This is a genomic window from Streptomyces sp. NPDC058457, assembly GCF_042720695.1.
Taxonomy (GTDB): domain Bacteria; phylum Actinomycetota; class Actinomycetes; order Streptomycetales; family Streptomycetaceae; genus Streptomyces.
Genome location: NZ_JBHXLU010000104.1, coordinates 1 through 41,853 on the forward strand (window position 1 = coordinate 1; position 41,853 = coordinate 41,853).

The window sequence follows — 41,853 nt, forward strand, 5'->3', positions numbered from 1 at the left end:
CTGGTTCTCACTGTCCGGGACAACGGCGTCGGTATCCCGCCCGACGGTCGTCGTAGCGGGCTGCGCAACATGGCGGAGCGGGCGGCGGAACTCGGAGGCCGACTGGAATGGGACTGCCCCGGGGATTCCGGGGGTCCTGGAGGCGGCGGTACGACGCTGGTGTGGCGGGTGCCGGTGAGGGAGCCGTAGCAGCGGGTTGACCCTGTTGTCGCGTCCCGGCCCGGGAAGTCCGGACCGGGGAGTGGACCGTTCGGCTCACGCCCTGCGTCACGGCGCGGCCTTCAAGGACATCGTGAAGGCCATGCAGCAGTGGCACGTGAGCGCGGCCCCCGTCCTCGACGACGACGGCCGCGTCGCCGGTGTCGTCTCGGAGGCCGACCTGCACACCGCTGTGTCCTGCTGTCGACGGGCGCGACTCAGCGGTGATTCTGGGTGCCCGGACCCGTCATCGTGGGTCGCTCCGCGCGGACGCCGGGACCAGGCAGCAGTGGGCGTCGCCCACGCCCTCGACAGCGCGGGCCAGCCGCTCGGCCACGGCGGCCAGGCCCTTGTCCTCGACCCAGCCGGTGAGGCCGATGACGCCTTCGAGCAGGCTTTCGTCGTTGACGACGGGCAGCCGCTTGACCTTGCGCTGAGCCATGATGCGCGCCGCCTGGGCGAGCGTGGCGTTCGGGTGCACGGTCACGGCGGGCGTGCTGAGCAGTTCCCCGGCGGTCACCGCGCCGGCCTTCGCCAGGTCGTCGAGGCGCTGCCGCTGGGTGAACCGGTCCGCGTCGCTGTCCCGGAACTCCTCCTCCGGGAGCGGATCGGCCTCCGACCCGCACACCCGGACCCATGCTCGTTGCGACCGTCAGAGCCTGCGGAGCCAGTCGTCGGCCACCCCGTGGAGCTTCTGCCCGGTCGGCCGCAGGTGCTTGTCGTCGATCCGGTAGGAGAGGTGGTCCACGACATCGACGACACCGTCCAGCCGGCGCGTCATGCCGACCGCGACGGGGATCTCGCTGCGCCGTTCCAGCTGTCCGGTGAGGGTGACCACGCCGTCCTGCGCCGTGACCTCGACGGTGTAAGGGGCCAGCCAGAGGGTGTTGCCGAGGACCTCCTGCCGGATCTCCCGCACGATCTCGTCGTCGGTACGCAGGAAGACCCTGAGCAGGTCGCCGCGTGTGACGATGCCGACCAGCCGGTCCTCCGCGTCGACCACGGGCAGGCGTTCGACACGGTGTCCGGCCATCAGCCGGGCCGCCTCGGTGACCGTGGCATCGGAGCGGACGGTGACGGCGGGCGTCGACATGGCACCGGCCGCCGTGGTCGCGTTGCTCTTGACGGCCGCACGCCGGGCGCCGCGGCCCATGATGTGCGTGTGGTCGTGCTCGGGATCGCGGGTCTGGTGCAGCATGAGGTCGGTCTCGGAGACCACGCCGATCACCTTGTCGTCCCCGTCGACCACCGGAAGGCCGCTGATGCGGTGCTCCTCCAGGAGCCGCACCAACTCCTTGAACGGCGTGCCGTACCCAGCCGTGACGACGTCGGTGACCATGACGGCGTCGACCTTCGTGGGCTTCATGTCCGAGCCTCCTTCAGGGCCGTGACCCGTGCGGAGACGGGTCGTACCGAGAGCCCGCCCCTCCGGTGGGCCCGGGCCCAGCGTCCGCCGCGCCGCGCCGCGCCGACAGGTGCTGACCGGGCACACGAACGGGCCGAGTGGCCCCTCCAACCCGTCCCCGGAAGGTGGCACGGTGACATCGGAGCCCCCTGCTGCACGACGTGGCAGTCCGACGAAAGGCGGTGGGGACGATGACACTTCCCCTGGTCGTAGGCGTCGACGGATCGGACGGAAGCCTGCTCGCGGTCGACTGGGCGGCGGACGAGGCCGCCCGCCACGACATTCCGCTGCGGCTGGTGTACGCCTCCCGCTGGGAGCGCTACGAGGCCGGAGTGCCGTCGGAGGGCACGGAACGCCCCTCGGAACGCGTGCTGGCCGAACACATCGTCGCCTCCGCGGTCGAGCGCGCCGCACAGCGGTGCCCGGATGTGAAGGTCACCGCCGACATCCTCCCCGACGACGCGGCATACGCCCTCCTGCGCGAGGGTGACCTCGCACATGCCCTGGTCACCGGGTCGCGCGGCCGAGGTGAGCTGACCGGGCTGCTCCTCGGGTCGGTCGGCCTGGCCGTCGCGGCCAAGGCACACTGCCCGGTGATCGTGGTCCGGGGCGACAGGACCGGCCTGGCCGGCGGCCACGAGCGGATCCTGCTGGGCGCGGGGGAACCCGGCACCGCACATGAGGCGGTACGGTTCGCCTTCCGTGAGGCCGAGGTCCGCGATTGCGCCCTGTACGTCGTCCGGGCCTGGCGCTGCCCCGCCCACGAGATCGGCAACCAGGTGGCGCTCGCGGAGGTCGCCCGCCAGCACGAGGAGAAGGCTTCGGCGCTGCTCGACGCACTGCTCGGCGAAGCCATGGCCGCCCATCCGAAGGTCAGGGTCCGCAGTGTGACGGCCGAGGGACCGGCCCATCGGATCCTCGCGGACCGCTCGGCCGCCGCCGACCTCGTCGTCGTAGGAGCGCGGCGTCGGCACGGACACGTCGGTCTCCAGCTCGGCCGGGTGGCCCACACACTGCTTCACCATGCGGAGTGCCCGGTTGCGGTCGTGCCGCAGACGGAGTGATCGTTGCACCTGTCCACAGACGCTGAGGCGGGCGACCCGCTCAGTCGGTTCCCGCAGCGGAGGGGGGCGCCGCATGGCCGTTCGGCCTCATCTCGTGATCGCCCTGGTGCTGCGGGGTGCGGGCCTGGCCGGGGGGCCCGCAGGCTCTCCACGTCGGCCACTTGCAGGGAGGGAGCCGAAGTGAGCGGCTGGACGTGGGAGTACGACGGTTACCTGCCCGCCGACGAGCGGCTGCGCGAGTCGCTGTGCACGCTGGGCAACGGCTGTTTCGCCACCCGCGGCACCCTGCCCGAGTGCACCGCCGACGAGGTGCACTACCCCGGGACCTACGCGGCCGGCTGCTACAACCGGCTCGCCTCGGACGTGGCAGGACACCGGGTCGAGAACGAGGACATGGTCAACCTGCCGAACTGGCTGCCGCTCCGGTTCCGGCTGCCGGGCTGCGACTGGCTCACCCCGGACACCGCCACCGTGCTCGACCACCGGCAGGTCCTGCACCTCGCCACCGGCCTCCTGGAGCGCCGGACGCGCTTCGGCCTCGGCGGCGGCGTGCTCCACGTCCGCCAGCAGCGCGTCGTGCATATGGCCGACCCGCATCTGGCCGCCCTGCGCACCGAGTTCACCGCCGAGGGCTACGCGGGGGACCTCGAGGTCGAGGCCGCCCTCGACGGAAGCGTCACCAACGCCGGGGTGCCGCGCTACCGAGACCTCGACGGCTGCCATCTGACCCACGTGCAAGGCGGAGTGGCCGCCCCGGACACGGTCTGGTTGCGCTGCCGCACCAGCACCTCCGGCATCCGCATCGGAGTGGCGGCCCGGCTGGTGGCCGACGTGCGGATCACCGAGGCGACGCCCGAGCCGCTGCGAGCCGTACAGCGCCTCCTGCTCCGGCTCACACCCGGACGTACCGTCGTCGTCGACAAGATCGCCGTCGTCCACACCTCGCGCGACTCCGCGACCGGCGAGCCCCTGCGGGCCGCCGTCGACCGCGTCGAGGCCGCTCCCGGCTTCGACACTCTCCTCGACTCGCACCGGACGGCGTGGGAACACCTCTGGCGGCGAGCCGAGTTGGACGTCCCCGGCCGGGCCGGACGGATTCTGCGGCTGCACCTCTTCCACGTGCTGCAGACCCTCTCCCCGCACACCGCGGACCTGGACGTGGGCGTGCCGGCCCGCGGGCTGCACGGGGAGGCGTACCGGGGGCACGTCTTCTGGGACGAGCTGTTCGTGCTGCCCTTCCTGAACCTGCACTTCCCGGAGGTCTCCCGCGCCCTGCTCCGCTACCGGTACCGGCGTCTGGACCAGGCGTGCGCGGCCGCCCGCGCGCTCGGCCGGCGCGGTGCGCTGTACCCCTGGCAGAGCGGCAGCGACGGCCGGGAGGAGTCCCAGGAACTGCACCTCAACCCCTGCTCGGGGCGCTGGCTCCCGGACCACTCACGGCTCCAGTGGCACGTCGGCTCGGCGGTCGCGTACAACGTGTGGCAGTACTGCGAGGCCAGCGGCGACACCGGCTTCCGGGACGGCGAGGGCGCCGAGACGCTCCTGCAGATCGCCCGTTTCTGGGCGGACTCGGCCACCTGGGACGACCGGCTCGGCCGGCACCGCATCCTGGGCGTGATGGGCCCCGACGAGTACCACGACACCTACCCGGACGCCCCGCAGCCCGGCCTCGACGACAACGCCTACACCAACGTCACCGCCGCCTGGGTCGTCACCCGCGCCCTGGAACTGCTGCGCGGGCTGCCCGAGCCGCGTCGCCGTGAACTCGTCGGCCGCATGGGCCTCGACGACAGTGAGTTCGCACACTGGGAGGACGTGTCGCACACCCTCCACGTCCCCTTCCACGACGGCGTCATCAGCCAGTTCGAGGGCTACGGCGACCTCGCCGAACTCGACTGGGCGGGCTACCGGGAGCGGTACGGCGACATCCGCCGCCTGGACCGGATCCTGGAAGCGGAGGGTGACACCGTCAACCGCTACAAGGCGTCCAAGCAGGCCGACGTCCTGATGCTCGGCTACCTCTTCTCACCAGCCGAACTCCGGTCACTCTTCGAGAGGCTGGGCTACGCCGTGGACGACGGGACCTGGGCAGGCACCGTCGACTACTACCTCCGCCGCACGAGCCACGGTTCCACCCTCAGCGGCTTGGTCCACGGCTGGGTGCTGGCCCGCGCCCGGCGCGCGGACGCGTGGAGGTTCGTCCAGGAGACCCTGCGGGGCGACATCGCCGACGTCCAGGGCGGAACCACAGGAGAGGGGATCCACCTCGGCGCCATGGCGGGCACCCTCGACCTCGTCCAGCGCGGGCTCACCGGCCTGGAGACCCGCGACGGAGCGCTCTGGCTCGACCCGGTGCCGCTGCCCGAGTTGTCGGCGTACGCGGTGTCCCTCCGCTACCGCGGCCACTGGGGCGTACGGCTGTGCCTGGCCCGAGGACGGCTGGAGATGCTGGTGCCCGCCTCGGACCGGTCGCCGATCGACATCCGGCTGCCGGACCGCGCGGTCCGCGTGGAGCCGGGAGACACCTGCCGGCTGGTGCTTCCGGACGGTGTCTGAGACGGCGTTGTCGTACCGATCATGCTGAGCGCGAGTTCGAGCGTGGTGGCTCGGTCGGGTGGTCTTCTGGCGATTAGCGCATAGGCGCAGGGCCTTCTGCACAGCTCGTGGGTGCCGAAGTCCATAGCAAACAGGAGGCCCTGTGGTGCGGTGTTCCCTGTTGGTGCCGCCGGGGTCCAACCGGGTTGCCCAGGCGTGTGACTGCTTCCCGCACAGGCGAGGCCCTGCCTGAGGTTCATGAGGCCATGGTGCTGTGGTCGATGACCATGCTCATGAGTCGGCGGCAGGCCCGACAGCGAGCGTGAACGTTCCCGGGACCGGCTCGGCCAGCCGGCCCCGGTCCGTCAGCCGCTTGGCCCGCGAGCGCACCCGGCCCTCGATGTTCGCCGAGGTCGGCTCCAGCCCGAGGCCGGCCGCGAGCTCCTGGCACGATACCGTCTCACCGCCTGGCGAGGACCCGGCCGGCAGAGCGAGGATGCGCTGGTAGTCGACCGCGAGTGCACCCTGCCGCGAGCCCGGGACGCCACACCGGCACGATCGAGCCCGGCCTGACCGGCCTCGCCGGAGACGGCGCAGACTGCTCCGGCGAGGCCACAGGAGCGGGGTCCCCGCCTGCGGACGTCGGTGCAACCGCAGATGCCCCCGTCTTCGGGGATTCAGCAAGGACTTCGCCAACACGCTGCCGGGCGATCACCCAGCCCTTCCAATCGGTCTCGGCATCGGCGAGTTCGGCCAGGACCCGGTCAGCCTCCTCCCGCAGCCCCTCCACACGCTCCCGCGCGGCCGACTCCCTTGCTTCCAGCAGACCCACGACCGACCCCACCCAACACCTCCGCCGACGAAGCAACCCGACGGTCCAACCCTTCCGCACCCGGGGCAAGATCACGCCTGACCTGCGGAAACCCGTCCATCAGGTTCGGTACGACAACGCCGTCTGAGGAGTATCGGTCGCCTGAGAGCTGACTGAGAGGTTCCTGTGCGACGCTGACGCGCCTTGTCACCGGCTTGCGACCATCTGATCCAAGGACCTGTTCATGACCCTGGTAAACGGCCTGCCCGCACATGTCCTGCTCGTGCACCTCGTCGTGGTGCTCGTTCCTCTGACCGCGTTGGCGCTCGTGCTCGCGGCGGTCTCCCGGCGAGTCGCCCGACGCATGGGCGTAGTGCTGCCGCTCCTGGCCCTGGTCTCGCTGGTCAGCGTGCCGCTCACGACACAGGCAGGTGAGTGGCTGGAGCGGCACGTCACGGACAGCGCCCTGGTGCAGCGGCACGCCGAGCTCGGAGACGGTCTGCTCCCGTGGGCCGCAGGCCTGTTCTTCCTGGCAGCCCTGGTCTGGTGGGGTGCCCGCGCAACCGCCGAGCCCCGGCCGGACGTCATGGGCACGGCCATCTGGTCCGCCGCGCCGGTGCGCGTGGCGGCGGTGGTCCTCTCGCTTGTCGTGGCGGCGGGCGCCGTGGTGGACGTCTACCGCATAGGGGACTCGGGTGCGAAGGCGGCATGGCGCGACGGCTTCTCCCGGACGGCCGCACCCGCGAGCGCGGATCACTGAGGCTCCCCCTCAAGCGGCACCAGGCGGCAGCAAGGTCCCACACGTTTCAGGACAGCGAACAGCGCCTCGTCAGGCCTGTTCGCTGGTCCGCCGCATTGATGCAGCTCAGCGTGTCCTTCCACGCGGTTTGAGGGGTGTCTCGGGCATCGTCGGCGCCCGCAGCGGAGCCCCGTCGTAGCCCTTCACCTCGCCGAAGCGGGTGCCCTTGGACCAGTCCTCGCGGGCCTGTTCGATCTCCTGCTGGGTACGCCCGACGAAGTTCCACCACATACCACGCGATCAACGGTTCTTCCCAGGTCAGAGGTATCGAACACCCTCGGGCGTCAGCAAAAGGTCAGCATCGGACGCCGAGGAGTCACCACCACATGGCAGCACGCACGCTCGCCCGCGGCATGGGTACCTTCTTCAAGGGCTGCGAGCACCCTGAGTCCCGCTGGTCGAAGTGCCCGCACGAGTACAAGATCCGGTACCGCAGCGCGGCGGGCATGCAGAGCGAGGAGTCCGGCTTCGCGACGCAGGACAGTGCGAAAGAGCGTTTGACGGAGATCTACAAAGAGAAGAAGGCGGGCCGGCGGTCCCAGTCGAAGGCGGAGCGCATCAGGAAGTACGGAACGATGCGGTTCGAGGAGTACGTCGAGGAGTGGAAGGGCGGTCAACGGCATCTGGCTGCCTCTTCGGTACGGCACCTCGAATCGCTTCTGGAGCATCACCTCTACCCGGCGCTCGGCAGCCGGCGGATGAACTCCTTCGACCACAAGGTGGTCGACGGCTTCATCCGCACCATGGAGCGCAACGGCGCTGGACTGGCCACCCAGTCCAATGCCTTCGACAAGCTGCGCGCGGTCCTCCTCGACGCGCATCGGCTCGGCCTCTACGGCGACAACCCGCTGGACGGCGTCAAGCCGCCACAGTATGACCCGGCTCGCGCGGTGATCCCGTCCTTGGAACAGCTTCGCGCGATACGAACCGCAGGTGACGATGCCTTCATGCTGGTCGCCGATTTGATGAGCGGGTGTGGTCTGCGGAACGGCGAGGCGTACGCGGTGAACCTGAACAACATGGTGGCCGATGACGTGTACCGGGTCAGCGAGCAGGTCGTGCAGTCGACGCGCCGGTACGGTCCGCTCAAGCACAGGAAGGCGGGGGAGTACCGCGACGTGCCCCTTCCTGCTCGCATCAGGGAGACGATCGAGTGGTATGCGGACAAGCACGGCACGTTCGACGGCTACCTGTTGCGTCAGCCGACCGATCCGCGCAAGCCGTATCCGTATTGGGGGACGGACAACCAGTGGAAGCGGATCAAGGCGTCGGGCGAGGTGGACATCCCGGAAGGGATGGTTCTCTACGGGAACCGGCACTTCTACGCGTCGAACTGCCTGAGTAACGGCATTCCGATCACGGATGTCGCCGAGTGGATGGGGCACAAGAGCGTCGACGTCACGTTCAAGATCTACCGGCATCTCCTGCCGGGATCGATCGGCAAGGCGGCGCAGGTGCTGGACATGGCACTCGCGGCCTGACGCGAGGGGTGGTTCCTGGCCGCGCCGGCGGCCAGGAACCGAGCGTGGCGTACCTCAGCCGAGCTTCTGCTGCTGAGCCCAGGCGTGCACATCGGTGATCTTGTACTGCAGCTTGGCGCTGCGGCCGTTTCCGAACTTGTAGGGGATGAGTCCGAGTTTGGGTGCATCTCGGTACACCCATGTGATCGACATGTTCAGATACTCGGCGGTCTGCTGGGCGTTCATGAACTGCGTGGGCATGCAAGATCCTCAAGGTCACATGGGTCGAGAAGACAGTCTGATCCTCCGGTGCAGACCGCGGTTTGCCGCGGCAGCGCATTGAGTGGTAGTAAAACGCTCTCTCGTGATCTCCAAGCGCCAGCATCTGAGCCCAGGGCGGCCGGGCAGCAGGTGACTCGCCAGGAGAGACTGCGCCGCGTGCTCCGTCTCGGAGCGGCAGGTGACCAGCGTGGCATCGATGTCCTGGATCGGGCAGTGCAGTTCGCGTTTGCCTGTGCAGGAGGCCGGTATCGCCTTCCGGTTCTCTTGGGCTTACAGCCCGGCGATCTCGTGGGCGGTGGCACGGGCCGCGCACAGAGTTCCGAGTGCGGCCGGGTCGATGCCCGGAAGCGGTCGCCACGCGGTGGGGCTGGAGGCGACCGGGCCGAAGACCTCGGGCTCGTCACGCAGCAGTGCCAGGTCGGTGATCGCCACCTCCGCTAGCACCTGTGCGACGATCTTCCGTGCAATCTCCGACCGCGACAGAAACGCTCGGGCTCTCTTCGGCTGGACAGCCAACTCCGCAGCCTCGGCCTGGAGCCCTTCCACTCGCTGCTGATCCGCGGCTTCCGCGCCTGAAGTTCCTCCGGCAACGACACGATCGCGCCCTGCCTCCACCCCACCACGGTAGGAGTGTGACGGCACTGACCACATGCCAATCAGTGTCTACCCAGCTCGGCTGACCCCCGAGAGGAACCGCACCCTTGTGTAATGGGCGATGCCTGCAAGGGCTTTGAGCCCGTAACACGATCTTGTTGAGGTGTCCTGGCTGGGCGTGACCGGTGTGACGATTCGGCCGTTCGGGAGGGTGTGAGTACTCGGCCGCGGATCGTGGATGACGACTTGTGGGCGCTGATCGAGCCGCTGCTTCCGCCCTGGCCGGAGCGATCACCGGGCCCTTGGCCGGTGCCGGACCGGATGTGTCTGCAGGGCATCCTGTACGTGCTCCACAACGACATAGCCTGGCAACTGATGCCCCTGGAGTTGGGGTTCGGCTCCGGACAAACCTGCTGGCGGCGTCTGGAGCGGCGGCAGCGGGCTGGGGTCTTCGACCGCCTGCACCGCATTCTGCTCGCCGAATCGAATGCGGCGGGTGAATTCGACTGGTCCAGAGCGTATGTGGACGGCTCCCACATCCGTGCGAAAAGCGGACCACCGCACCTGCGGCACAACCGCAGCCCGGTGTCGCAGTCCGCGGGCATGGCCAGCTTCAGTCGGGGCACCCCGTCTTTGCCCATGCCAGCACCGTAGAAGCAAGATTCGTTGTCGGCAGCCCCCGCGCCCAATCTGCCCCACGGGCCCCATCAGCGCGCCGTGATCCGGCTGCGCCTGAGGATGCGGCGACGCACCGCGTCACCATCACAGGCCAAACCCCGCCGACGCCCTATCCGCCCGTCAACCCTCGTGGCCGAGAAAGGCATTGGCACTCCCCGGCCACAGCAATCCCTTGAGTCGCTTTGCGCGCGGCACTCACTCTGAGCACTGGCTTCCGCTCCACGAGGGCGGAGGCATTTCAGTGTTCAGGGGAGGACGTCCACACATGCGAAGACTCCACGCCTTCTGGGCCGTGGCAGGAGCGGCCGGGCTGCTCGCCGGGGCGGTCACGCCTGCGGCGGCCGGTCCCGCGTCCCCGCTCGACCAGCCGGGCGCCACGCGGGCATCACACGCCGACACCCAGACCGTCACCCTCATCACGGGCGACAGGGTTTCGGTCACCACCGGGCCCGACGGCAAGTCCGCCGTCGACATCGAGCGCGGCAAGGGCCGTGAGGCCGCCACCTTCCTGTCGAGCGAGCGCGACGGCGAGGTCAGTGTCCTGCCGGCGGACGCGATCCCGCTGGTGAAGGCGGGCCGTCTCGACCCGGCCCTGTTCAACGTCACCCAGCTGGTGAAGCAGGGATACGCGGACTCGAAGACCGGCGCCACCCCGGTCATCGCGACGTACAAGAGCGGCAGCGCGACCCCTGAGGGCGCTCGCCGGACGCTCAAGCTGCCTGCGATCGACGGGGCCGCGCTGAGCGCAAAGAAGTCGACCTCCTTCTGGGCCGACATCGCCCCCGCCCTCGGCACCGAACCGACCACCAAGGCCGCGAAACAGCTCGGCGAGGGCATCGACAAGATCTGGCTCGACGGCAAGGTGCAGGCGTCCCTCGACGTGAGTGTGCCGCAGATCGGTGCGCCCGAGGTGTGGAAGGCGGGCTACGACGGCAAGGGCGTCGACGTCGCGGTCCTGGACACCGGCGTGGACATGGGGCACCCGGATCTGGCGGGGAAGATCGCCGAGACGCAGAGCTTCGTACCGGGCGAGACGGTGCAGGACGGTTTCGGTCACGGCACCCATGTGGCGTCCACGATCGTCGGCTCCGGCGCGGCCTCCGGCGGCCGGTACAAGGGCGTGGCACCGGGTGCGGAACTGCGCGTCGGCAAGGTGCTCGACAACACCGGCCACGGCCAGGACTCCTGGATCATCGCGGGCATGGAGTGGGCGGCCAAATCCGGCGCGAAGATCGTGTCGATGTCGCTGGGCGGTGACGCCACCGGTCCCTCCGACATCCTGAGCGAGACCGTCGACGAGCTGTCCGCCTCCACCGGCACCCTCTTCGTGATCGCGGCGGGCAACTCCGGCCCGTCCGAGCAGACCGTCGGCACCCCGGGCATCGCCGACTCCGCGCTGACAGTGGGCGCTGTGGACAAGTCCGACAAGCTGGCCTCGTTCTCCAGCCGCGGTCCGCGCGTCGGTGACTACGCGGTCAAGCCGGAGATCACCGCGCCCGGCGTGGCCATCACCGCGGCCCGCGCCGCGGGCACCAGCATGCCTGGCGGTACGCCGGTCGACGACTACTACACCACGGCGAGCGGTACGTCGATGGCGACCCCGCATGTCGCGGGCGCCGCGGCGCTGGTCGCCCAGGCCCACCCCGACTGGACGGGCCAGCAGATCAAGCAGGCGCTGGCGACCACGGCGAAGACCATGCCGGACGCCGACGTCTTCGAGCAGGGCGACGGCCGGGTCGACGCCGTACGGGCCGTCAACCAGGGCGTCTTCGCGACCCCGACGCTGAGCTTCGGCAAGTACGAGGAGACCGACACCGAGGCCGCCGGCAAGGACATCACGTACACCAACACCACGGACAAAGCGGTGGAGTTGAAGGTGTCCTCGTCACTTCGCGACGCCACACTGAACGCGGACACAGTGACCGTCCCGGCGAAGGGCACCGCCACTGTCGCGGTCACGGTCGACCCGGCGAAGGAGGCGACGGGCCGGTACACGGGCCACATCACCGCGAGCGCCGACGGCGTCCTCGTCACCACGGCCATCGGCTTCGAGAAGCTGCCGAAGACCTACGACCTGAAGGTGTCGCTGCTGGGCCGTGACGGCAAGCCGCCCACCTCGTCGTCGATCTTCATGCTGCAGGAGCTGAACGGCGCCTACCCGGACACGTACGGGTACATCGGCAAGAGCTACACCTTCAAGGTGCCGGCCGGTACGTACTCCACGGCGTCCTGGATCTCGCAGCGGGACGCGGCCGGACTGGAGGTCAACACCTCGGTCGTCGGCGATCCGGAGATCAAGGTCGACCGTGACACCGAGGTCGTCCTCGACGCCCGCAAGGCGGTCGAGATCAAGCCGAGGACCAAGGAGGACTCCGAGTTCCAGGGCTTCAGCACCAACTGGCACCGGGAAGGCCCGGGCACCGGCTTCGGGGTGACCTACAGCCAGGGCTGGTGGACCGACCACATCTATGTGGCGCCCACCGAGAAGGTCACCCAGGGCACGTTCGAGTTCTCCTCGAAGTTCCGGCTGTACGCCAAGGAGCTGACGGCGAGCGTCACCGGCCCGGAGAAGTACGCGCTGCCCCTCGACTACGCGCAGACCGACATCGGTCTGCCCGTGAAGGTCAGCGGTGACCACACGGTGCGCGCGGTGGACGCGGGCGCCGGCACCGCGGCCGACTTCGCGGGACTCGACGTCAAGGGCAAGGTGGCGGTCGTCCGAGTTGCCGCCGGCGGGACGCCGGACGAGGCGCTGGCCAACGCGACCGCGGCCGGGGCCGGTTACGTCCTCGCCTATCGCGAGACGCCCGGGTACTGGCTCGCCTGGGCGAAGAGCACGAGCGTCCCGCTGATGATCGCCACCGGCGAGGACGGCGCGAAGCTCGGCGCCCTGCTGAAGAGCGGGAAGAAGGTCAAGCTGAAGCTGGCCGGCACTCCGGTCAGTCCGTATGTGTACAACGTGATGTTCCCGCAGGTGGGAGCCATCTCGGCCAACCAGACGTACAACCTGAACAGCTCCAACACGGTAAAGCAGACGGTCCGCTACCACGGGGCCCGGGCCGGTGATGTCGGCAAGGACGCCGTGTACCGGTACCGCCCCTGGCAGAGCGCCGACATCGCCACCACCACCAACGTGCAACTCGGCACGGAGCGCACCGAGTACTACAACGTCTCCGACAACCGGATCTGGCACGCCGTCTATCCCAACTGGCAGGCGAACCAGCCTCAGTGGGGTCCCGTGCGGACCTTCGACAAGGCGGGCAAGCAGCCCGCCGAGGACTGGCTGAGCCAGGTCGTCCGCCCGGCGACCGCTCAGCAGGCCGGCCTCTCCCAGCGCACCGGTGACAAACTCACCTTCCGCATCCCGGAGTTGGGCGATGCCACACCGGGCCACTACGGATACGTGGACAACGTCCAGGACACCGCGAAGGGCAAGCTGTACGCGGACGGGCAGCTGGTCGGCGACACCGCACTCGGCGGCTACGGCACCTTCACCGTCCCGGCGGCAAAGTCCTCGTACCGCCTCGTGCTCGACACACAGCGCACGGCCGACTGGGCGGCGTACTCCACCGGCACCCACACCGAATGGTCATTCGCCTCGGCGCACACGGACCAGCAGACGGCGCTCGGGCTGCTCTCGGTCGACTACGACGTCGCCGGGCTCGACCTCCTCAACAGTGCGGAGGCCGGACACACGTCGAAGCTCGGCCTCTCCGTCCGGAACCAGTCGGGCGTCGTCACCGCCAGCTCCCTGAAGGCCTGGGTCTCGTACGACGACGGCACCTCGTGGAAGGAAGTGAAGGTCAAGCACGGCATGGCGGAGCTCAAGAACCCGAAGAAGGACGCCCGGTTCGTGTCGCTGCGCGTACGGGCCGGCGACCCGGACGGCAACATCGTCGACCAGACGGTCGTACGGGCGTTCGCCCTGAAGTAGACGACCGCAGCCAAGCGTTGCGAAAGATCTTAACAAAGATCGTCTACGGTGCCGGGCCATGGTGAACACGGCATACGACACGGCAAGGGAGACCCCTGCCGCGAGCTCCTGGGCCGCGGTGGGGGTCTCCGCGTTCGACGAGCTGTTGTACCAGGCCATCCTCAACCAGCCCGACGCCGGCGCGGGCGGCTGGGCGCTGCTGACTGGTGCCTCCCCGGCCCGGGTCCGGGAGGCCTGTAACCGGCTGCTCGCGCTCGGGCTGCTGCAACCATCCGACTCCATGGGCGGGTTACGGGCGGTCGACCCGCGGGTGGCGATCCGTGCGCTGATCCGGCGGCGCGAGACGGAGTCCGAACTGCTGGCCGCCGCCGCCGAGGAGATGGCGACCGCGCACGAGGTCGGGCTGCTGCGCGAGGAGCCGTCCCGGCTCGTCGAAGTGGCCTCCGGCGAGGGCGCCATCGCGGCACGCCTGGAGGAGATGTACGCGCGCGCGGAGCACGAGGTGTGCCTTCTCGACACACCGCCGTATCTCGCCCCGCCCGCTCCGCAGGTGGATCTCCAGGCCGATCTGCTCAGCCGCGGGATAGTCTCTCGCGGGATCTACGCGGCGACCGGCCTGGAGGATCCGAAGGTTCTGTCCCGCGCCTTGAGAATGGTCGAACTCGGCGAGCAGGCCCGGGTGTTGCCGACCGTGCCGCTCAAGCTGCTGGTGGTCGACGGATGCCGGGCGCTGCTGCCGCTGACCGCCTCCTCGGCCGGCGGCTACTGTGCCGTCGTCGTCTGGCACTCGGCAGTGACCGAGGCCCTGCAGAAGCTCTTCGAGCTGGCCTGGCAGCAGGCGACTCCACTGGGCCAGGCCGCCGACGACAGTGAACTCTCCGAGAGCGAGAGGACGTTGACCCGGCTGCTGGCGGCCGGAATGAAGGACGAGGCGGTGGCTCGCCATCTGGGGGTGAGTCTGCGGACCCTGCGGCGGCGGGTGCGCGAGCTGCAGGAGCGGCTGGGGGCGGCGAGCCGGTTCCAGCTGGGGATGCGGGCTTCTCAACGCGGCTGGGTGTAGCCGTTGCGGACCCTGTGAGACCGACGGACGGCGCCCTGGCCGAGAGCACGGCCCCCACTCCATGAACTGCCGTGGCCGAAGGGTGCATGGGCACGTCCTGGCCACAGGGATCCCCCGCAAAGGCATCGAGTCCAGCGAACGATTGGGGCGTCGCAGGTGGGTGATTGAGAAGACGATGTCGTGGCTGTCCGGCTACCGCGGACTCAGCCCCCGCTACAAGCGTCATCCCCGCAACTACCTGGCATTTCCCGGGCTCGCCGCGGGCTGTCCGCTGCTACAAGGTGACGTGCTCGGTCGCACCGTGTACCTCAGCAAGATCGTGTTACGAATTCTGAGGGCTCGCAGAGAGTCAACGCGACGACTTGATCTTGGCAGGGCTGCTGTTCGCGAGGAATGCGGTGACGTCAGCGGCTGTGCGGAACTTGGCTGATCGCAGTTGCCGGCAAGTGGTGGTCACTGGCGGATTCCCAACGGGCTCTGAAGTCTCAGGCATTGAAACGTTGGGCAAGCTCCGTCAATGAGGCCACGGAGATATCGGCCTTCGGATCGGTGCTCGGTGGCCGGACAGCCTTCGAGCCGTACTCCTGCGGACGATGTATGTAGGCGGTGCGCAGGCCGCAGGCTCGGGCCGCAGCGAGGTCGTCGACGTGTGCGGCGACCATCATGACCTGCTCCGGCGGGAGGCCGAGCAGTCGCGCGGCGCCCAGGTAGGCCTCGGGGTCGCCCTTGTAGTGCTCGAAGAGCTCTGCGGACAGCACGGTGTCCCAGGGCAGTCCGGCGTGCTTGGCCATGTTCACGAGCAGCGCGACGTGGCCGTTGGACAGCGAGGCGATGACGAACCGCTTCTTCAGACGCTCCAACCCCGAGACCGAGTCCGGCCAGGGGTCCAGCCGGTGCCAGGCGAGCACGAGCTCGGTGCGTACGCTCTCGGGCACATCCGGCACCCCGTATTCCGCGAGCAGTTCGTCGAGTGACGCCCGGTGCAGCGCGTCGAGGTTCACCCAGGCCAGGTCGCCACGCCGTACCCGATCCAGTGAGGGGAGGTACTGGCTGCGCCAGGCATCCGCGAACGCCTCGGCGTCCACGTCGGGTACCAGCCGACGGATGTCACGCGCGACGCCCGAGCGCCAGTCCACGACCGTGCCGAACACATCGAATACGAGCGCTCGAATATCCATATGATGACCGTAATACCTTGCCCCTGGCGAACGTCAAGCAGAGTCGCCCAGGTACTCGGGGTGCCGGATGTGAATCTATCGACAGTGTTGTGCCGGCGAATGCGCATTGCGGGGGGCGAGGTCCTCCAAGGCGCGACCGCGGTAGTCAAGGCCTGTGGGACGAAGTGGCGCGCAGTGGTGACCGCGCTGTTGTCGGGCGGCTCTGGCGCGTTGCCCCGTCGGGGCACCCTCAGGAGTGAGTATGGGACCGTTGTGCCGCCGACGTGCGCAACTGCCGCTCGGGGGCGGGTTGGTGCCGCGGCGCAGGTCCCATGGAACGGAGCCGCTCGCCCTGCACGGCGGTCGCATCCCTCAGCAGGTCGGTGAGCCGGTTGTGGTGCTCTGTGAAGCGGGTGGTCGTCGTGTCGTGGGCGACTCCGTCTCGGCGGACGGCCTCGACCTCTGTGCGGCACAGGCCTGACTCAAGATCAATTCACCAGGCCCTTTGCTGCTGGCCGGCTGCCGTCTCCGTGTGTCAGAGACGCGAGGATTGCCTCACGGCAGACATCGAGGATTTCGTCCGCCAGTGGAGAGCGGTCGGGGCACGCCCGGGACAGCATGAGTGCGCCGACCGCGTGGGCCAGTACGTCGATGACCGTGGCGCGGGCCGTGCGTTGGTCCGTGTCCGCAGCCGTGTCGCCTCCGGCCTGAAGGGCCGCTGTCAGGCTCTCTATGCCCGCTGCGAACTCCGTCTTGATGCCTTCGGGCTGACGCGCGGCGTCGCCGCTGAGGGCCGCGATGGTACAGCCCTCGCCGCGCCCGTCGCGATGCTCCCGGGAGACGTAGGACTCGACGAACTCGGCGATGTCCAGGTCTTCCGTCAGTGACGCGGTCCGTGAGAGCCCGTTCGCGGATGCCTCTGCCATCAGGGCGGCCTTGGAGTGGAAGTGCTTGTAGAACCCGCCATGGGTGAATCCGGCCTCCGCCATCAGGTCCGCCACGCCGACACCGTCGTAGCCGCGCTCGCGGAACAGCCTGCCGGCTGTCGCGACGATGTGTGCACGGTTCTGCTCCGCCTGCGCCTTGGTGACCCGCATGTCCAGCCCGCCCTTCTGTCGAAGCCCGACTGTCCACCATACATAGATGACGATCGACATCAAAGTGGTTGACTTTTTGGATTATGACCATCATTCTAAGTGGCGCCGACTACAGAAAGGCCAGGCCGTGAGTGACACACATGTGACCGCACCGACTCAGTACATCGAGGTAGACGGAGACCGGTTCGCGTACCGGCGCTGGGGGAAGCCCTCCGGCGTTCCGCTGTTCTTCGTCCAGCACTTCCGCGGTGGCATGGACAACTGGGATCCGCTGATCACCGACGGCCTGGCAGAGGGCCGTGAGGTCATCCTGTTCAACGGTCGTGGCCTCGCCTCGTCGTCCGGTACGCCGCGCAACCGGATCGAGGACATGGCCGACGACATCGCCGCGGTCATCCGGGCGCTGGGGCTGGAACAGGTCGACCTGCTCGGTTTCTCGATCGGCGGTGTCCAGGCAGAGGAGGTGGTGCTGCGCCACCCCGAGCTGGTGCGCAAGCTCCTGCTGATCGGCACCGGTCTGCGGGGCGGGGAGGAGTCCACCAACACCAAGGTGCCGGAGGTCGCGACGAATGCGATACCGACCGTGGACGACTTCCTCTTCCTGTTCTTCGGACGTTCGGAGGTCGCGCGGGAAGCGGGCAAGGCCTTCTGGGAGAGGCGTCACCAGCGGGTCGACCAGGACCCGCCGAGCTCGCCCGAACTCATGACGGCGCAGGCGGAGGCGATCGCGGTCTATTCGCCGCTGCGGCCGGGCGAGACGCCCTTCGTCTACCTGAACGCGATCACCCAGCCGACGCTGGTCATCAATGGCGAGGACGACGTGATGATCCCCTCGATCAACTCCTGGCACCTTGCCCAGAACATTCCCGACGCCCAGCTGATCATCTACCCCGATGCCGGGCACGGAGCGCAGTTCCAGTACCCCGAGCGGTTCCTGAAGCACGCTGTCCAGTTCCTCGACGAGTAGCGTCAACGGCACACGTGCCCAATCCTGCGGGCCGTGACGGTTCGCCAGATCGACTGGCGAGCCGTCACCGCCGTTCGAGCTGATCGCGAGCAGGGCTCCGGCCTTGTCGTCGCACTGGATGGCTGCTCAGTTGGAACGCGAGCCAGTGCGTCGTGCTCCCGGGCGCTGGGCAGGTCTGCCGGGAACTTCACGAGACGGTGGCTTCGGATTCCGCGGAGTCTCCGGCGATTGCCGCTCTTCCGAAGACCGAAGCCCGTATCAGGCTCAGTTGAGTTCGATCAGGCCGAGTCGGACCGCTTCCGTGACGGTGCCGGCGCGGTTCTCGGTGCCGAGCTTGCGGTAGATACGGATGAGGTGGGTTTTGACCGTCGCCTCAGCCAGGTGCAGGGCGCCTGCGATGGACCGGTTGCTGTGTCCCTGAGCCAGGAGCCGGACGACCTCGACCTCGCGCTCGCTGAGCACAGGACCCCGCTCGGCCGGCCGCCCGACGAACTGCGCCGCGACTTCCGGCGCCAGCGCCATGCCTCCCGCCGCCGCGGCGTGTACCGCGCGGAACAACTCCTCGGGCGGGCCCGCCTTGAGGACGTAGCCGCGAGCGCCGACCTCCACGGCTCGCAGCACATCGGCCTGGTGGCCATGACTGGTGAGCACAACCACCCGGGCATTCGTGGAGCCGGCGAGGATCCGGCGGGTCGCCTCGATGCCGTCGATACCGTGGCGGCCGCTGTGCGTGGCGCCCGCGTCCGACAGCCGGAGGTCCATCAGCACTACGTCGGGACGCAGCCGCTCCGCCTGACGTACCGCGTCGATGCCGTCGCCGGTCTCGCCGACGACTTCGAAGCCGGGTTCGCCTTCGAGAAGGGCCCGCAGCCCGGCTCGTACGACGGCGTGGTCGTCCACGACGAGGATCCGCAGCGGCGAATCGGGAGCCTCGCTCATGGAGCGCCGACCGGGACTCGTTCCTCGGCTCGCAGGGCCGCCCGTACGCGGGTGCCGTGTCCTGGAGCGCTGTCGACAGTGAGGGTTCCGCCGAACAGACCCAGCCGGTCACGTGCCGCGGTCAGTCCGAATCCGCGGCCGGTGTCCGTCGGGCGGACGGCCGTCGGGTCGAAGCCCACTCCGTCGTCGCGGACTTCGACGGCCGCGGTCGCCTTGTCGCCGTAGACCAAGGTGACGCGTATGTGTCCGGCCCGCGCGTGTTCGCGAGCGTTGGCGAGGAGCCCCTGAGTCACCCGCAGCAGGGCCACGGCCTGTTCCGTGGGCAGGGAGCAAAGGTCGTGCTGGGTGCGGAAGGAGATCTCGGGCGACCCGGTCGCGGTGCCGGCGCGGGCGCACAGGTCGCGCAGCGCCGCCTCCAGGCCCTCCCGGGCGAGCACAGGTGGGGTGAGGTCGTCGATGATGCCCCGGGTCTGTGCGAGATGCTCGCCGAGTGAGCCGGCCACCGTCCGCACGTGTCGGCGGGCGGCTTCCGGACGTCGCTCCCAGTCCTGCTCGGCGGCCTGGAGCAGCATGCGGCTGCCCGAGAGCTCCTGGGCGAGCGTGTCGTGCAGGTCCCGCGCGATCCGGGCCCGCTCGGCGAGGCGCCCGGCCTCCTGCTGCTGTCGCGCCAACTCGCCCCGTGTGGAAGCCAGTTCACAGGTCAGTCGCTGCTGGGTGCGGTAGAGGAGCACGGTTGCCCACAGGGCGGCGACCGGCGGTGCGAGCACATCGGGATCGAGGCCGCCGCCCGCCCGCAACAGGACCGCGAACAGCACTGCCGTGAGCACACCGAGCGCAGTGGCACGTGTCGCTCGGGTCGGCATCCGCAGTGCCAGGACGGCCAACGGCACGGCCAGCCACGCGTATCCGAAGGCGAGCGGCACCGGAAGGCTCCAGGCCACCCAGGTCCACAGCAGCAGGAGGAGGCCCAGCCAAGCGGTTCGGGCCCGGCGGCCCAGCTGGTCCCACTGGGCCAGCCCGGTCGCGTACGCCAGGGCCAGCCCCGCGGTGGGCGGTGCGATACGCCAGCAGAGTTCGTGGTTGAGCTCGAAAAGCCGTACGAGGGTGCCGGCGAGGGCAACCAGGAACACCAGGTGGGGGAGGTAGCGCTCCGCCACGGAGGGCCGGCGTACGGCAGGGGCGGTGAGGGACACGGCTACGGCTCCCTGGGGCGGGCCGGGCGGCGACGACAACAGGGCCAGAATGGTAAGCCGTGGCCTGTGTGATCACCGTAAGCGCTCAGGTGGGGCCGTGATCCCACGCGTTGGTGTCAGCGCCCAGGGTGCAGACCGAGCCAGCCCGGCGACGGGTCGCCCTTGACCTCGCCGAAGTAGAGGGCGAAGGTCTGCCTCAGCCGCTCGGCCTCGGCACGGTCCTCCATGAACTGCGGGAAGCCGTCGACGTGGGCGTTCGGGAACTCCCAGACCGGCTTCAGGTTCGCGTTCGGGGTGACGTCCGTACGCACCGACCAGCCGTTGAAGCTGGCCATCTGGTGCTCCTCGGACAGCAGCCAGTTCACGTACAGCTTGGCGGCCGCCGGATGAGCGGCCTTCTTCAGGATCGCGGCCCGCTGCCCCCACGCCATGAAGGGGTGGTCACCAGTTGGCACGACCCACTTCACGGTGGTCGATGTCGAGACCGTGCTGCCCGAGCCGCCGACACCTATGGTCTTCTGCTTGCTGTTGACGGCGACACCCGGAGTGTTCGTACCCCGGCCGAACTGCGGCTGCTGCGCGGCGAATCGCGCCACCCAGTCCCAGCCGTACCTCTGCTGGTACAGGTGGTAGAGGTAGAGCACCGCGTCGTCGTCGTTCGGATAGGAGGACGCGATGGCGCCCTTCCAGCGCTCGTCGAGCAGATCCAGTGGGGTCGTGGGCGCGCTGGAGCCGGCGGCCTGGATGTCGTACATGAAGCTGAAGGCGATGACCATGAGCGCGGTCCAAGAGCCGTCCGGGTCCTTGAAACCCTTGTGGACCTTGGAGAACCCGGCGGGCTTGTAACGCAGCAGCTTGCCCTCCCGCTTCCAGCGGGTGAAGTCCTGGAGCGTCTGCAGCTGGACGACGTCGGGGACCAGGGTGTCGGTCGCGAGCTGGTTGTCGACACGGACGTCGTGGTACTTGCTGTAGTCCACGACGGCCGTCAGCTCGACCTTCGGGAAGCGGGCGGCCCAGCCGGCCCGCACCCCGGCCGCCTGGCCGTCGACGTCCCCGCCCTGGTACAGGACGAGCTTGCCGCCTTCGGCGATGGCCTGCTCGTAGAGCTCGTCGAGGGAGCGCGTCTCTTCACGGACACCGGTGAGTGAGGCGCTGACCGGGGGAGCACCCTGCGCGCTGGTGGTGACCGCCGAGGCGGCACCGCTGAGTGCGACACCGGCTCCGGTGGTGAGCAGCCGGCGCCTGCTGAAGTTCCTGGGCATGGTGGTGGGGATCCTCCTGCTGGTTCTGCCGTCGCGCTTCGTATGCGGCGGCGCGGCAAGTCTGCCGATGAGCTGCGCCGTTGCGCGTCGTCCGGATGCTGTCTTCCGGTTCAACCCTTTGGTTGAACGGTCAGCCGGGCAGCGGGTGGCGACAGAGGGGGGTGTTCTGTGGGAAGGATCCGCCGCAGGCTCATAACTGGGCGGGCAGTTCGGGTGCTGCCGTGTCCGAGGGCGTTGTCTCGGCAGGGGAGTCCGCGGCCATGGCCGTTTCCCCAGCTCCGCCGGATGAGCCGGGCGCATGCCGGTGGGCGGGTGTCTCGGTCGGTTCGAGGACGAGCCGCGGTGCTGGGGCGCTGCTGCGTTTGCCAAGGATGTCGCGGAGGCGATCGCCTTCGTGGACCTGGTGGAGACCGCTCGGTTGCGAAGAGCGGCGTGAAAGGGGAGGCGCGCACGGAGGGAGAGGACCATGTGATGCAGCTAGGGGGACTGATTGAGCAATCCGACGCTGCCCATCTCGGCGCGTTCGGGAGGGCCGTGCGGCGGCGACCGATGAGCGCGGGGTCGACCCGGCCTTGGATCTGGCCGGTGGCGATGCCAGCGCGAGCTCTCTGGTCTCCCTGTGGCCTTCGGGCGGGCGGTTTCTTTCGGCAACGCGAGCGGCTCGACAAGCCCCCTCTCCGGCTGGTCGCCTCCGCTCCCCTGCGCACGCGCCGGACAAGCGGACGACACGAGTGGCGGCCGTCACATGCCCTCAAGAACCTACGTCACCCTTGGCAATGTCTTACGGTCGTAATATTATGACTGGAATGTAAAGCTCCGCCGACCCGCCGGCGTTTTGCCTTCAGGGTCTGGACGACGATGTTCAGGGAGGCGCTATGGCAGGGAACAGGCGAGATGACTCGATAGCAGGGAACGTCGCACTCGTGACCGGCGGTGCCAGGGGGCTGGGTGCCGCGACTGCGCGGCGCCTGAGTGAGGAGGGGGCCCTGGTCTTCGTGGTCGACCTCCATCAATCGAGCGCCGGCCAGGGCGTCAACAAGGGAGTCACCGCGCTGCGCGGGGATGTCACCGATCTTGCCGACATGTCCAGAGTCGTCGAGAACGTGGTGGAGAAAACCGGTTGCCTCGACATCGTGATCGCAAACGCAGGTGTGGCGGCCAGGGGTGCAACACTCCGCGCTTCCTCGCCTCCTGTGATCGATCAGCTCTTCGATGTCAATGTCCGCGGGGTACTCAACACCGTCCACGCCTCGCTGCCACACATCATTGAGAGCAAGGGTCGCCTGGTGTTGCTGTCGTCGGTGTTCGCCTACGTCAACGGCACAGGGACGATCCCCTATGCGATGAGCAAGGCGGCCGTCGAGCAACTCGGCCGGGGACTGCGAGTTGAACTCGCCGCTCACGAGGCCAGTGTGACGACAGCTTACTTCGCCATGATCAACACCGACATGATCCGGCAGAGCGTCGACCAGGACCCCGCGGCACAAGCACTCCTCAACGGCCTGCCGAAAGTACTCCACAAGCGCATCAGCCCCGAGCAGGCGGCGCGCGCCATCGTCGCCGGACTGCGTCGCCGGGACGCGCGCGTCGTCCGCCCCCGCCGTTGGTCCGCCGTCTCGGCGCTGCGAGGCGTCCTCGCGCCTGCGATGGAGTCCCGATTGATCGGCGACAGCAAGGTCCAGAGCATCGTCGCCAGCCTCGACGCCCGCAAGGGCGAAGATCTCCTGACCTCCTGAGGTTGCTGGGCGTTCGTGCTGTCGGGGCGAAAACTCGCCGCCACGGAACCTCGCCCGCCCCCTTCCTCGCATGGCGAGGGACCTTCCGGCCGAGCACCCCAGGAGCTCCGAGCAGACAGGTGTCGACGGCCGGCATCGACACGCTTCGGGCGGTCGCGGCGGAGCGGCGCTCCTCGATGGAGCGCACACCGCGGACGCGATCTCCCTCTCGGGACGCCGGTGCGGCCACATCTCCACTTCTGGGCCCGCCGAATCCGCGCATACAGAAATGAGGCTCTTCGTGCATGACCTCCCCTTCCAGTCAGCCGCGGACCAGTTGAGTGCGCTGGCCTCGGGCCAGGTTTCGAGCGAGGAACTGCTTGAGATCTACCTGAGCCGGATCGGCGCCCACAACGGAACGCTGAACGCGATCGTCACCGTGGACGTCGAGCGGGCGCAGCGCGAGGCCAGGAATGCCGACGCGAAACGCGCGAGCGGGGCGGAAATCGGCCCGCTTCACGGCTTGCCGATCACACTGAAGGACAGCTACGAGACCGCCGGTATGCGGACGGTCTGTGGTCGGCCCGACCTCAAGGAATACGTGCCCGAACAGGACGCTGAGGCGGTACGACGGTTGCGTGCGGCGGGCGCGGTGATCATCGGCAAGACCAACATGCCCGCGGGAAACCAGGACGTCCAGGCGGACAACCCGGTGTTCGGGCCGACGCTGAACCCGTGGAACACCGCCCGCACGTCCGGAGGTTCCGCAGGGGGTGGCGCCGTCGCGACAGCCGCAGGGCTCACCGCTTTCGACTTCGGCTCGGAGATCGGCGGATCGACCCGGATCCCAGCACACTTCAGCGGCCTCTACGGGCACAAGGCCACCTGGCGCTCCATCCCGCTCATCGGCCACGTGCCGGGCGGACCAGGCGTAGGGCGATGGGGGGAGATCGACCTCGCCTGTGCGGGCGCCCAGGTGCGCGAGGCGCGCGATCTTGTTCCCATCCTCCACGCGACGGTCGGACCGCCTGAGCGCGACGGCGGCTTCAGCTACACCCTCGCACCTCCCCGAGCGAGCAAGTTGGGTGATTTCCGGGTCGCGGTGTGGAGCGAGGACGCGCAGTGTCCCGTCGACCATGACGTCGAAGCCGCAGTGGACGATGCCCTGAGCGCCCTCAAGGCCGCCGACGCGAAGGTCGAGTTGCAGCCCACCGTCCTCCCTGTCGACATGGCGACCAGCCATGACGTTTTCCTGCGCCTTCTCTTCGGTGCGTTCACCTACGACCGGTCCGGACTGACAGCGGCCTCCAACGCTGCGCTCCTCGCGCGTGTTGCCCAGCATCCTGGCGGTGAGGCGCTGTACGCCCTGCGAGGAACCTTCCAGTCGCACTACAGCTGGCTGCAGGCGGACGTCGTACGCCATGAGCTCCGGCAGCGGTGGACCGAGTTCTTCCGGGAATTCGATGTCCTGCTCATGCCAGTTACTCCGACCACGGCACCGCCTCACCACAACAAGCCGATCGACAGATTCGGACGCCGGATCCAGGTCGAAGGGCGGGCCCGCCCCTACTGGGACCAGGTCAAGTGGAGCGCCATTGCCAATGTGGCTGGCTCTCCGGCGACGACCGTCCCAGTCCGAACGGGCAGGGACGGTATGCCCGTCGGGCTGCAGGTGATGGGTCCGAGCGGCGGCGACCTCACCACCATCAAGTTCGCGGAACTCCTGGGTCGAGAGCTCGAGGGCTACCAGCCTCCTCCCGCCTTCGCGTGACGATCCATCGGCCCGCGCTGGCCTGAACCCGACCCTGCCTGCCGTCCCGGCTGCGCCGGCCACACCCAAGGAAAGCCCCGATGAACATGCTGGACACCCCCCTCACTCTTCCGAACGGCCAAGTGCTGGCCAACCGCCTGATGAAGTCCGCGCTCAGCGAGGCACTGGGAGACAAGAACAACGCGCCGGACGAGCGCCTTGGCCGTCTGTACTCCAGGTGGAGCCGAGGCGGATATGGCCTCATGATCACTGGCAACGTCATGGTCGATCGCACCCAGCTCGGCGAACCGGGCAACATAGTCATCGAGGACGAGCGCGATCTCCACGCCCTCTCACGTTGGGCCAAGTCGGCCCAGGACGCCGGTGTTCCGATCTGGGCACAGCTCAACCACCCCGGACGTCAGGCCAACCCGTTGGCGCTCGGACACACGCCGGTGGCACCCAGCCCGATCGCACCGAAGCTACCCGGAGCCAAGACGCCGCGGGAGCTGCGACCGGCAGAAATCGAGGAGATCATCGAACGCTTCGCCGCGGCCGCGGCCGTGTGCGAGACAGCCGGCTTCAACGGGGTACAGGTGCAGGGGGCCCACGGATATCTCATCTCTCAGTTCCTGTCACCGCTGTCGAACCGACGCGACGACCACTGGGGCGGCGACCTCGAACGACGGATGCGTTTCGGCCTTGAGGTCGTCCGGCGCATCCGTGCCCGTGTCAGCCCCAGCTTCGCCGTGGGCATCAAGCTCAACTCCGCAGACTTCCAGCGGGGCGGCTTCACCGAGGAGGAGTCTCAGGCCGTGCTGGCCGCGCTCGCCCGCGAACACGTCGACCTCATAGAAGTCAGCGGCGGTAGTTACGAGTCCATGGCGATGAGCGGCTCTGCCGCCCCCAGCACGAGGGCACGCGAGGCGTACTTCCTGGAGTACGCCCGTACTGTTCGCGAACTCGTCGGCGACATCCCCATCGCCGTCACAGGCGGATTCCGCACCCGCGATGCCATGCAACGAGCCGTACAGGACGGCGAATGCGACATGGTCGGCATCGGCCGCCCGACGATCACCACACCAGACGCAGCCCGGCTCATGCTCGCGGGCGAAGCCGACGCACTCACGGCACACCAGTTGCGTTACGGCATGCGAAGCCTGCTGGAAAGGATCACCGACCTCAAGTCCCTCGACGGAGTACTGGACCTCAGCTGGCACACCGACCAGATACACCGCCTCGGGAACGGCCTGCAACCCGACCTGAGTCGCGGCAGACTCGCCACCACCGTGGCAATGGTGCGGCGAAACGGCCGCACCTCATTCCGCGCCAAGCGAGGCGGCTCATGAGGACCTGAGACCTCAAGCTCAGGCCAGAACCTGTCCGGACTGTCGACCGATTCCCTGCCCGGTATCCGGAGCGCACGGCGATGCCACGGCCACCGGACTCGACATGCTGCCCTTCTGCCGGATCGCTCAGTTTGCCGACGGACAGGCCGTCGATCTGCATGCCGACAGTGCGAGGTCCGCGACCAGCTGTGAAGGAGGACGAGAAGAGGTCCGCATCCCGCCCGGAGGCAGTGCAGGCGGACCCAGTCCACCTACGTGCCTCGGGCGGTCGTTGCCAAGCCTGTTCATGGTTCGCTCTGGACTCCCGTTCGACGCGCACCCCTCAAGATCCGACCGGCACCAGCTACTCAGGTGCGGCCCGCCGCCGAACCAGATCGATGAAGACGGAACACCATCAGGTGTCCTGTATGGCTGGTGCCTGCGCGGGATCGGTTCCGGCGAACTCGCCGGTCTGCACTTTCGGTTCGAGGTGATCCCGCGGGCCCAGGCACAGGTCGACTGGTCTGATGAGGGAAACAGCCTCGCCGCGGCGGGAATCAAGAAGTCGCTCCGCCCGGACGCTCGATGGTGAAGGTCACGGCGCGAAGATCCTCGATGCGTGAACTACTCCCGACCAGGAGGTCGAACTCACCTGGCTCGACGACACGGCGTCCCGAGGCACCGACGAGGGTGCAGTCAGCGGCCGGAACCAGGATCTCCACCTCGACTGAATCACCCGGCTGGACGTCGACCTGAGTGAAGGTCTTCAGCTCGCGATCGGCCCACGTCACGCTTGTCACGCGGTCGCGGACGTACACCTGCACTGTCTCTCGCGCCGGGCGCCGGCCCGTGTTGGTCAGTGTCACCGTGGCTCGCACCGTGCCGGTGGACGGGACGACAGGATTCTGTATCTTCGGCTCCGAGTAGTGCACCGACGTGTAGCTGAGGCCCTCGCCGAAGGCGAACAGCGGATCCTGTGTCAGATCGGCGTATCTGTAACCGTGTTGTCCCCGGACCTGGTTGTAGTAGATCGGCAGCTGTCCGGCGTGGCGTGGAACGCTGAGCGGCAGTCGCCCGGTCGGCTCGATGTGTCCGAGCACGAGCTCGGCGATCGCCCGGCCACCCTGCATCCCCGGGTTGAAGGCCTGGATGATGGCGTCTGCTCCCAGGGCCGAAGCGGGGAGCGTCGAGGGTTTGCCTTGGACGAGGACGACGACGAAGGGCCGATCAAGCTTCTGTAGGGCATCGAGGAGGGCGATCTGACCGCCCATGAGCTCCAGCGACGCGGTGGAGCGACCTTCTCCGGTCAGACCGACGGTGTCGCCGACGACCACGACAATGTGGTCCGCCTGGGACGCGACCGCCACCGCCTCGGCAAGTTCCGCCTCGTCGACCTCGGCGGGCACGAACAACTCAGGTCGCGGCTGGCCGTCCGGCAGTACAGGGCCGGCCGGATCCGGGATCAGGCGGCCGACCTCCGCACCACGTCGATGGACGACGGTCCAGTCACCGGGGACAACGCGGTGGAATCCGTCGAGCACGGTGGTGGTCAACTCGCGGGGGTGCCCGTCGGGCAGCCAGTCCACCTGTCCGGATGCGCCCGCCCAGTCGCCCAGTTGGGCATGGGGGTCGTCGGCGAGCGGTCCGAGGACTGCGATCGTGCGTGGTGTCGCCGAGGACGCCCGCGCGGCCCCGCTGGGTGCTGTCCCCCCGTCCAGCGGCAGGATCCCGGTGTTGCGCAGGAGCACGAGTGAGCGCCGCGACAGTTCGAGGTTGAGAGCGGTGTGTTCGGCGGAGCCGATGACCGACTCCTGCCGCGAGCGGTCGGGGAGGCGTGGATCTTCGAACAGCCCGAGCTCGAACTTCAACCGGAGCAGTCGGGCGACCGCGGCATCGATCGCGGACTCTGCGAGGCGTCCCTGCGCCACAGCGGCCTGGGCGGCGTGGAAGAACGCCGGTGTCGTCATCACGAGGTCGTTGCCCGCTGTGACTGCCACGACGGCCGCCTCGACGTCGTCGGCGCACACCTTTTGCTCCCACACCATCCGACCGACGTTGTCCCAGTCGGTCACCAGGGTTCCGGTGAAGCCCCACTCGCCTCTGAGTACATCGTTCAACAGCCAACTGTTTGCTGTGATCGGCACACCGTCTACCGCTTGATAGCCGATCATGAAGGTGCGGCACCCGGCGTTCACAGCCTTCTCGAAGGGCGGCAGGAACCACGAGCGGAGCTTGCGGGGAGACAGGTCGGCCTCGCTCGCGTCACGGCCTCCCTGGGTTTCCGAATACCCCGCGAAGTGCTTGGCCGTCGCAAGAACCGCAGTCCTGTCGTCCAATCCTTCCCCTTGGTATCCCTGAATCATGGCCGCGCCCAGCTCGCCGATCAGGTACGGGTCCTCACCGAAGGTCTCGTCGCACCTTCCCCACCGCGTGTCGCGTGCGATGCACAACACGGGCGAGAAGGTCCAGTGCACTCCGGTGGCCGACACCTCCACGGCTGTCGCTCGCGCGGCGCGCCCGACAAGCTCACGGTCCCAGCTGCATGCCATGGCGAGCTGGGTCGGGAAGATCGTCGCACCCGGCCAGAACGAGTGGCCATGGATGCAGTCCTCCGCCATGAGCAAGGGGATCTGCAGACGTGTCCGCATCACCAGTTCGCGGGCATGGACACTTTTCTCGGGAGAAGCGTGCAGGAGCGAGCCGCACAACGAGCCGAGGACGAGGTCGTCAAGGTCACCGCGGGCGTCGAGTTGAAGCATCTGGCCGACCTTCTCGGCCAAGGTCATGCGTGCGATCAGGTCGGCGACGCGTTCGTCGACAGGCCTGCTCGGATCGAGGTAGGGCTCGAGATGCGGGCGTTCGGGGGCGTCGGCGCGCACGGGCGGGCGGTTCATCCAGCCACTCCATTCTGTACGGGCGACCGCGAGAACTCGACGTCGAGGGTGTGATGTCCGGACGGCAGTTCGCGGTCGGCGTGGCCCGGCCAGCGAAAGACCGCGCTGCTGCCCACGGGGACGGTCACCGAGACCGTCACGCGGTCGTCCAGGCGGTGCCAATCCACAGCGACTCGGCCGTGGGGGGTCTGCAGTGCACACCGAGCCCAGTCGATGCCGTCCGCAACCAGTGGTGCCACCAGGACCTCGCGGTAACCGGGGGTCAGGGGCGCGATGCCTCCGACAGCGCGATGGATCCAGTCGGCGACCGCCCCGAGCGCGTAGTGGTTGAAGCTGGTCATGTCGCCCGGGTTGATGCGACCGTCCGGCAGCATGGAGTCCCAGCGCTCCCAGACGGTCGTCGCGCCCATGGTGACCGGGTACAGCCACGACGGGCACTCACGCTGGAGAAGCAGGCGGTACGCGGTGTCGATGTGCCCCGTCGAGCTCAGAGCGCCGGTGACGAAGGGCGTTCCGGCGAAGCCGGTCGAGATACGGTGGCCGTTCGCTTCGACGAGTTGAGCCAGCCGGTCGCCGGCCCAGGCTCGTTCCGTTTCGTCGAGCAGCCCGAACGCGACAGCCAGCGTGTAAACGGAGGCGCAGTCGCTCTTGATGCGCTGATCGCCGACGTAATGGCGACGGAACGCGGCCCGGATGTCCGCGGCCGTAGAGGAGAATTCCGCGGCTTCCGCGGACTTGCCGAGCAGCTGTGCCGTCTGTGCGACGAGCATCATCGTCCGGTACGCGCACGCCGTTGCCACCACACCGGGGTCTGCTTTGGCGCGTTCTGGGTGTTCGGCAGGGGCGTCCGGGTCGAGCCAGTCGCCGAACTGGAAGCCCGTGTCCCACAGGCCCGAAGGGGACAGCGCCGCGCGGACCCTCCGCGCGTGGGCGAGCATCGTCGGGAAGGTCTCGCTCAGGATCGTGATCTCGCCGTACGCCTCCCACAGTGTCCAGGGAACCCAGACAGCAGCGTCGCTCCACAGGGCAACCGGATGGCCTGTGGGTGGGCCGGCCGGTTGGTCGGCTGCCGCGTCGACGGCGTGCTTGAGGATGTCGGGAACGACGAGTGGGACGACGTCGGCGTGGGACTGCTCAAGCGCGAGGTCACGCAGCCAGTCGAGGAGGAAGTCCTTCACGTCGAAGAGGAAGGCGGCCGTCGGTGCGAACGCCGAGAGGTCTCCCGTCCAGCCGAGGCGTTCGTCGCGTTGCGGGCAGTCGGTGGGGACATCGACGAAGTTGCCCTGCATTCCGCGGACGACGTTCGCGTGGAAGGTCGTCAGATCCGGATCGGAGCACTCGAACTCACCGGTCCGGCGCAGATCGGACGAGACGACCACGGCGGTCACCGCACCATCGACCGGAAGCCCCTCCGGCCAGCCTCTGAGTTCGGCGTAGCGAAACCCGTGGAAGGTCATCGTCGGCTCGAAGGTGTCGTCGCCGCCGCTCAACGTGAAATGGTCGGTCGCCAGAGCCGAACGCAGTGGCCGGACGCACAGCTCGCCGTCTTCGAGGACCTCGGCGTGCCGTGCCGTGATGACCGTCCCCTCTGGTCCGCGCACACGGAGCTTGAGCCAGCCGACGACGTTCTGTCCGAAGTCGATGAGGAGGGCGCCGGAGGAGCTGTGCCATGTTCTCTGCGGCTGCAGGTGGGCGATTCGCCGTACCGGCGGTGCGGGGTCGAGGGTGAGGCGGGCGCTGTCGTAGTCCACCAGGCGGACGCCGGCCCAGCCTTCGGCCTGGAATCCGGGGCGCAGCCAGGCATCGTCCTCGCGTCGGGCATCAATGGCCTGGCCGTCGTACAGGTCGTCGGCGACCACCGGTCCGGGACCGGACATCCACGACTCATCGGTCGCGACAACCGCTTCGTGCCCGTCGGCGTAGGTCAGCCGCAGTTCCGCGAAGGCAGCGATGTCCGGGCCATAACGATTCGTCTCGATCCAGCCCAGACGTCCGCGGTACCAGCCGTTGCCGACGGTGATCGCGAGCGTCGAGATCTCGTCGACGAGACCGGTCACGTCGAGCTCGACGAAGTGCAGTCGCCACTCGTAGCTGGTCCACCCCGGAGTCAGTACGGCGTCCGTCACGGGCCGCCCGTTGATCCAGGCCTCACATATGCCCAATGCGGACAGTCGCAGGGTGGCGGAGACCAGTCCTCCGTGCCCTGGCTCGGTGGAGAACTCCCGTCGGAACCGCGGGGCGGATTCGATGCCGTTTTCGGGCGCGATGAAGCGCCCCGTCCAGATGGTCACGTAAATTCCAATTCGCTAAATCGCGGTGGGGGGATAACGATGAACTCAGCCCTTGAGGCCGCCCGCAAATCCTTGGACGATGTAGCGCTGCAGTACGAAGTACGCAATCAGGATCGGCACGATGCTGATGATGATCCCGGCGAAAATAAGGTTCCACTGGGCGCCGTACTGACCGACGAATCCGTAGACGGCGACAGTGATCGTCTTGTTCCCTGAACCCGACAGGTAGAGCAGCGGTTGCAGGAAATCATTCCAGGTGAATACCGCATTCAGGATGATGACCGTTCCGGTGATCGGCCGCATCAGCGGGAATACCACCGACCAGAAGGCGCGGAATGCGCTTGCGCCGTCGAGCGCGGCAGCCTCTTCGAAATCGTGGGGCAGGGCGCGCATGAAGCCGGCGTACAGGAAGATCGTGAACGGCATCGACTGGCCGACGTTCGCGAGGATGACGCCGCTGAGCGAGCCGAGCAGGTGGATGTCGCGCATCGTCTGGTACAGCGGGAGCAGAGCGAGCTGCATGGGAAGCAGGAGGCCCACAAGGAACGCGAAGTAGCTGACGGTGGACCACCGCGAGCGCAGCCGGGAGAGGGGGTAGGCCGCGGACGAAGCGAAGACGACCAGGAAGACGATGGTCAGGATCGTGACTATCGCGCTGTTGATGAGCCCACCGCCGAGAGCGCCCTGGTGCCATGCGTCGACGAAGTTCTGGAAGGTCGGATGCTTGGGAAGTGCAAGGGTCGAGCTCTGGTCGCCAGGAGCCTTGAAGGCAATGTTGAAGAGCAGAACGACCGGGAAAATGAACACCAGGGCCGTCAGGATCATGACGACTTCGAGGACCCCTGTCCTCCATGTGTAGCGATACATCTCAGCCTTCGTTCCTGGAGATCATCCGATACTGAAACGCCGATGCCGCAGCCACGAACAAGGTGAGTACGACAGCCAGGGCAGCGCCGTTACTGAATCGCCCCAGCTGAAAAGCGTTCTTGTAGATCAGTGTCGAAATCGTGTCGGTCGCACCGCCGGGTCCGCCCTGGGTCATGACGAAGACTTGGTCGAACAGCTTGAAGCCCCCGATAAGGGAGAGCATCAGGTTGATCGTGAACGCCGGAGCCAGCATCGGACGGACGATGTACCAGAAACGCCGGACCGGGCCGGCGCCGTCGATCGCCGCCGCTTCGATCACTTCGTCCGGAATTCCCTGGAGCCCCGCGAGGAAGATGACCATGGAGTATCCGACAAACTGCCAGATCACGACCGCGATGATCGCCCAGATCGCGACCTTCGGGTCGCCGAGCCAGTTCTGCCGCAATCCACCGAGGCCGATGTCCTTGAGAACCTGGTTGAGTGCACCTTCCGGGGCGAGGAGGTTCTGCCAGAGGAAACCCACCGCGATCGACGTGATCACCACAGGTGCGAAGAAGAGAACCCGAAGGAAGTTCCGCGACTTGATCCGTGAGTTCACACCGAGGGCGATGAGCAGGCCGATGGCGTTCTGGACCACTGTCACCGTGACTGCGATCAGCAGGGTGTTCTTGATCGCTGTCAAGCTGTTCGTGTCGTCGAAAATCGATCGGAACTGGTGCAAGCCCACCCAGTGCTTGGCCGACGAGACACCGTCCCAGTCGGTGAACGCGAAGAGGCTGCCCTGGACCGCAGGAACGATCACCGCGAACGCGTAGAGCGCGGCTGCGGGCAGAACGAACCACCACACCGACTGTGCGTAACTGCGGTACCGACGCCTCGATCCGGAGGCCGGCGCGTCAGCGCGCGCGGGATCAGCACTTGTTGCCATGTCGAGACTCCTTGCTGTCTCTTGCAGAAGGACAGCGCGGTGCGCGTTCCTCGCGCCGCGCCGTCCCGTTCTTCCAGCTCATCCCTTGTAAGCGGCATCCATTGCGGCGAGCACGTCCTTGACCGAGGCCTGTCCGCCCAGGAGCTTCTGCAGCTCGTCCTGGTAGACCTGCGTCACGTTGGCGTTGGGCCAGGTCTGGTCGGGGAACGCGGCGGTCTTGTCGCTGTGCACCTGATCCGAGACACCCGCCAGAGCCGGCGTGGGCTTGAATCCCTCCACCGTGGTGCTGGGGAAGATGGATCCGGCCTTGACCGCGACGTCCATCCCCTTCTTGGACATGTAGAAGTCGAGGAACTTCTTCCCCAACGCGACGTTGCCCTTGGCGTTGACGCCGTACCCCGCCCCCAGGCCGACCGGCAGGACGGTCTGCGAGGGGTCGTCCGTTGCCGGGAGCGCGGCGGTCTCGAACGTCGTTCCGCTCGGCGCGTCCTTCTGGATGTCCACGATCTGGTTGCTCACCGTCACGATGCCGAGGGCGCCACCCGTGGCGACCTGCTTCTGCGCGACATCGAGGCTCGTGCCGAGCGAGTCCTTGGTGAAGCACCCGGCTTTGAGCATCTGCTGGTACTTCGTCAGCGCGGTGGTCCACTGGGAATCGCTGAACGTCGCTTTGCCGGCTGCCTGCTGGGCCGAGAAGCCCGGGTTCGGTCCGTACACAAGAGTGGCGGTGAGAGTGTAGGGAAGGTAGTTGAAAGTACCGCCGGCGAGGCCGGCCATCGCGTAGGCCACCTTGCCCTTGGCCTTCGCGGCCGAGCAGAGGCCGAGCACCTGGCTCCACGTGGTGGGCGCCGTCTTGCCGATGGCCTTGAGTGCCTGCGTGTTGTATGTGGCGGGGATGATCGTCGAGTTGTTGGCGACCATCAGCACCTTGCCGTCGGCGCTCATGACGTTCTTGGTCGCTTCGTTGAAGTTCGAAGCCCAGCTCTCGGCGGAGAGGTCTGCGAGGTACTTGCCCTTGGCCAGGGTCTGGGCCGTGATCGGGTTTCCGTTGCCGGGGAAGACGACGTCGACATCGGCTGCGGTGCCCGAGACGAGCTGGGTGTTGATCTGCGTGAGGATGGCCGGCCAGGGATAGCCGGTCAACTTGACCTTGACTCCCGGGTTGTCCTTCTCGAACTGGGCGACGACCGCCTTCATCACGGCGTCACCGGACCAGCCGGCGACCGTGAGGGTCTTGCTGCCGGAGGCGGATCCCGAGGAGGAATTCGAGTCGGTCGAACATCCGGCGAGTGCCAGCGCTGCGGCCGCACCCACACTGGCGACCGCGACTGCACGGTTTCTTCGCATGAAATGCTCCGTTGGATTCCAAACGTGGGGCCTGGACGTTATTGCCCCGTAAACAGGACTCGTCCAGCAATGTGCTAGTGACCGTAGGACTCGGGAGTGCGAGTGTCAACCGGTTCACAAAAATTGGTTCGCGATGCCTCGGGCCCGCCGATGGGGCGGAGGACTGGAGCAAAGGCGCTGCTCAGCAGCGGCGCGCAGGCGAGCGTGATCGGATTCGACGGCGACCGGTCTACAAGCGTGGGGCATGAGCCGGATGCGCGGTGGTAGCCTCGCGGATGGTTTCAAGAAGGAGGGCAACCGTGGGATCGGATGCGTCCGCCGGTGCTGCTCGGCGCCCCTCGATGGACGATGTGGCCCGGGCCGCAGGAGTGTCCAAGGGTGCGGTGTCCAAGGTGATCCGCAATGCGTACGGGGTCAGCGATGCCATGCGGACGCGCGTGGAGGCCGCGATCCAGGAGCTGGGCTACCGGCCGCGCATCGCGGCCAGGGCCATGAGGGGGTCGAGCTTCAGTATCGGCCTGGAGATCCCCAACCTCGGCAACGACTTCCTGACCCAGATCATGCAGGGTGCGGCCGCGCAGTTGGCCGGTTCGAGCTACCAACTGATGATCGCCCCAGGGATCGGCGAGCTCAGCGGTGCGCCGGTCCTGGAGAATCTGGCCGACCGCCAGGTCGACGGTCTCATAGCGATCTCGCCCGAGGTCACGCCGGCCTGGCTTGAGACCCTCGCCCTTGAGCTTCCGATCGTCCTCATCGGACGGCACGACGACTCCGTCAACTACGACACGGTCACCAATGACGACGTCGCAGGTACGACGTTGGCCCTCGACCATCTGCGCACTCTGGGGCATGAGCGGATCGCGCACCTCACGATGCGGATGCAGCCCGAGGTCCAGCCGCGCGCCCCGCACTCGCTCCGCCTGCTGACGTACGAGCAGATGACCGCCGACGCCGGCCTGGACTCGATCATCGAATACTGCAGTGACGCACAGGACGACGCTTACGCTGTGGCACGCGAACTGCTGAGCCGTGATCCCTCCATCACCGCCATCTTCGCCGGGCATGACACGCTGGCGATCGGCGTGCTGCGCGCGCTCGCGGATCTGGGACTGACCACCAGGGATGTCTCCGTGGTGGGGTATGACGACATCCAGGTCGCCGGCCACCCGCTGGTGTCGCTTTCCACCGTCTCGCAGTTCGGTGAGAAGATGGGTGCGATGGCGATCGAGCTGCTGATGGAGCGGATCTCCGGCCGGCGAACGACTGCGCGCCACTACCAGATCCACCCGGAGCTGCGAGTCAGAGCCTCGTCGCAGGCCGCACGCAGCCGCAACCTGCCCGAGAATCGCACGGGGAGCTGAGCGCCGGACCCGCGGAGCACGGCCGGGTCCGGTGCATTGCCCACCCTTCTGTGGCCGCTCAGCCCTGACGGCGGGCTGCCCTCCCCCGTGGCGAGGGATCCAGGACACAGTCCCGTTCCGAGGCGGACCGGACTGCGTGATGCAGTGCGGGATGTTTACGAAAATGGACCGGTCTACGTTCCTGGGCGGGACGTCGTTCGACGAGCAGGTCGTCAGGCGCGCCCGACGGGAAACGCCGGTCATGTTGGGGCCTTCGGCCGGACAGGCGGCGGTAATTGCCAGTAACGCTCTTCAGCAAGCTGGTCGGCCTCCGCAGGGGCAGGCGCCGACCTGGTTCGCTGCCTTGTCCGACTGCGATCCCGACAGACCCGCTTCCTGCTGACTGAGCCTCAGTGGTCATGCGCGTGCAGTCCGAGAGGACACCAGAGCGGACCGAATACCGTCGAGCACGTCGAAGACTTCGACGGTGGCGCGAAGGGGGTGCCACTCGTGTTCCGTGTCGCCGCGGAGGATCGCCTCCGTCACCGCGCGGAGCATGGGGATGTAGCCGTTGCCCTCGCGGTCGAATCGCGAGATGTCGGGTGACGAGAAGAGCTCGCCGGTGAACGTGCCGTCCAGGGCATGGGTGGCGTACTGGGTGGCCCTCATGAACGGTGCGGGGATCGTCATCCATCCGGCGGTGCCGCTCACCGAGGCGGTCGGTTCGATGAACTGCACCATGGATGCGGCCAGATGCGCGACCCGGCCTCCGTCGTACCGCAGCGTCATGTACTCGGTCAGGTCGACGCCGTCGGCCCGGATGTCACCGTCGGCGATGATTCCGCTGGGCGTGCCGAGCAGCTCAAGTGCCAGCGTGACGGGGTAGATCCCCTGGTCGAGCAGGGTGCTGCTGGCCCGCTCGGCCGACCAGCGGTCCGAGTCCGCCGTCCCGAACGGGAGCCCGAAGTACCCGCGTACCGCGCGGATGTCGCCGATGCGGCCGGCGCGGGCCTGGTCGACGAAGGCTCGGAAGCTCGGATTGAACTTCATCCACATCGCTTCCATCGCGAACACGCCACGGCGCTGCGCCGCTCCGGCGATCTCCCGGGCCTCGGCCGCGTTCACCCCGAGCGGCTTCTCGACGAGGACATGCTTGCCGGCCTCGATGGCCCGCAGCGCCATCGAGGCATGCAGCGCGTGCGGGGTCGCCAGGTAGACCGCGTCGACCTGCGAGTCGGCCAGAAGGGCGTCCATGTCGTCGAAGGCGCGCGAGAAGTCGAACTCGGCGGCGAAGGCGCGAGCCCGGTCGAAGGAGCGGGACAGCACCGCCGCTCGACTCGCTCCCGGAACGGTCGCGAAGTCCGCGGCGATCTGCCGGGACACATCGGCAGTCCCGACGATCGCCCAACGAACCTCATTGGACGGGCGAGAATCAGGCATTCTTCGTTCCTCCGATGGTGACGGTGCCGACGTCAGGACGTGCCGTTCGGGGACATGCAGCGGATCGGCTCACTGCCGTCCCACGTGGCTGCGGCGGTACGCAGCATCTCGGCGAAGCCGTCCGTGCCGGCGGAACGCTCCATGATCTCGATGACCTGTGCCGGGCCGGTGGGTGCTTCGAGGTACGCGTACTGAATCGGGCTCTTCCTGTCGTCGCTGGACCATACGACCGGCCAGCCAGTGGCCCGGACGACGGCCTGGACCGCCGTGTCGAGGTCGTCGACCCACCAGGCGAGTTGCTGGTATCCCTCCCGCCCGGAGGCCAGGAACTCCGTGTAGATGCTGGGCGTTTCGTCGTCCGGCTGAATCAGTTCGATCTGCAGATCACCAGAGTTGCTGAGAGCGAGGGACAGGGGGGCTGTGCAGGGTTGACCGCGGTAGAGCGCGTGCAGGGGTTGTCCGTGCATCACGTACCAAGGACCGACCCCCAGTGACAGCCAATTGCCCACTGCCTCGTCAAGGTCGCGGACGACGTAGCCGATCTGGCGGATGGATCCCTGCAGAGCGGCCGCCCGGGAGGACTGGTGCATCGGAGCACTCCCATCGATACCGAGTACCTATTAGGTAAGAGGTAAGCTGTAAATTACAACATCGGATGTGTGCCGACAAGAGATGTCCTGATACGAAGGCCCGTGTGAACATGGCTGAGGGAGTCCCGGCTTACCGGCGTGACCGGCTTCGACTGCCGGCCGCCCAGCGGCGGCGGCAGATCGTGGAGGTGACGAGGCGCCTGATCGCCGAGCGGGGCTTCTGGGGCCTGTCGATGCAGGACGTCGCCGATGGCTGCGGCCTGACCGTCCAGGGGCTGCTGCACCATGTCGGTTCGAAGGACGGACTGCTCGCGTCGGTCCTGGAGCACGCCGAGATCGAGGACGCACTGCAACTGGCCGTGCAACTCGGCACGGGTGACAGCGACTTGACGGGTGACCCGGTGGACGGCACTGCGCCGGGTGTGGTCGACCTGCCGCAGGTGTGCGCCGCGATCGTACGGCGCAACGCGGTGCAGCCCGAGATCGTCCGGCTGCACGCCGTGCTCGCCGCCGAGTCACTGGAGCCACGCCACCCGGCGCACGCGTACTTCCTCGCCCGTCACCGACGAGCGCTCGCAGCTCTGTCCGAGCTGGCCAAGCCTCTCAGCAGGGACCCGGAATCGCTGGCCCGGCAGATCCTGGCCACGATGGACGGTCTGGAGCTGCAATGGCTGCGCGACCCGGACAACGCCGACCTGGTCCGGGAATGGGAGGCCGCGTCCGCGCTCATCTTCGGACAAGCGGGCACCTGACTCATGGCGACCTGGCCGGTGTCGACCGCGAGCATCAAGATCTCTGGTCCTCCGACTGGGCAGAGTATCGACGTGGGAAAGGCCGCCGCTGTGAGCGTGCAGGGCCCGGTCGCAGGCCAGCTCTTGATCGAACGCGTCGTCGCGAGTGTTCCGCCGTCCATCGCGCCCCCGCTGGCAGGGGTATTGCGTGGTCCCACGCCGCTGGACCGTCGAGCGCCCCCTGGGCCGGCACATGAAATACCGTTGCATGGCCCGCGACTACGAGGTACGCCCCCGTTCTTGAACGGCAGGGCAACCACATTCCCGTGATTGCCTGTCCGCGTATCAGGTGGAGGAGCGTGCGATGACCTGTGGGTTGGTGGGCGAGATGGGAAAGTTGCCTTCGCGGCCCGCGAGGGCGGCGAGCACGGCTTCGGCACGGTGCCGCCCCGCCTCCAGGACGTCGAAGAAGACAGTCGAGAGCGGGGGGCTGGCGAAGCGGGCCATGGGGTGGTCGTCGACGCCGATGACGGCGAGGTCGTCGGGTGCGTGGAGGCCGTGTTCGCGCATGCCGGCCAGCAGGACGATCGCGGTCTCGTCGTTGAAGGTGCACACGGCCGTCACGTCCTGACCCTTCCAGGCGGTCACGGCCCGGGTGGAGCTGGTGATCTCCAGATCCATGGTGACGACGACAGGCGGGGCGATGCCGGCGGCGGCGCAGGCGTTCGTGACGCCGAGCAGGCGGCCCTCGGCCATCTGCCGGTACGAGGAGTTCTCGGGCAGTGCGTAGCCGATGCGCCGGTGTCCGCGCTGGATGACGTGTTCGGCCTGCAGCCGGCCGGCCGATTCCCAGGGAGGGGGTTGGTCCACGTTCGTGGGCAGGACGACGGTCGCCCCGAGTCGGTGCAATGCCTGGACGGTGTCCTGATCGAAGGGGGCCAGGCCCAGGACGGCCGAGGGGCCGAGGGTGGCGCAGACGTCGAGCAGGGGACGTCCGTGTGCGCCCAGCAGGTGGGTGACCAGGGTCAGGCCGTGCCCGGCCAGTGAGCCGGCGAGTTCCTCCACGAAGCGGCTGATGCTCGGGCCGATCGGCAGGTCGGGGATGGTGAGCAGGACGATGTCGCTCCGCCCGGCGGCGAGGGCACGCGCCGAGGCGTGCGGCCGGTAGTTCAGCCGCTGGGCGGCCTCCACGACACGGCGCCGGGTCTCTTCCGGGATGGACTGCCCGGGCCGGTCGTTGAGCACGTAGCTCACAGTGGTGGGGGAAACGCCGGCGGCGCGGGCGACGTCGACGCCGGTGGTCCGTTTCGGGGGGCGTGTCATGGTCCTCTGAGGTTGTCGGCGTCCTCGACCTTATCCCAGGCCGGCCCCTGTTCCTGCGAGTCGGCCACCGTTGGCGCCGGGGTCTGGTCACGGCCATGGAGAGCGCGAATGCCGTCGGGCCGGTGAAGTGGACTGCGTCTCCAGCCGTGGCGTTATGAATTCGTAGCATTACGAGGCCTTGTTGCTTTCGATGCATCCGATGCTAGCTTACTGAAGCGCTTCAGTGATGCGCTTCACTTAGAGCTGAGTCGCTGCCGCTGAGCCGACTGATCGCGATGAGCGAGGTCCGCATCGATACGGCGGGCCTCGATGGACTCGGCAGCCGAAACCGTAAGAGCCGCCATCCGGCCCTGCGAGCTCCACCCCGCCCGCTCGAAAGGACACCGATGTCCCACACCGAGACCGCTCCACAACCAACAGAGGAAGGCACCGGGTTCGGCATGCGCCACGCGCTCGTGCTGATCTCCCTCCTCTGGGCGGTGGCACTGAACCCGATCGTCGTTCTGCTCACTGGAAACGCCCAGGCTCAGATCGCGATCCACTTCCGCACCACCGAAATCGTCTGGTTCACCCAGGCCGGGGCCCTGGTGGGCACCTTCGTGCTGCCGTTTGCGGTCAAGGCGGCCGCGCTCTACGGCAAGAAGCGCGTCCTGGTCGTCGTCGCCGCGTTCGGCCTGGTCGGCGATCTGATCGCAGCGTTGTCGACGAACTATTCGATGCTGCTGGTAGGGCGAACCATCGCGGGTATCTACGGCGCGGCAGCGGCCGTGGCCTACGCGACGGCCCGTGACGTGTTCCCACGTCGCCTGGTCGGGCCGGCCAGCGCACTGCTGGGAGGCAGTATCGGCATCGTCGCCCTGGGCGGCCCGTTCTTGTCCGGTTGGCTGCTGGACACCTGGGGCTTCCACGGTGCGCTGTGGTTCATGGTGGTCTCCACCGCGCTGTGTGTGGTGATCCTGGTGGCCTTCGTGCCCGAGAGCCCGGTCCGTGAGGAGCAGAGCCGGATGGACTGGATCGGCGGGCTGCTGCTGGGCGCGGGCCTGACCGCGATCGTCTACTCGATCGGACAGGGCACGGACTGGGGCTGGACCAGCGGCACGTTCTTCGCCTACATGGGCGGGGGCCTGCTGGCACTGATGGTCTTCGTGCTCGCCGAGCGTCGCATCGAGCACCCGCTGTTCCCGGCCTCGCTGATGACCCGTCGCCAGGTCTGGGCGGTGTTCCTGGCCACCGCCGTCGGCTCAGCAGCAACCTACGCGGTCGGCACGGACACACAACTGCTAGCACTGATGCCGAAGATCCCGACCGTCTCCGACGGCCTGGGCTGGACGGCGACGCACAACGCGTGGGTTACCTCCCCGCTGAGTCTGATCATCATCGCGACCGCCATCGCGACCGGTGTGCTCGCACGACGGTTCGACGCGCGGATCCTGCTGGCCACGGGCGGAGTGCTGGCCGCCGTCGGCTACGGCCTCGGCTCGCACCTGCACCATACGGCAGCCCAATTGATCATCATGGGTGTGGTGTCGGGCCCAGGCGCCGGCCTGATCGTCGCCGTCGCCCCGATCATGATCATTGAAGCGGTCTCGCCGAAGGAACAGGCTCTCGCCAATGGCGCCCAGGCCCTGATGATGGGCATAGTCCAGGCGATCTTCACCACGCTCACCTTCTCCCTGATGGCCCGTGGCGGCAAGATCATGCATGGCACCCAGTTCTACCGCGACTCCGGCTTCACCAACGGATTCTGGCTCGCGGCAGGCGGTTCCGCAGCAGCCGCGCTGCTGGTGCTGCTGATCCCCAAGCCCGGTCGGCTTGACCAGGCCGAGGTCGGTCAGGCCGCATCCTGACCCGCATTTCCGGGCCGGCCTCGGTGC

Annotated in this window: 31 protein-coding genes and 4 pseudogenes; 17 read left to right on the forward strand and 18 right to left on the reverse strand. The window is 67.9% G+C overall.

Features of this window, described 5'->3' with window-relative positions:
• A partial coding sequence (locus tag ACFWPS_RS45870; RefSeq protein WP_383717980.1) for a hypothetical protein occupies positions 1-189 on the forward strand: 189 nt, incomplete at its 5' end.
• A 103-nt stretch (positions 190-292) separates the two neighbouring features.
• Positions 293-379 (forward strand): annotated as a pseudogene (locus tag ACFWPS_RS45875) (CBS domain-containing protein); the annotation flags it as partial.
• Positions 380-445: 66 nt separating this feature from the next.
• On the opposite strand, the pseudogene ACFWPS_RS45880 reads toward ACFWPS_RS45875, so the two are convergent.
• Both ACFWPS_RS45880 and ACFWPS_RS45885 read right to left on the reverse strand, forming a co-directional pair.
• Positions 446-829: pseudogene (locus ACFWPS_RS45880) on the reverse strand (CBS domain-containing protein); the annotation flags it as partial.
• A gap of 21 nt (positions 830-850) precedes the next feature.
• On the reverse strand, positions 851-1,564 hold the full coding sequence (locus ACFWPS_RS45885) for a CBS domain-containing protein (protein WP_383717982.1): 714 nt from the start codon (positions 1,562-1,564) through the stop codon (positions 851-853).
• A gap of 230 nt (positions 1,565-1,794) precedes the next feature.
• Here ACFWPS_RS45885 and ACFWPS_RS45890 point away from each other — a divergent pair, with 230 nt between their 5' ends.
• The 3 genes from ACFWPS_RS45890 (at position 1,795) to ACFWPS_RS45900 (ending at position 6,773) form a co-directional block, all read left to right on the forward strand.
• Positions 1,795-2,667, forward strand: a complete 873-nt coding sequence (locus ACFWPS_RS45890) for a universal stress protein (protein ID WP_383717985.1) — start codon at positions 1,795-1,797, stop codon at positions 2,665-2,667.
• 180 nt (positions 2,668-2,847) lie between these two features.
• Positions 2,848-5,223 (forward strand): glycoside hydrolase family 65 protein, encoded by a 2,376-nt coding sequence (locus ACFWPS_RS45895; RefSeq protein ID WP_383717988.1) that lies wholly within the window; start codon positions 2,848-2,850, stop codon positions 5,221-5,223.
• A 1,034-nt stretch (positions 5,224-6,257) separates the two neighbouring features.
• Positions 6,258-6,773: a DUF2231 domain-containing protein gene (locus tag ACFWPS_RS45900; protein WP_383717991.1), complete on the forward strand. Its 516-nt coding sequence runs from the start codon at positions 6,258-6,260 to the stop codon at positions 6,771-6,773.
• A 105-nt stretch (positions 6,774-6,878) separates the two neighbouring features.
• On the opposite strand, the pseudogene ACFWPS_RS45905 reads toward ACFWPS_RS45900, so the two are convergent.
• Positions 6,879-7,043: pseudogene (locus ACFWPS_RS45905) on the reverse strand (pirin-like C-terminal cupin domain-containing protein); the annotation flags it as partial.
• A 95-nt stretch (positions 7,044-7,138) separates the two neighbouring features.
• Between ACFWPS_RS45905 and ACFWPS_RS45910 the strand changes: the two are divergent.
• The gene (locus tag ACFWPS_RS45910; RefSeq protein WP_383717994.1) at positions 7,139-8,293 is read left to right on the forward strand and encodes a tyrosine-type recombinase/integrase; all 1,155 of its coding nucleotides are present in this window, start codon (positions 7,139-7,141) and stop codon (positions 8,291-8,293) included.
• A 54-nt stretch (positions 8,294-8,347) separates the two neighbouring features.
• On the opposite strand, the gene ACFWPS_RS45915 is transcribed toward ACFWPS_RS45910, so the two are convergent.
• Both ACFWPS_RS45915 and ACFWPS_RS45920 read right to left on the reverse strand, forming a co-directional pair.
• A complete protein-coding gene (locus tag ACFWPS_RS45915; protein WP_383717996.1) occupies positions 8,348-8,533 on the reverse strand; it encodes a hypothetical protein in 186 nt (61 codons plus the stop codon).
• A gap of 291 nt (positions 8,534-8,824) precedes the next feature.
• Complete coding sequence (locus tag ACFWPS_RS45920) at positions 8,825-8,986, reverse strand: hypothetical protein (protein WP_383717999.1); 162 nt, start codon at positions 8,984-8,986, stop codon at positions 8,825-8,827.
• 396 nt (positions 8,987-9,382) lie between these two features.
• Between ACFWPS_RS45920 and ACFWPS_RS45925 the strand changes: the two genes are divergently transcribed.
• From ACFWPS_RS45925 to ACFWPS_RS45940, 4 genes and pseudogenes are all read left to right on the forward strand, one after another.
• A complete protein-coding gene (locus tag ACFWPS_RS45925) occupies positions 9,383-9,802 on the forward strand; it encodes a transposase (RefSeq protein ID WP_383718001.1) in 420 nt (139 codons plus the stop codon).
• Positions 9,803-10,091: 289 nt separating this feature from the next.
• Complete coding sequence (locus ACFWPS_RS45930; RefSeq protein WP_383718004.1) at positions 10,092-13,760, forward strand: S8 family serine peptidase; 3,669 nt, start codon at positions 10,092-10,094, stop codon at positions 13,758-13,760.
• Positions 13,761-13,818: 58 nt separating this feature from the next.
• Positions 13,819-14,820, forward strand: coding sequence for a LuxR C-terminal-related transcriptional regulator (locus ACFWPS_RS45935; RefSeq protein ID WP_383718007.1), 1,002 nt, complete (start codon positions 13,819-13,821; stop codon positions 14,818-14,820).
• 109 nt (positions 14,821-14,929) lie between these two features.
• Positions 14,930-15,082, forward strand: a pseudogene (locus ACFWPS_RS45940) (IS5/IS1182 family transposase); the annotation flags it as partial.
• 223 nt (positions 15,083-15,305) lie between these two features.
• Here ACFWPS_RS45940 and ACFWPS_RS45945 read toward each other — a convergent pair.
• Together ACFWPS_RS45945 and ACFWPS_RS45950 are read right to left on the reverse strand one after the other, a co-directional pair.
• Positions 15,306-15,998 carry a haloacid dehalogenase type II gene (locus ACFWPS_RS45945; protein ID WP_383718009.1) on the reverse strand — a complete coding sequence of 231 codons (693 nt, stop codon included), beginning with the start codon at positions 15,996-15,998 and terminating at the stop codon, positions 15,306-15,308.
• A gap of 467 nt (positions 15,999-16,465) precedes the next feature.
• Positions 16,466-17,134 carry a TetR/AcrR family transcriptional regulator gene (locus ACFWPS_RS45950; RefSeq protein WP_383718011.1) on the reverse strand — a complete coding sequence of 223 codons (669 nt, stop codon included), beginning with the start codon at positions 17,132-17,134 and terminating at the stop codon, positions 16,466-16,468.
• Here ACFWPS_RS45950 and ACFWPS_RS45955 point away from each other — a divergent pair.
• Positions 17,121-18,041: an alpha/beta fold hydrolase gene (locus tag ACFWPS_RS45955; RefSeq protein WP_383718014.1), complete on the forward strand. Its 921-nt coding sequence runs from the start codon at positions 17,121-17,123 to the stop codon at positions 18,039-18,041. The genes ACFWPS_RS45950 and ACFWPS_RS45955 overlap by 14 nt on opposite strands.
• A gap of 264 nt (positions 18,042-18,305) precedes the next feature.
• On the opposite strand, the gene ACFWPS_RS45960 is transcribed toward ACFWPS_RS45955, so the two are convergent.
• The 3 genes from ACFWPS_RS45960 to ACFWPS_RS45970 all read right to left on the reverse strand — a co-directional run bounded on the left by ACFWPS_RS45960 (position 18,306) and on the right by ACFWPS_RS45970 (position 21,435).
• Positions 18,306-18,980 (reverse strand): response regulator, encoded by a 675-nt coding sequence (locus ACFWPS_RS45960; RefSeq protein WP_383718016.1) that lies wholly within the window; start codon positions 18,978-18,980, stop codon positions 18,306-18,308.
• Complete coding sequence (locus ACFWPS_RS45965) at positions 18,977-20,173, reverse strand: histidine kinase (protein ID WP_383718019.1); 1,197 nt, start codon at positions 20,171-20,173, stop codon at positions 18,977-18,979. Before ACFWPS_RS45965 ends, ACFWPS_RS45960 begins: the two co-directional genes overlap by 4 nt.
• A 116-nt stretch (positions 20,174-20,289) precedes the next feature.
• Positions 20,290-21,435 (reverse strand): ABC transporter substrate-binding protein, encoded by a 1,146-nt coding sequence (locus tag ACFWPS_RS45970; protein WP_383718022.1) that lies wholly within the window; start codon positions 21,433-21,435, stop codon positions 20,290-20,292.
• A 923-nt stretch (positions 21,436-22,358) separates the two neighbouring features.
• Between ACFWPS_RS45970 and ACFWPS_RS45975 the strand changes: the two genes are divergently transcribed.
• The 3 genes from ACFWPS_RS45975 to ACFWPS_RS45985 all read left to right on the forward strand — a co-directional run bounded on the left by ACFWPS_RS45975 (position 22,359) and on the right by ACFWPS_RS45985 (position 26,249).
• Positions 22,359-23,171: an SDR family NAD(P)-dependent oxidoreductase gene (locus tag ACFWPS_RS45975; RefSeq protein WP_383718025.1), complete on the forward strand. Its 813-nt coding sequence runs from the start codon at positions 22,359-22,361 to the stop codon at positions 23,169-23,171.
• Positions 23,172-23,451: 280 nt separating this feature from the next.
• On the forward strand, positions 23,452-24,921 hold the full coding sequence (locus ACFWPS_RS45980) for an amidase (RefSeq protein ID WP_383718029.1): 1,470 nt from the start codon (positions 23,452-23,454) through the stop codon (positions 24,919-24,921).
• An 80-nt stretch (positions 24,922-25,001) separates the two neighbouring features.
• A complete protein-coding gene (locus tag ACFWPS_RS45985) occupies positions 25,002-26,249 on the forward strand; it encodes an NADH:flavin oxidoreductase/NADH oxidase family protein (protein WP_383718032.1) in 1,248 nt (415 codons plus the stop codon).
• A 536-nt stretch (positions 26,250-26,785) separates the two neighbouring features.
• On the opposite strand, the gene ACFWPS_RS45990 is transcribed toward ACFWPS_RS45985, so the two are convergent.
• The 5 genes from ACFWPS_RS45990 to ACFWPS_RS46010 form a co-directional block, all read right to left on the reverse strand.
• Positions 26,786-29,122, reverse strand: a complete 2,337-nt coding sequence (locus tag ACFWPS_RS45990) for a glycoside hydrolase family 3 N-terminal domain-containing protein (protein ID WP_383718034.1) — start codon at positions 29,120-29,122, stop codon at positions 26,786-26,788.
• Positions 29,119-31,413: a family 78 glycoside hydrolase catalytic domain gene (locus tag ACFWPS_RS45995; RefSeq protein WP_383718037.1), complete on the reverse strand. Its 2,295-nt coding sequence runs from the start codon at positions 31,411-31,413 to the stop codon at positions 29,119-29,121. Before ACFWPS_RS45995 ends, ACFWPS_RS45990 begins: the two co-directional genes overlap by 4 nt.
• Positions 31,414-31,458: 45 nt before the next feature.
• Positions 31,459-32,280, reverse strand: a complete 822-nt coding sequence (locus ACFWPS_RS46000; RefSeq protein WP_383718040.1) for a carbohydrate ABC transporter permease — start codon at positions 32,278-32,280, stop codon at positions 31,459-31,461.
• 1 nt (position 32,281) lies between these two features.
• Entirely contained in the window at positions 32,282-33,208 is a 927-nt protein-coding gene (locus ACFWPS_RS46005; protein WP_383718042.1) for a carbohydrate ABC transporter permease, read from the reverse strand.
• A gap of 78 nt (positions 33,209-33,286) precedes the next feature.
• Entirely contained in the window at positions 33,287-34,555 is a 1,269-nt protein-coding gene (locus tag ACFWPS_RS46010; RefSeq protein ID WP_383718045.1) for an ABC transporter substrate-binding protein, read from the reverse strand.
• A 341-nt stretch (positions 34,556-34,896) separates the two neighbouring features.
• Here ACFWPS_RS46010 and ACFWPS_RS46015 point away from each other — a divergent pair, with 341 nt between their 5' ends.
• Positions 34,897-35,916 (forward strand): LacI family DNA-binding transcriptional regulator, encoded by a 1,020-nt coding sequence (locus ACFWPS_RS46015; RefSeq protein WP_383718048.1) that lies wholly within the window; start codon positions 34,897-34,899, stop codon positions 35,914-35,916.
• A 396-nt stretch (positions 35,917-36,312) separates the two neighbouring features.
• Here ACFWPS_RS46015 and ACFWPS_RS46020 read toward each other — a convergent pair whose 3' ends face one another.
• Complete coding sequence (locus ACFWPS_RS46020) at positions 36,313-37,335, reverse strand: Gfo/Idh/MocA family protein (RefSeq protein ID WP_383718051.1); 1,023 nt, start codon at positions 37,333-37,335, stop codon at positions 36,313-36,315.
• Positions 37,336-37,367: 32 nt separating this feature from the next.
• Positions 37,368-37,925, reverse strand: a complete 558-nt coding sequence (locus ACFWPS_RS46025) for a VOC family protein (RefSeq protein ID WP_383718054.1) — start codon at positions 37,923-37,925, stop codon at positions 37,368-37,370.
• Positions 37,926-38,035: 110 nt separating this feature from the next.
• On the opposite strand from ACFWPS_RS46025, the gene ACFWPS_RS46030 reads away from it, so the two are divergent.
• A complete protein-coding gene (locus tag ACFWPS_RS46030) occupies positions 38,036-38,677 on the forward strand; it encodes a TetR/AcrR family transcriptional regulator (RefSeq protein WP_383718057.1) in 642 nt (213 codons plus the stop codon).
• Between the two features lie 324 nt (positions 38,678-39,001).
• Here the strand turns inward: ACFWPS_RS46030 and ACFWPS_RS46035 are convergent, their stop codons facing one another.
• A complete protein-coding gene (locus ACFWPS_RS46035) occupies positions 39,002-39,979 on the reverse strand; it encodes a LacI family DNA-binding transcriptional regulator (RefSeq protein ID WP_383718059.1) in 978 nt (325 codons plus the stop codon).
• A gap of 386 nt (positions 39,980-40,365) precedes the next feature.
• Between ACFWPS_RS46035 and ACFWPS_RS46040 the strand changes: the two genes are divergently transcribed.
• Positions 40,366-41,826 carry an MFS transporter gene (locus tag ACFWPS_RS46040; RefSeq protein WP_383718062.1) on the forward strand — a complete coding sequence of 487 codons (1,461 nt, stop codon included), beginning with the start codon at positions 40,366-40,368 and terminating at the stop codon, positions 41,824-41,826.
• Positions 41,827-41,853 lie beyond the last annotated feature (27 nt).

Excerpts from the sequence above, each read along its gene's own strand:
- ACFWPS_RS45930 (WP_383718004.1), top strand. The coding sequence starts at position 10,092 with ATGCGAAGACTCCACGCCTTCTGGGCCGTGGCAGGAGCGGCCGGGCTG.
- ACFWPS_RS46040 (WP_383718062.1), top strand. The coding sequence starts at position 40,366 with ATGTCCCACACCGAGACCGCTCCACAACCAACAGAGGAAGGCACCGGG.
- ACFWPS_RS45985 (WP_383718032.1), top strand. The coding sequence starts at position 25,002 with ATGAACATGCTGGACACCCCCCTCACTCTTCCGAACGGCCAAGTGCTG.
- ACFWPS_RS45955 (WP_383718014.1), top strand. The coding sequence starts at position 17,121 with ATGACGATCGACATCAAAGTGGTTGACTTTTTGGATTATGACCATCAT.
- ACFWPS_RS45945 (WP_383718009.1), bottom strand. The coding sequence starts at position 15,998 with ATGGATATTCGAGCGCTCGTATTCGATGTGTTCGGCACGGTCGTGGAC.
- ACFWPS_RS45890 (WP_383717985.1), top strand. The coding sequence starts at position 1,795 with ATGACACTTCCCCTGGTCGTAGGCGTCGACGGATCGGACGGAAGCCTG.
- ACFWPS_RS45900 (WP_383717991.1), top strand. The coding sequence starts at position 6,258 with ATGACCCTGGTAAACGGCCTGCCCGCACATGTCCTGCTCGTGCACCTC.
- ACFWPS_RS46010 (WP_383718045.1), bottom strand. The coding sequence starts at position 34,555 with ATGCGAAGAAACCGTGCAGTCGCGGTCGCCAGTGTGGGTGCGGCCGCA.
- ACFWPS_RS46025 (WP_383718054.1), bottom strand. The coding sequence starts at position 37,925 with ATGCACCAGTCCTCCCGGGCGGCCGCTCTGCAGGGATCCATCCGCCAG.
- ACFWPS_RS45885 (WP_383717982.1), bottom strand. The coding sequence starts at position 1,564 with ATGAAGCCCACGAAGGTCGACGCCGTCATGGTCACCGACGTCGTCACG.
- ACFWPS_RS46000 (WP_383718040.1), bottom strand. The coding sequence starts at position 32,280 with ATGTATCGCTACACATGGAGGACAGGGGTCCTCGAAGTCGTCATGATC.
- ACFWPS_RS46015 (WP_383718048.1), top strand. The coding sequence starts at position 34,897 with ATGGACGATGTGGCCCGGGCCGCAGGAGTGTCCAAGGGTGCGGTGTCC.
- ACFWPS_RS45935 (WP_383718007.1), top strand. The coding sequence starts at position 13,819 with ATGGTGAACACGGCATACGACACGGCAAGGGAGACCCCTGCCGCGAGC.
- ACFWPS_RS45950 (WP_383718011.1), bottom strand. The coding sequence starts at position 17,134 with ATGTCGATCGTCATCTATGTATGGTGGACAGTCGGGCTTCGACAGAAG.
- ACFWPS_RS45960 (WP_383718016.1), bottom strand. The coding sequence starts at position 18,980 with ATGAGCGAGGCTCCCGATTCGCCGCTGCGGATCCTCGTCGTGGACGAC.
- ACFWPS_RS45915 (WP_383717996.1), bottom strand. The coding sequence starts at position 8,533 with ATGCCCACGCAGTTCATGAACGCCCAGCAGACCGCCGAGTATCTGAAC.
- ACFWPS_RS46020 (WP_383718051.1), bottom strand. The coding sequence starts at position 37,335 with ATGCCTGATTCTCGCCCGTCCAATGAGGTTCGTTGGGCGATCGTCGGG.
- ACFWPS_RS46005 (WP_383718042.1), bottom strand. The coding sequence starts at position 33,208 with ATGGCAACAAGTGCTGATCCCGCGCGCGCTGACGCGCCGGCCTCCGGA.
- ACFWPS_RS46030 (WP_383718057.1), top strand. The coding sequence starts at position 38,036 with ATGGCTGAGGGAGTCCCGGCTTACCGGCGTGACCGGCTTCGACTGCCG.
- ACFWPS_RS45970 (WP_383718022.1), bottom strand. The coding sequence starts at position 21,435 with ATGCCCAGGAACTTCAGCAGGCGCCGGCTGCTCACCACCGGAGCCGGT.
- ACFWPS_RS46035 (WP_383718059.1), bottom strand. The coding sequence starts at position 39,979 with ATGACACGCCCCCCGAAACGGACCACCGGCGTCGACGTCGCCCGCGCC.
- ACFWPS_RS45910 (WP_383717994.1), top strand. The coding sequence starts at position 7,139 with ATGGCAGCACGCACGCTCGCCCGCGGCATGGGTACCTTCTTCAAGGGC.
- ACFWPS_RS45990 (WP_383718034.1), bottom strand. The coding sequence starts at position 29,122 with ATGAACCGCCCGCCCGTGCGCGCCGACGCCCCCGAACGCCCGCATCTC.